The 57,671-nt window shown below is 49.9% G+C and carries 43 protein-coding genes, 14 tRNA genes and 10 rRNA genes (1 of these 67 running past the window's edge); 1 reads left to right on the top strand and 66 read right to left on the bottom strand.

Annotation, left to right across the window (positions count from 1 at the left end):
* The 55 genes from L985_RS00555 to metG form a co-directional block, all read right to left on the bottom strand.
* A 23S ribosomal RNA gene (locus L985_RS00555) occupies window positions 1-92 on the bottom strand (it extends 2,822 nt beyond the left edge of the window).
* Window positions 93-259: 167 nt separating this feature from the next.
* Window positions 260-1,821 (bottom strand): 16S ribosomal RNA (locus tag L985_RS00550).
* A gap of 125 nt (window positions 1,822-1,946) precedes the next feature.
* A tRNA-Ala gene (locus L985_RS00545) sits at window positions 1,947-2,022 on the bottom strand.
* A gap of 22 nt (window positions 2,023-2,044) precedes the next feature.
* Window positions 2,045-2,121, bottom strand: a tRNA-Pro gene (locus tag L985_RS00540).
* 4 nt (window positions 2,122-2,125) lie between these two features.
* Window positions 2,126-2,199: transfer RNA gene (locus L985_RS00535), tRNA-Arg, on the bottom strand.
* Between the two features lie 38 nt (window positions 2,200-2,237).
* Window positions 2,238-2,324 (bottom strand) — tRNA-Leu (locus L985_RS00530).
* Window positions 2,325-2,386: 62 nt separating this feature from the next.
* Window positions 2,387-2,462, bottom strand: a tRNA-Thr gene (locus L985_RS00525).
* 15 nt (window positions 2,463-2,477) lie between these two features.
* A tRNA-Val gene (locus tag L985_RS00520) sits at window positions 2,478-2,553 on the bottom strand.
* A gap of 9 nt (window positions 2,554-2,562) precedes the next feature.
* A 5S ribosomal RNA gene (rrf, locus tag L985_RS00515) occupies window positions 2,563-2,678 on the bottom strand.
* Between the two features lie 102 nt (window positions 2,679-2,780).
* Window positions 2,781-5,694 (bottom strand): 23S ribosomal RNA (locus tag L985_RS00510).
* 167 nt (window positions 5,695-5,861) lie between these two features.
* Window positions 5,862-7,423: ribosomal RNA gene (locus L985_RS00505) — 16S ribosomal RNA — on the bottom strand.
* Window positions 7,424-7,548: 125 nt separating this feature from the next.
* Window positions 7,549-7,624: transfer RNA gene (locus tag L985_RS00500), tRNA-Ala, on the bottom strand.
* Between the two features lie 22 nt (window positions 7,625-7,646).
* A tRNA-Pro gene (locus tag L985_RS00495) sits at window positions 7,647-7,723 on the bottom strand.
* 4 nt (window positions 7,724-7,727) lie between these two features.
* A tRNA-Arg gene (locus L985_RS00490) sits at window positions 7,728-7,801 on the bottom strand.
* Between the two features lie 38 nt (window positions 7,802-7,839).
* Window positions 7,840-7,926 (bottom strand) — tRNA-Leu (locus L985_RS00485).
* Between the two features lie 62 nt (window positions 7,927-7,988).
* Window positions 7,989-8,064: transfer RNA gene (locus tag L985_RS00480), tRNA-Thr, on the bottom strand.
* A 15-nt stretch (window positions 8,065-8,079) separates the two neighbouring features.
* Window positions 8,080-8,155 (bottom strand) — tRNA-Val (locus tag L985_RS00475).
* A gap of 9 nt (window positions 8,156-8,164) precedes the next feature.
* Window positions 8,165-8,280 (bottom strand): 5S ribosomal RNA (gene rrf / locus L985_RS00470).
* Window positions 8,281-8,382: 102 nt separating this feature from the next.
* Window positions 8,383-11,296, bottom strand: a 23S ribosomal RNA gene (locus tag L985_RS00465).
* A gap of 167 nt (window positions 11,297-11,463) precedes the next feature.
* Window positions 11,464-13,025, bottom strand: a 16S ribosomal RNA gene (locus L985_RS00460).
* The 16S, 23S and 5S rRNA genes sit together here with 12 tRNA genes alongside, the layout of an rRNA operon.
* A 381-nt stretch (window positions 13,026-13,406) precedes the next feature.
* A complete protein-coding gene (lysS, locus tag L985_RS00455; RefSeq protein ID WP_148661999.1) occupies window positions 13,407-14,888 on the bottom strand; it encodes a lysine--tRNA ligase in 1,482 nt (493 codons plus the stop codon).
* Between the two features lie 161 nt (window positions 14,889-15,049).
* Window positions 15,050-16,042: a tRNA dihydrouridine synthase DusB gene (gene dusB / locus L985_RS00450; RefSeq protein ID WP_029343070.1), complete on the bottom strand. Its 993-nt coding sequence runs from the start codon at window positions 16,040-16,042 to the stop codon at window positions 15,050-15,052.
* Window positions 16,042-16,557, bottom strand: a complete 516-nt coding sequence (gene folK / locus L985_RS00445; protein ID WP_047392671.1) for a 2-amino-4-hydroxy-6-hydroxymethyldihydropteridine diphosphokinase — start codon at window positions 16,555-16,557, stop codon at window positions 16,042-16,044. Before folK ends, dusB begins: the two co-directional genes overlap by 1 nt.
* A complete protein-coding gene (folB, locus tag L985_RS00440) occupies window positions 16,554-16,925 on the bottom strand; it encodes a dihydroneopterin aldolase (RefSeq protein ID WP_029343068.1) in 372 nt (123 codons plus the stop codon). The genes folK and folB overlap by 4 nt, the downstream gene beginning before the upstream one ends.
* Window positions 16,926-16,927: 2 nt before the next feature.
* The gene (gene folP, locus L985_RS00435; RefSeq protein WP_029343067.1) at window positions 16,928-17,713 is read right to left on the bottom strand and encodes a dihydropteroate synthase; all 786 of its coding nucleotides are present in this window, start codon (window positions 17,711-17,713) and stop codon (window positions 16,928-16,930) included.
* Window positions 17,710-18,549 carry an aminotransferase class IV gene (locus L985_RS00430; protein ID WP_047392673.1) on the bottom strand — a complete coding sequence of 280 codons (840 nt, stop codon included), beginning with the start codon at window positions 18,547-18,549 and terminating at the stop codon, window positions 17,710-17,712. Before L985_RS00430 ends, folP begins: the two co-directional genes overlap by 4 nt.
* The gene (locus tag L985_RS00425; protein WP_029343065.1) at window positions 18,533-19,114 is read right to left on the bottom strand and encodes an anthranilate synthase component II; all 582 of its coding nucleotides are present in this window, start codon (window positions 19,112-19,114) and stop codon (window positions 18,533-18,535) included. The genes L985_RS00430 and L985_RS00425 overlap by 17 nt, the downstream gene beginning before the upstream one ends.
* Window positions 19,111-20,496 (bottom strand): anthranilate synthase component I family protein, encoded by a 1,386-nt coding sequence (locus tag L985_RS00420; protein WP_029343064.1) that lies wholly within the window; start codon window positions 20,494-20,496, stop codon window positions 19,111-19,113. The genes L985_RS00425 and L985_RS00420 overlap by 4 nt, the downstream gene beginning before the upstream one ends.
* 87 nt (window positions 20,497-20,583) lie before the next feature.
* Window positions 20,584-21,528, bottom strand: a complete 945-nt coding sequence (gene cysK, locus L985_RS00415; protein WP_029343063.1) for a cysteine synthase A — start codon at window positions 21,526-21,528, stop codon at window positions 20,584-20,586.
* Window positions 21,529-21,608: 80 nt separating this feature from the next.
* Complete coding sequence (locus L985_RS00410) at window positions 21,609-21,920, bottom strand: SurA N-terminal domain-containing protein (protein ID WP_023466564.1); 312 nt, start codon at window positions 21,918-21,920, stop codon at window positions 21,609-21,611.
* A gap of 12 nt (window positions 21,921-21,932) precedes the next feature.
* The gene (hslO, locus tag L985_RS00405; protein WP_029343062.1) at window positions 21,933-22,856 is read right to left on the bottom strand and encodes an Hsp33 family molecular chaperone HslO; all 924 of its coding nucleotides are present in this window, start codon (window positions 22,854-22,856) and stop codon (window positions 21,933-21,935) included.
* Between the two features lie 10 nt (window positions 22,857-22,866).
* A complete protein-coding gene (locus L985_RS00400; RefSeq protein WP_029343061.1) occupies window positions 22,867-23,628 on the bottom strand; it encodes a type III pantothenate kinase in 762 nt (253 codons plus the stop codon).
* A gap of 180 nt (window positions 23,629-23,808) precedes the next feature.
* The gene (gene ftsH / locus L985_RS00395; protein WP_047392677.1) at window positions 23,809-25,812 is read right to left on the bottom strand and encodes an ATP-dependent zinc metalloprotease FtsH; all 2,004 of its coding nucleotides are present in this window, start codon (window positions 25,810-25,812) and stop codon (window positions 23,809-23,811) included.
* A gap of 120 nt (window positions 25,813-25,932) precedes the next feature.
* A complete protein-coding gene (gene hpt, locus L985_RS00390) occupies window positions 25,933-26,478 on the bottom strand; it encodes a hypoxanthine phosphoribosyltransferase (protein WP_023466560.1) in 546 nt (181 codons plus the stop codon).
* A 33-nt stretch (window positions 26,479-26,511) separates the two neighbouring features.
* Window positions 26,512-27,744 carry a tRNA lysidine(34) synthetase TilS gene (gene tilS, locus L985_RS00385; protein ID WP_047392680.1) on the bottom strand — a complete coding sequence of 411 codons (1,233 nt, stop codon included), beginning with the start codon at window positions 27,742-27,744 and terminating at the stop codon, window positions 26,512-26,514.
* 70 nt (window positions 27,745-27,814) lie between these two features.
* Window positions 27,815-27,886, bottom strand: a tRNA-Glu gene (locus tag L985_RS00380).
* Between the two features lie 9 nt (window positions 27,887-27,895).
* Window positions 27,896-27,972 (bottom strand) — tRNA-Met (locus L985_RS00375).
* 153 nt (window positions 27,973-28,125) lie between these two features.
* Window positions 28,126-28,641, bottom strand: coding sequence for a S1 domain-containing RNA-binding protein (locus L985_RS00370; RefSeq protein WP_023466558.1), 516 nt, complete (start codon window positions 28,639-28,641; stop codon window positions 28,126-28,128).
* A gap of 83 nt (window positions 28,642-28,724) precedes the next feature.
* Entirely contained in the window at window positions 28,725-29,102 is a 378-nt protein-coding gene (locus L985_RS00365; RefSeq protein WP_023466557.1) for an FtsB family cell division protein, read from the bottom strand.
* A 66-nt stretch (window positions 29,103-29,168) separates the two neighbouring features.
* Window positions 29,169-29,441: an RNA-binding S4 domain-containing protein gene (locus L985_RS00360; RefSeq protein WP_023466556.1), complete on the bottom strand. Its 273-nt coding sequence runs from the start codon at window positions 29,439-29,441 to the stop codon at window positions 29,169-29,171.
* Window positions 29,438-30,868, bottom strand: a complete 1,431-nt coding sequence (gene mazG, locus L985_RS00355; RefSeq protein WP_047392683.1) for a bifunctional methyltransferase/pyrophosphohydrolase YabN — start codon at window positions 30,866-30,868, stop codon at window positions 29,438-29,440. The genes L985_RS00360 and mazG overlap by 4 nt, the downstream gene beginning before the upstream one ends.
* Window positions 30,865-32,412, bottom strand: coding sequence for a putative polysaccharide biosynthesis protein (locus L985_RS00350; RefSeq protein WP_047392684.1), 1,548 nt, complete (start codon window positions 32,410-32,412; stop codon window positions 30,865-30,867). The genes mazG and L985_RS00350 overlap by 4 nt, the downstream gene beginning before the upstream one ends.
* Window positions 32,409-35,924, bottom strand: a complete 3,516-nt coding sequence (mfd, locus tag L985_RS00345) for a transcription-repair coupling factor (protein ID WP_047392685.1) — start codon at window positions 35,922-35,924, stop codon at window positions 32,409-32,411. The genes L985_RS00350 and mfd overlap by 4 nt, the downstream gene beginning before the upstream one ends.
* 56 nt (window positions 35,925-35,980) lie before the next feature.
* Window positions 35,981-36,538 (bottom strand): aminoacyl-tRNA hydrolase, encoded by a 558-nt coding sequence (pth, locus tag L985_RS00340; protein ID WP_029343055.1) that lies wholly within the window; start codon window positions 36,536-36,538, stop codon window positions 35,981-35,983.
* Between the two features lie 88 nt (window positions 36,539-36,626).
* Complete coding sequence (locus L985_RS00335) at window positions 36,627-37,583, bottom strand: ribose-phosphate diphosphokinase (RefSeq protein ID WP_012368955.1); 957 nt, start codon at window positions 37,581-37,583, stop codon at window positions 36,627-36,629.
* 55 nt (window positions 37,584-37,638) lie between these two features.
* On the bottom strand, window positions 37,639-38,988 hold the full coding sequence (gene glmU, locus L985_RS00330; RefSeq protein WP_047392689.1) for a bifunctional UDP-N-acetylglucosamine diphosphorylase/glucosamine-1-phosphate N-acetyltransferase GlmU: 1,350 nt from the start codon (window positions 38,986-38,988) through the stop codon (window positions 37,639-37,641).
* Window positions 38,989-39,155: 167 nt separating this feature from the next.
* Entirely contained in the window at window positions 39,156-39,467 is a 312-nt protein-coding gene (gene spoVG / locus L985_RS00325) for a septation regulator SpoVG (protein ID WP_029343053.1), read from the bottom strand.
* Between the two features lie 158 nt (window positions 39,468-39,625).
* The gene (purR, locus tag L985_RS00320) at window positions 39,626-40,465 is read right to left on the bottom strand and encodes a pur operon repressor (RefSeq protein ID WP_023466544.1); all 840 of its coding nucleotides are present in this window, start codon (window positions 40,463-40,465) and stop codon (window positions 39,626-39,628) included.
* Window positions 40,466-40,534: 69 nt separating this feature from the next.
* The gene (ispE, locus tag L985_RS00315) at window positions 40,535-41,395 is read right to left on the bottom strand and encodes a 4-(cytidine 5'-diphospho)-2-C-methyl-D-erythritol kinase (RefSeq protein WP_047392707.1); all 861 of its coding nucleotides are present in this window, start codon (window positions 41,393-41,395) and stop codon (window positions 40,535-40,537) included.
* 95 nt (window positions 41,396-41,490) lie between these two features.
* The gene (locus tag L985_RS00310; RefSeq protein ID WP_012368950.1) at window positions 41,491-41,730 is read right to left on the bottom strand and encodes a Veg family protein; all 240 of its coding nucleotides are present in this window, start codon (window positions 41,728-41,730) and stop codon (window positions 41,491-41,493) included.
* 84 nt (window positions 41,731-41,814) lie between these two features.
* A complete protein-coding gene (gene rsmA, locus L985_RS00305) occupies window positions 41,815-42,693 on the bottom strand; it encodes a 16S rRNA (adenine(1518)-N(6)/adenine(1519)-N(6))-dimethyltransferase RsmA (RefSeq protein WP_023466540.1) in 879 nt (292 codons plus the stop codon).
* Entirely contained in the window at window positions 42,690-43,247 is a 558-nt protein-coding gene (gene rnmV / locus L985_RS00300) for a ribonuclease M5 (RefSeq protein ID WP_023466539.1), read from the bottom strand. The genes rsmA and rnmV overlap by 4 nt, the downstream gene beginning before the upstream one ends.
* A 66-nt stretch (window positions 43,248-43,313) precedes the next feature.
* Entirely contained in the window at window positions 43,314-44,585 is a 1,272-nt protein-coding gene (locus L985_RS17220; protein ID WP_047392709.1) for a 3D domain-containing protein, read from the bottom strand.
* Window positions 44,582-45,349, bottom strand: coding sequence for a TatD family hydrolase (locus L985_RS00290; RefSeq protein ID WP_023466535.1), 768 nt, complete (start codon window positions 45,347-45,349; stop codon window positions 44,582-44,584). Before L985_RS00290 ends, L985_RS17220 begins: the two co-directional genes overlap by 4 nt.
* 59 nt (window positions 45,350-45,408) lie before the next feature.
* On the bottom strand, window positions 45,409-47,388 hold the full coding sequence (gene metG / locus L985_RS00285) for a methionine--tRNA ligase (RefSeq protein WP_256375370.1): 1,980 nt from the start codon (window positions 47,386-47,388) through the stop codon (window positions 45,409-45,411).
* A gap of 324 nt (window positions 47,389-47,712) precedes the next feature.
* Here metG and L985_RS00280 point away from each other — a divergent pair, with 324 nt between their 5' ends.
* The gene (locus tag L985_RS00280) at window positions 47,713-48,009 is read left to right on the top strand and encodes a transition state genes transcriptional regulator AbrB (protein WP_023466531.1); all 297 of its coding nucleotides are present in this window, start codon (window positions 47,713-47,715) and stop codon (window positions 48,007-48,009) included.
* 34 nt (window positions 48,010-48,043) lie between these two features.
* Here L985_RS00280 and rsmI read toward each other — a convergent pair whose 3' ends face one another.
* The 11 genes from rsmI to L985_RS00225 form a co-directional block, all read right to left on the bottom strand.
* Window positions 48,044-48,901 carry a 16S rRNA (cytidine(1402)-2'-O)-methyltransferase gene (gene rsmI / locus L985_RS00275; protein ID WP_047392712.1) on the bottom strand — a complete coding sequence of 286 codons (858 nt, stop codon included), beginning with the start codon at window positions 48,899-48,901 and terminating at the stop codon, window positions 48,044-48,046.
* A complete protein-coding gene (locus L985_RS00270) occupies window positions 48,898-49,152 on the bottom strand; it encodes a GIY-YIG nuclease family protein (RefSeq protein WP_029343047.1) in 255 nt (84 codons plus the stop codon). Before L985_RS00270 ends, rsmI begins: the two co-directional genes overlap by 4 nt.
* The gene (locus L985_RS00265; protein WP_029343046.1) at window positions 49,145-49,882 is read right to left on the bottom strand and encodes a tRNA1(Val) (adenine(37)-N6)-methyltransferase; all 738 of its coding nucleotides are present in this window, start codon (window positions 49,880-49,882) and stop codon (window positions 49,145-49,147) included. The genes L985_RS00270 and L985_RS00265 overlap by 8 nt, the downstream gene beginning before the upstream one ends.
* Window positions 49,883-49,933: 51 nt before the next feature.
* Window positions 49,934-50,284: a DNA replication initiation control protein YabA gene (gene yabA, locus L985_RS00260; RefSeq protein WP_119182633.1), complete on the bottom strand. Its 351-nt coding sequence runs from the start codon at window positions 50,282-50,284 to the stop codon at window positions 49,934-49,936.
* Window positions 50,285-50,292: 8 nt separating this feature from the next.
* Entirely contained in the window at window positions 50,293-51,123 is an 831-nt protein-coding gene (locus tag L985_RS00255; protein WP_029343044.1) for a PSP1 domain-containing protein, read from the bottom strand.
* Between the two features lie 6 nt (window positions 51,124-51,129).
* Complete coding sequence (locus tag L985_RS00250) at window positions 51,130-52,122, bottom strand: DNA polymerase (protein WP_029343043.1); 993 nt, start codon at window positions 52,120-52,122, stop codon at window positions 51,130-51,132.
* Entirely contained in the window at window positions 52,122-52,451 is a 330-nt protein-coding gene (locus tag L985_RS00245; RefSeq protein WP_023466519.1) for a cyclic-di-AMP receptor, read from the bottom strand. Before L985_RS00245 ends, L985_RS00250 begins: the two co-directional genes overlap by 1 nt.
* Window positions 52,448-53,086 (bottom strand): dTMP kinase, encoded by a 639-nt coding sequence (tmk, locus tag L985_RS00240; protein WP_029343042.1) that lies wholly within the window; start codon window positions 53,084-53,086, stop codon window positions 52,448-52,450. Before tmk ends, L985_RS00245 begins: the two co-directional genes overlap by 4 nt.
* The gene (locus tag L985_RS00235; protein ID WP_029343041.1) at window positions 53,083-54,501 is read right to left on the bottom strand and encodes an aminotransferase class I/II-fold pyridoxal phosphate-dependent enzyme; all 1,419 of its coding nucleotides are present in this window, start codon (window positions 54,499-54,501) and stop codon (window positions 53,083-53,085) included. Before L985_RS00235 ends, tmk begins: the two co-directional genes overlap by 4 nt.
* A gap of 69 nt (window positions 54,502-54,570) precedes the next feature.
* A 5S ribosomal RNA gene (gene rrf, locus L985_RS00230) occupies window positions 54,571-54,686 on the bottom strand.
* 46 nt (window positions 54,687-54,732) lie between these two features.
* Window positions 54,733-57,646, bottom strand: a 23S ribosomal RNA gene (locus L985_RS00225).
* Window positions 57,647-57,671 lie beyond the last annotated feature (25 nt).

Below are 57,671 nucleotides of genomic sequence, written 5' to 3'. Positions count from 1 at the left end.
CTTACTGCTCCCCGAAGCATATCGCTGTTCGTCGCGTCCTTCATCGGCTCCTAGTGCCAAGGCATCCACCGTACGCCCTTCATACCTTGATCTAGCGTTGGTATTCTAAGAACACACGTCTTAAATGACATGGTTAATTAAAAGTTTGATGTCTTGTTGATGTCTTCAGTTTTCAAGGTGCGAGTGTCTCTATCGAGACTGAGAGACGAGCTCTCAAAACTGAACGATGGGCATGTCCCGTAAGGGACGTTTTCCTTAGAAAGGAGGTGATCCAGCCGCACCTTCCGATACGGCTACCTTGTTACGACTTCACCCCAATCATCTACCCCACCTTCGACGGCTGGCTCCTTGCGGTTACCTCACCGGCTTCGGGTGTTGCAAACTCTCGTGGTGTGACGGGCGGTGTGTACAAGACCCGGGAACGTATTCACCGCAGTATGCTGACCTGCGATTACTAGCGATTCCGACTTCATGCAGGCGAGTTGCAGCCTGCAATCCGAACTGGGAACGGCTTTATGGGATTGGCTCCACCTCGCGGTCTCGCTGCCCTTTGTACCGTCCATTGTAGCACGTGTGTAGCCCAACTCATAAGGGGCATGATGATTTGACGTCATCCCCACCTTCCTCCGGTTTGTCACCGGCAGTCTCCCTAGAGTGCCCAACTAAATGCTGGCAACTAAGGATAGGGGTTGCGCTCGTTGCGGGACTTAACCCAACATCTCACGACACGAGCTGACGACAACCATGCACCACCTGTCACCATTGTCCCCGAAGGGAAAACTTGATCTCTCAAGCGGTCAATGGGATGTCAAGAGTTGGTAAGGTTCTTCGCGTTGCTTCGAATTAAACCACATGCTCCACCGCTTGTGCGGGTCCCCGTCAATTCCTTTGAGTTTCAGCCTTGCGGCCGTACTCCCCAGGCGGAGTGCTTAATGCGTTAGCTTCAGCACTGAGGGGCGGAAACCCCCCAACACCTAGCACTCATCGTTTACGGCGTGGACTACCAGGGTATCTAATCCTGTTTGCTCCCCACGCTTTCGCGCCTCAGCGTCAGTTACAGACCAAAGAGTCGCCTTCGCCACTGGTGTTCCTCCACATCTCTACGCATTTCACCGCTACACGTGGAATTCCACTCTTCTCTTCTGTACTCAAGCCTTCCAGTTTCCAATGGCCCTCCCCGGTTGAGCCGGGGGCTTTCACATCAGACTTAAAAGGCCGCCTGCGCGCGCTTTACGCCCAATAATTCCGGACAACGCTTGCCACCTACGTATTACCGCGGCTGCTGGCACGTAGTTAGCCGTGGCTTTCTCGTAAGGTACCGTCAAGGTACGAGCATTACCTCTCGTACGTGTTCTTCCCTTACAACAGAGTTTTACGATCCGAAAACCTTCATCACTCACGCGGCGTTGCTCCATCAGACTTTCGTCCATTGTGGAAGATTCCCTACTGCTGCCTCCCGTAGGAGTCTGGGCCGTGTCTCAGTCCCAGTGTGGCCGATCACCCTCTCAGGTCGGCTATGCATCGTCGCCTTGGTGGGCCGTTACCCCACCAACTAGCTAATGCACCGCAAGGCCATCTCAAGGTGACGCCGAAGCGCCTTTCATCAGCGGACCATGCGGTCCGTTGAACTATCCGGTATTAGCTCCGATTTCTCGGAGTTATCCCAATCCTTGAGGCAGGTTCCTTACGTGTTACTCACCCGTCCGCCGCTCATTCCACTGCCTTCCCTCCGAAGAGTTCCGTCAGTTTCCTGCGCTCGACTTGCATGTATTAGGCACGCCGCCAGCGTTCGTCCTGAGCCAGGATCAAACTCTCCATAAAGTGTTTGACTTGCTCGTTTTTGTGACCGAAGTCACGATTGACGAAGCTTGCGCTTCATTCATGTTTGTATTCCGTAGAATACGATTTTTGCCTCATCGTTCAGTTTTCAAAGTTCGTCATAAAAATGGTGGAGCCTAGCGGGATCGAACCGCTGACCTCCTGCGTGCAAGGCAGGCGCTCTCCCAGCTGAGCTAAGGCCCCATTAAAGGGATGAAATTGAAGATGGTCGGGAAGACAGGATTCGAACCTGCGACCCCTTGGTCCCAAACCAAGTGCTCTACCAAGCTGAGCTACTTCCCGAAAATGCACCCTGAGAGATTCGAACTCCCGACCCCTTGATTCGTAGTCAAGTACTCTATCCAGCTGAGCTAAGGGTGCGGAATATAAGGATCAAACAGCAAACATCAAAATGAAAATGGTACCGAGGGCCGGAATCGAACCGGCACGGGGAAACCCCCGCAGGATTTTAAGTCCTGTGCGTCTACCAGTTCCGCCACCCCGGCAGGGATATAAAAGGTAGAACCTTCATTCATAATTGAATTCTGGTGATCATTGAAGATAAAGATGGTGCCGGCAACAGGAGTCGAACCCGCGACCTACTGATTACAAGTCAGTTGCTCTACCAGCTGAGCTACACCGGCAAGTGTAATAAAAAATGGTGGAGGATGACGGGATCGAACCGCCGACCCCCTGCTTGTAAGGCAGGTGCTCTCCCAGCTGAGCTAATCCTCCATATGTATCGCCTGGCAGCGTCCTATCCTCACAGGGGGAAGCCCCCAACTACTTTCGGCGTTCAAGTGCTTAACTTCCGTGTTCGGCATGGGAACGGGTGTGACCACTTGGCTATCGCCACCAGACATTTATTATCTTAACATTATGTTCACATAACGTCAAGACTTTTTTTCGTTTTTTTGAAAGGCTCGCGCCCTCAAAACTGAAGTCATCAACAATGCATCTGCTAGAACAAGGCCTCGACCGATTAGTATCACTCAGCTCCACATGTCGCCATGCTTCCACCCGTGACCTATCTACCTCATCGTCTCTGAGGGGTCTTTCTTGATTACTCAAAGGGAAATCTCATCTTGGAGGGGGCTTCATGCTTAGATGCTTTCAGCATTTATCCCGTCCGCACGTAGCTACCCAGCGATGCTCCTGGCGGAACAACTGGTACACCAGCGGTGCGTCCATCCCGGTCCTCTCGTACTAAGGACAGCTCTCCTCAAATTTCCTGCGCCCACGACGGATAGGGACCGAACTGTCTCACGACGTTCTGAACCCAGCTCGCGTACCGCTTTAATGGGCGAACAGCCCAACCCTTGGGACCTACTCCAGCCCCAGGATGCGATGAGCCGACATCGAGGTGCCAAACCTCCCCGTCGATGTGGACTCTTGGGGGAGATCAGCCTGTTATCCCCAGGGTAGCTTTTATCCGTTGAGCGATGGCCCTTCCATGCGGAACCACCGGATCACTAAGCCCGACTTTCGTCCCTGCTCGACTTGTAGGTCTCGCAGTCAAGCTCCCTTCTGCCTTTGCGCTCTACGAATGATTTCCAACCATTCTGAGGGAACCTTTGGGCGCCTCCGTTACTGTTTAGGAGGCGACCGCCCCAGTCAAACTACCCGCCTGACACGGTCCTCCAGCCGGATCACGGCTGCGAGTTAGAGACTCTATGCATGAAGGGCGGTATCCCAAGGGTGACTCCTCCGAAGCTGGCGCTCCGGGCTCGACGTCTCCCGCCTATCCTGTACATCATGCACAAAGCCTCAATATCAGGCTGTAGTAAAGCTCCATGGGGTCTTTCCGTCCTGTCGCGGGTAACCTGCATCTTCACAGGTACTATGATTTCACCGGGTCTCTCGTTGAGACAGTGCCCAAATCGTTACGCCTTTCGTGCGGGTCGGAACTTACCCGACAAGGAATTTCGCTACCTTAGGACCGTTATAGTTACGGCCGCCGTTTACTGGGGCTTCGGTTCAAAGCTTCGCTTGCGCTAACCCATCCCCTTAACCTTCCAGCACCGGGCAGGCGTCAGCCCCTATACGTCATCTTGCGATTTAGCAGAGACCTGTGTTTTTGCTAAACAGTCGTTTGGGCCTATTCACTGCGGCTCTACTCATGTAGAGCGTCCCTTCTCCCGAAGTTACGGGACCATTTTGCCGAGTTCCTTAACGAGAGTTATCCCGCGCGTCTTAGAATTCTCATCTCGCCTACCTGTGTCGGTTTACGGTACTGGCGCCTTCCCCCTCACTAGAGGCTTTTCTTGGCAGTGTGAAATCGTGACCTACGTCCCTACGGGACTCCGCATCGTTCCTTGACTTTGGTGCCTGACGGATTTGCCAATCAGACGGTCTTGAAACTTGCACATGCACTTCCATCCGCATGCGTCACTATCCTCCTGCGTCCCCCCATTGTTCAAACGGTGGATCGGCGGTACAGGAATATCAACCTGTTATCCATCGCCTACGCCTTTCGGCCTCGGCTTAGGTCCAGACTAACCCTGAGCGGACGAGCCTTCCTCAGGAAACCTTGGGCTTTCGACGGAGGGGATTCTCACCCCTCTTTTCGCTACTCACACCGGCATTCTCACTTCCAAACGCTCCACTGCTCCTTCCGGTACAGCTTCACAGCGGTTTGGAACGCTCCCCTACCATTCCTTACGGAATCCGCAGCTTCGGTGGTATGTTTAGCCCCGTTACATTTTCGGCGCGGCGCCACTCGACTAGTGAGCTATTACGCACTCTTTGAATGGTGGCTGCTTCTAAGCCAACATCCTAGCTGTCTAGGCAGCGCCACATCCTTTTCCACTTAACATACACTTTGGGACCTTAGCTGGCGGTCTGGGCTGTTTCCCTCTTGACTACGGATCTTATCACTCGCAGTCTGACTCCCGAGTATAAGTTGCTGGCATTCGGAGTTTAACTGAATTCGGTAACCCTGTGGGGGCCCCTAGTCCAATCAGTGCTCTACCTCCAGAACTCTCAACCTCGAGGCTAGCCCTAAAGCTATTTCGGGGAGAACCAGCTATCTCCAGGTTCGATTGGCATTTCACCGCTACCCACACCTCATCCCCGCACTTTTCAACGTGCGTGGGTTCGGACCTCCAGTCAGTGTTACCTGACCTTCATCCTGGACATGGGTAGATCACCTGGTTTCGGGTCTACGACAACGCACTGAACGCCCTGTTCAGACTCGCTTTCGCTACGGCTCCGCCTCATCGGCTTAACCTCGCGCGTTATCGTAACTCGCCGGTTCATTCTACAAAAGGCACGCCATCACCCGTTAACGGGCTCTGACTACTTGTAGGCATACGGTTTCAGGATCTATTTCACTCCCCTTCCGGGGTGCTTTTCACCTTTCCCTCACGGTACTGGTTCACTATCGGTCACTAGGGAGTATTTAGCCTTGGGAGATGGTCCTCCCGGATTCCGACGGGGTTTCACGTGTCCCGCCGTACTCAGGATCCACTCTGGAGGGAAAACAGTTTCAGCTACAGGGCTGTCACCTTCTTCGGCCGACCTTTCCAGGTCCTTCACCTACTGTCTTCCTTTTTGACTCCGTATAGAGTGTCCTACAACCCCGAAGAGCATGCTCTTCGGTTTGGGCTGTTCCCGTTTCGCTCGCCGCTACTCAGGGAATCGCATTTGCTTTCTCTTCCTCCGGGTACTTAGATGTTTCAGTTCCCCGGGTCTGCCTCACGCTACACTATGTATTCATGTAACATGTCCCATCCCATTACAGATGGTGGGTTCCCCCATTCGGAAATCTTCGGATCAAAGCATACTTACTGCTCCCCGAAGCATATCGCTGTTCGTCGCGTCCTTCATCGGCTCCTAGTGCCAAGGCATCCACCGTACGCCCTTCATACCTTGATCTAGCGTTGGTATTCTAAGAACACACGTCTTAAATGACATGGTTAATTAAAAGTTTGATGTCTTGTTGATGTCTTCAGTTTTCAAGGTGCGAGTGTCTCTATCGAGACTGAGAGACGAGCTCTCAAAACTGAACGATGGGCATGTCCCGTAAGGGACGTTTTCCTTAGAAAGGAGGTGATCCAGCCGCACCTTCCGATACGGCTACCTTGTTACGACTTCACCCCAATCATCTACCCCACCTTCGACGGCTGGCTCCTTGCGGTTACCTCACCGGCTTCGGGTGTTGCAAACTCTCGTGGTGTGACGGGCGGTGTGTACAAGACCCGGGAACGTATTCACCGCAGTATGCTGACCTGCGATTACTAGCGATTCCGACTTCATGCAGGCGAGTTGCAGCCTGCAATCCGAACTGGGAACGGCTTTATGGGATTGGCTCCACCTCGCGGTCTCGCTGCCCTTTGTACCGTCCATTGTAGCACGTGTGTAGCCCAACTCATAAGGGGCATGATGATTTGACGTCATCCCCACCTTCCTCCGGTTTGTCACCGGCAGTCTCCCTAGAGTGCCCAACTAAATGCTGGCAACTAAGGATAGGGGTTGCGCTCGTTGCGGGACTTAACCCAACATCTCACGACACGAGCTGACGACAACCATGCACCACCTGTCACCATTGTCCCCGAAGGGAAAACTTGATCTCTCAAGCGGTCAATGGGATGTCAAGAGTTGGTAAGGTTCTTCGCGTTGCTTCGAATTAAACCACATGCTCCACCGCTTGTGCGGGTCCCCGTCAATTCCTTTGAGTTTCAGCCTTGCGGCCGTACTCCCCAGGCGGAGTGCTTAATGCGTTAGCTTCAGCACTGAGGGGCGGAAACCCCCCAACACCTAGCACTCATCGTTTACGGCGTGGACTACCAGGGTATCTAATCCTGTTTGCTCCCCACGCTTTCGCGCCTCAGCGTCAGTTACAGACCAAAGAGTCGCCTTCGCCACTGGTGTTCCTCCACATCTCTACGCATTTCACCGCTACACGTGGAATTCCACTCTTCTCTTCTGTACTCAAGCCTTCCAGTTTCCAATGGCCCTCCCCGGTTGAGCCGGGGGCTTTCACATCAGACTTAAAAGGCCGCCTGCGCGCGCTTTACGCCCAATAATTCCGGACAACGCTTGCCACCTACGTATTACCGCGGCTGCTGGCACGTAGTTAGCCGTGGCTTTCTCGTAAGGTACCGTCAAGGTACGAGCATTACCTCTCGTACGTGTTCTTCCCTTACAACAGAGTTTTACGATCCGAAAACCTTCATCACTCACGCGGCGTTGCTCCATCAGACTTTCGTCCATTGTGGAAGATTCCCTACTGCTGCCTCCCGTAGGAGTCTGGGCCGTGTCTCAGTCCCAGTGTGGCCGATCACCCTCTCAGGTCGGCTATGCATCGTCGCCTTGGTGGGCCGTTACCCCACCAACTAGCTAATGCACCGCAAGGCCATCTCAAGGTGACGCCGAAGCGCCTTTCATCAGCGGACCATGCGGTCCGTTGAACTATCCGGTATTAGCTCCGATTTCTCGGAGTTATCCCAATCCTTGAGGCAGGTTCCTTACGTGTTACTCACCCGTCCGCCGCTCATTCCACTGCCTTCCCTCCGAAGAGTTCCGTCAGTTTCCTGCGCTCGACTTGCATGTATTAGGCACGCCGCCAGCGTTCGTCCTGAGCCAGGATCAAACTCTCCATAAAGTGTTTGACTTGCTCGTTTTTGTGACCGAAGTCACGATTGACGAAGCTTGCGCTTCATTCATGTTTGTATTCCGTAGAATACGATTTTTGCCTCATCGTTCAGTTTTCAAAGTTCGTCATAAAAATGGTGGAGCCTAGCGGGATCGAACCGCTGACCTCCTGCGTGCAAGGCAGGCGCTCTCCCAGCTGAGCTAAGGCCCCATTAAAGGGATGAAATTGAAGATGGTCGGGAAGACAGGATTCGAACCTGCGACCCCTTGGTCCCAAACCAAGTGCTCTACCAAGCTGAGCTACTTCCCGAAAATGCACCCTGAGAGATTCGAACTCCCGACCCCTTGATTCGTAGTCAAGTACTCTATCCAGCTGAGCTAAGGGTGCGGAATATAAGGATCAAACAGCAAACATCAAAATGAAAATGGTACCGAGGGCCGGAATCGAACCGGCACGGGGAAACCCCCGCAGGATTTTAAGTCCTGTGCGTCTACCAGTTCCGCCACCCCGGCAGGGATATAAAAGGTAGAACCTTCATTCATAATTGAATTCTGGTGATCATTGAAGATAAAGATGGTGCCGGCAACAGGAGTCGAACCCGCGACCTACTGATTACAAGTCAGTTGCTCTACCAGCTGAGCTACACCGGCAAGTGTAATAAAAAATGGTGGAGGATGACGGGATCGAACCGCCGACCCCCTGCTTGTAAGGCAGGTGCTCTCCCAGCTGAGCTAATCCTCCATATGTATCGCCTGGCAGCGTCCTATCCTCACAGGGGGAAGCCCCCAACTACTTTCGGCGTTCAAGTGCTTAACTTCCGTGTTCGGCATGGGAACGGGTGTGACCACTTGGCTATCGCCACCAGACATTTATTATCTTAACATTATGTTCACATAACGTCAAGACTTTTTTTCGTTTTTTTGAAAGGCTCGCGCCCTCAAAACTGAAGTCATCAACAATGCATCTGCTAGAACAAGGCCTCGACCGATTAGTATCACTCAGCTCCACATGTCGCCATGCTTCCACCCGTGACCTATCTACCTCATCGTCTCTGAGGGGTCTTTCTTGATTACTCAAAGGGAAATCTCATCTTGGAGGGGGCTTCATGCTTAGATGCTTTCAGCATTTATCCCGTCCGCACGTAGCTACCCAGCGATGCTCCTGGCGGAACAACTGGTACACCAGCGGTGCGTCCATCCCGGTCCTCTCGTACTAAGGACAGCTCTCCTCAAATTTCCTGCGCCCACGACGGATAGGGACCGAACTGTCTCACGACGTTCTGAACCCAGCTCGCGTACCGCTTTAATGGGCGAACAGCCCAACCCTTGGGACCTACTCCAGCCCCAGGATGCGATGAGCCGACATCGAGGTGCCAAACCTCCCCGTCGATGTGGACTCTTGGGGGAGATCAGCCTGTTATCCCCAGGGTAGCTTTTATCCGTTGAGCGATGGCCCTTCCATGCGGAACCACCGGATCACTAAGCCCGACTTTCGTCCCTGCTCGACTTGTAGGTCTCGCAGTCAAGCTCCCTTCTGCCTTTGCGCTCTACGAATGATTTCCAACCATTCTGAGGGAACCTTTGGGCGCCTCCGTTACTGTTTAGGAGGCGACCGCCCCAGTCAAACTACCCGCCTGACACGGTCCTCCAGCCGGATCACGGCTGCGAGTTAGAGACTCTATGCATGAAGGGCGGTATCCCAAGGGTGACTCCTCCGAAGCTGGCGCTCCGGGCTCGACGTCTCCCGCCTATCCTGTACATCATGCACAAAGCCTCAATATCAGGCTGTAGTAAAGCTCCATGGGGTCTTTCCGTCCTGTCGCGGGTAACCTGCATCTTCACAGGTACTATGATTTCACCGGGTCTCTCGTTGAGACAGTGCCCAAATCGTTACGCCTTTCGTGCGGGTCGGAACTTACCCGACAAGGAATTTCGCTACCTTAGGACCGTTATAGTTACGGCCGCCGTTTACTGGGGCTTCGGTTCAAAGCTTCGCTTGCGCTAACCCATCCCCTTAACCTTCCAGCACCGGGCAGGCGTCAGCCCCTATACGTCATCTTGCGATTTAGCAGAGACCTGTGTTTTTGCTAAACAGTCGTTTGGGCCTATTCACTGCGGCTCTACTCATGTAGAGCGTCCCTTCTCCCGAAGTTACGGGACCATTTTGCCGAGTTCCTTAACGAGAGTTATCCCGCGCGTCTTAGAATTCTCATCTCGCCTACCTGTGTCGGTTTACGGTACTGGCGCCTTCCCCCTCACTAGAGGCTTTTCTTGGCAGTGTGAAATCGTGACCTACGTCCCTACGGGACTCCGCATCGTTCCTTGACTTTGGTGCCTGACGGATTTGCCAATCAGACGGTCTTGAAACTTGCACATGCACTTCCATCCGCATGCGTCACTATCCTCCTGCGTCCCCCCATTGTTCAAACGGTGGATCGGCGGTACAGGAATATCAACCTGTTATCCATCGCCTACGCCTTTCGGCCTCGGCTTAGGTCCAGACTAACCCTGAGCGGACGAGCCTTCCTCAGGAAACCTTGGGCTTTCGACGGAGGGGATTCTCACCCCTCTTTTCGCTACTCACACCGGCATTCTCACTTCCAAACGCTCCACTGCTCCTTCCGGTACAGCTTCACAGCGGTTTGGAACGCTCCCCTACCATTCCTTACGGAATCCGCAGCTTCGGTGGTATGTTTAGCCCCGTTACATTTTCGGCGCGGCGCCACTCGACTAGTGAGCTATTACGCACTCTTTGAATGGTGGCTGCTTCTAAGCCAACATCCTAGCTGTCTAGGCAGCGCCACATCCTTTTCCACTTAACATACACTTTGGGACCTTAGCTGGCGGTCTGGGCTGTTTCCCTCTTGACTACGGATCTTATCACTCGCAGTCTGACTCCCGAGTATAAGTTGCTGGCATTCGGAGTTTAACTGAATTCGGTAACCCTGTGGGGGCCCCTAGTCCAATCAGTGCTCTACCTCCAGAACTCTCAACCTCGAGGCTAGCCCTAAAGCTATTTCGGGGAGAACCAGCTATCTCCAGGTTCGATTGGCATTTCACCGCTACCCACACCTCATCCCCGCACTTTTCAACGTGCGTGGGTTCGGACCTCCAGTCAGTGTTACCTGACCTTCATCCTGGACATGGGTAGATCACCTGGTTTCGGGTCTACGACAACGCACTGAACGCCCTGTTCAGACTCGCTTTCGCTACGGCTCCGCCTCATCGGCTTAACCTCGCGCGTTATCGTAACTCGCCGGTTCATTCTACAAAAGGCACGCCATCACCCGTTAACGGGCTCTGACTACTTGTAGGCATACGGTTTCAGGATCTATTTCACTCCCCTTCCGGGGTGCTTTTCACCTTTCCCTCACGGTACTGGTTCACTATCGGTCACTAGGGAGTATTTAGCCTTGGGAGATGGTCCTCCCGGATTCCGACGGGGTTTCACGTGTCCCGCCGTACTCAGGATCCACTCTGGAGGGAAAACAGTTTCAGCTACAGGGCTGTCACCTTCTTCGGCCGACCTTTCCAGGTCCTTCACCTACTGTCTTCCTTTTTGACTCCGTATAGAGTGTCCTACAACCCCGAAGAGCATGCTCTTCGGTTTGGGCTGTTCCCGTTTCGCTCGCCGCTACTCAGGGAATCGCATTTGCTTTCTCTTCCTCCGGGTACTTAGATGTTTCAGTTCCCCGGGTCTGCCTCACGCTACACTATGTATTCATGTAACATGTCCCATCCCATTACAGATGGTGGGTTCCCCCATTCGGAAATCTTCGGATCAAAGCATACTTACTGCTCCCCGAAGCATATCGCTGTTCGTCGCGTCCTTCATCGGCTCCTAGTGCCAAGGCATCCACCGTACGCCCTTCATACCTTGATCTAGCGTTGGTATTCTAAGAACACACGTCTTAAATGACATGGTTAATTAAAAGTTTGATGTCTTGTTGATGTCTTCAGTTTTCAAGGTGCGAGTGTCTCTATCGAGACTGAGAGACGAGCTCTCAAAACTGAACGATGGGCATGTCCCGTAAGGGACGTTTTCCTTAGAAAGGAGGTGATCCAGCCGCACCTTCCGATACGGCTACCTTGTTACGACTTCACCCCAATCATCTACCCCACCTTCGACGGCTGGCTCCTTGCGGTTACCTCACCGGCTTCGGGTGTTGCAAACTCTCGTGGTGTGACGGGCGGTGTGTACAAGACCCGGGAACGTATTCACCGCAGTATGCTGACCTGCGATTACTAGCGATTCCGACTTCATGCAGGCGAGTTGCAGCCTGCAATCCGAACTGGGAACGGCTTTATGGGATTGGCTCCACCTCGCGGTCTCGCTGCCCTTTGTACCGTCCATTGTAGCACGTGTGTAGCCCAACTCATAAGGGGCATGATGATTTGACGTCATCCCCACCTTCCTCCGGTTTGTCACCGGCAGTCTCCCTAGAGTGCCCAACTAAATGCTGGCAACTAAGGATAGGGGTTGCGCTCGTTGCGGGACTTAACCCAACATCTCACGACACGAGCTGACGACAACCATGCACCACCTGTCACCATTGTCCCCGAAGGGAAAACTTGATCTCTCAAGCGGTCAATGGGATGTCAAGAGTTGGTAAGGTTCTTCGCGTTGCTTCGAATTAAACCACATGCTCCACCGCTTGTGCGGGTCCCCGTCAATTCCTTTGAGTTTCAGCCTTGCGGCCGTACTCCCCAGGCGGAGTGCTTAATGCGTTAGCTTCAGCACTGAGGGGCGGAAACCCCCCAACACCTAGCACTCATCGTTTACGGCGTGGACTACCAGGGTATCTAATCCTGTTTGCTCCCCACGCTTTCGCGCCTCAGCGTCAGTTACAGACCAAAGAGTCGCCTTCGCCACTGGTGTTCCTCCACATCTCTACGCATTTCACCGCTACACGTGGAATTCCACTCTTCTCTTCTGTACTCAAGCCTTCCAGTTTCCAATGGCCCTCCCCGGTTGAGCCGGGGGCTTTCACATCAGACTTAAAAGGCCGCCTGCGCGCGCTTTACGCCCAATAATTCCGGACAACGCTTGCCACCTACGTATTACCGCGGCTGCTGGCACGTAGTTAGCCGTGGCTTTCTCGTAAGGTACCGTCAAGGTACGAGCATTACCTCTCGTACGTGTTCTTCCCTTACAACAGAGTTTTACGATCCGAAAACCTTCATCACTCACGCGGCGTTGCTCCATCAGACTTTCGTCCATTGTGGAAGATTCCCTACTGCTGCCTCCCGTAGGAGTCTGGGCCGTGTCTCAGTCCCAGTGTGGCCGATCACCCTCTCAGGTCGGCTATGCATCGTCGCCTTGGTGGGCCGTTACCCCACCAACTAGCTAATGCACCGCAAGGCCATCTCAAGGTGACGCCGGAGCGCCTTTCATCAGCGGACCATGCGGTCCGTTGAACTATCCGGTATTAGCTCCGATTTCTCGGAGTTATCCCAATCCTTGAGGCAGGTTCCTTACGTGTTACTCACCCGTCCGCCGCTCATTCCGCTGCCTTCCCTCCGAAGAGTTCCGTCAGTTTCCTGCGCTCGACTTGCATGTATTAGGCACGCCGCCAGCGTTCGTCCTGAGCCAGGATCAAACTCTCCATGAAGTGTTTGACTTGCTCGTTTTTGTGACCGAAGTCACGATTGACGAAGCTTGCGCTTCATTCATGTTTGTATTCCGTAGAATACGATTTTTGCCTCATCGTTCAGTTTTCAAAGTTCGTCGTGTCGTTTTCAGCAACTTTAATATCTTAACAAGTTATCAACTCGATTGTCAACAACTTTTTTGATATTTATTTTTGTGTGTCACGACCATTCGCGGCACAAGAAGTAATATACCATGGCTTTTTGAATCGTACAAGCATTTTATTAGAAAAACATTTAAAAACTTTCATTTACCCGTTTTTTGACTCGTTTATCCCTACATTGACTTCAAAAAGAACGCTCCGTTCCTTCTATAAGGTATAGAAGGAACGGAGCTCTACTCATTAATTTTGTTGATGACGCATCGTCGGGAAGAGTAACACATCACGAATCGATGGCGCATTCGTCAACAGCATGACGAGACGATCGATCCCGATTCCAAGACCACCCGTTGGCGGCATACCGTACTCGAGTGCTTCAATGAAGTCTGTATCCATTTCATGTGCTTCGTCGTTTCCTGCTTCTTTTTCGACGAGTTGTGCTTCGAAACGTTCACGTTGATCGATTGGATCGTTCAATTCCGTGAAGGCATTCGCATGCTCACGACGGACGATGAACAATTCAAAGCGATCCGTAAAACGTGGATCCTCTGGATTTTTCTTCGCCAGCGGTGATACTTCAACAGGGTGACCATAGACGAATGTTGGTTGGACTAGTGTTTCTTCTACTTTTTGTTCGAAGAACTCATTCAAGATATGTCCCGTCGTCATGTGCGACTGGACTTCAACACCGTGTTCATGTGCCAGTTCAAGAGCACGTTCGTTTGAAATCTGTTCGAAGAAGTCGACACCTGTCGCTTCTTTAACGAGATCTACCATGTGTGCTCGTTTCCAACCGACAGATAGATCGATGACGTCTTCTCCGTAAGTGACTTGTGTCGTACCGAGTACTTCTTGTGCGACGTGAGCGATCAGATTCTCTGTTAAGTTCATGATGTCTTTATAATCCGCATACGCTTCATAGAGTTCGATCATCGTGAATTCTGGGTTATGGCGTGTTGAGATTCCTTCATTACGGAACACACGACCGATTTCGTAGACTTTCTCAAGTCCACCGACGATCAAACGTTTCAAATGGAGCTCGATCGCAATCCGCATGTAAAGCGTCATGTCGAGTGCATTATGATGCGTGATGAACGGACGAGCCGATGCTCCACCCGCAATCGTGTGCAACATTGGTGTTTCGACTTCCAAGTATCCGAGGTTATCGAGATATTGACGGATTCCACGAATGACTTTACTCCGTGCGATGAATGTCTCACGTGATTCTTGGTTCGTAATAAGGTCGAGGTAACGCTGACGGTAACGTTGTTCGATATCTTTTAATCCGTGATATTTATCCGGAAGTGGACGTAACGCTTTCGTTAATAACGTAAATGCTGTGACGTGAACAGAGAGTTCACCAACATTCGTCTTGAACACGTAACCTTGGATCCCGACGATGTCACCTAAGTCACATGTCTTATAGATCTCATAGGCATCTTCACCGACATCATCTTTACGGACATACAACTGAATTTGACCTTGTACATCCTGGACGTTCGTAAAGCCAACCTTTCCTTTACGACGTGTCGTCATGACACGACCCGCGATGGCAACTTCCGGTTTCAGTTCAGCCAACTCTTCTTTTGTATGTTCACCAAATGATGCACGAATGCTCGCAGTATCCGTCGAACGTTCAAAACGTGCGCCGAATGGATCGAGACCTTGTTCACGCATGGCGTTCATCTTACCGAGACGCACCTGCATTTGATCGTTCATTTCCATATCCTGACTCACTGTCTTCACTCCTTTTAATAATGGTTCACGACGATTCTCTCGAATAAAAAGCTGCCGGAATGACCGACAGCCCTTTAGAAAACCGATACGCTCATCTTCAATGCAACTAGCGTACCACAAAACGACTCTGTCCGACCATACTTTACCTGTTAGGCATATGCTACGTCTTCTTCGAGTGTCCGCAAGTACTGCTGTAAGAGTTCAACGAGTCCCGCGTGCGTATCGATATTAAACAACGCATTGCGAACGCGACCGTTCCCCTTCATTCCTTTCAAGTACCAAGCGACGTGTGTCCGCATTTCGCGTACGGCGAGTTCTTCTCCCTTTAGCGCGACCAGTCGCGTTGCGTGCAAAAGACAAATATCAATCTTCTCGCGCGCTGTCGGTTCTGCCGGAAGCGTTCCTGATTCGAGATACTGGATCGTCTGATACAACATCCATGGGTTCCCGAGAGCTGCCCGTCCGATCATGACACCGTCGACGCCGATCTCGTCAATCATCCGTTTTGCATCTTGCGGAGTCTGAACATCTCCATTTCCGATGATTGGAATGTTGACCGCTTTTTTGGCTTCCCCAATGATGTTCCAGTCTGCGACACCTTCGTACTTTTGAGAACGTGTTCGCCCGTGGACGGCAACGGCTTTCGCACCACCCGCTTCTGCCGCTTTGACATTATCGACACAATAGATGTGATGACTGTCCCAGCCGGTCCGCATCTTGACCGTCACCGGTTTATCGATCGCTTGCGTTACCGCATGGACCATCTCATACACCTTATCGGGATCAAGCAACCATTTCGCTCCAGCATCACTTTTCGTGACTTTCGGAACCGGACAGCCCATATTGATATCAATGATGTCGGCATTCGTGTTCGCTTCGACATATCGTGCTGCTTGAACGAGCGTCTCTTTTGAACCACCATAGATTTGAAGACTCAGCGGTTTTTCCCGCTCATCCACATAGAGCATCTGTAGCGTCCGTTCGTTCTCATACAAGATGCCTTTATCGCTGACCATCTCCGCACAGACGAGTCCTGCACCGAATTCTTTTGCGATTAATCGAAACGCCGGATTACAGACGCCTGCCATCGGCGCCAAGATGACTTGATTCTTCAGTTTGACATCGCCAATGTTAAATTCCATTATTGTTCCTCCGCTTCTAAAAGACCACCTAAGCGTCGCACACCGTTTCGTTCTGTCTCCGGTAACTGCTGATACAACCGCTCGACACTTTGCCCAAGACCAGGTACGACGAATGTTGCTGCGAGCTCACGTAATGGTGCGAGAACGAATGCCCGCTCTTGCATCCGCGGATGCGGAACGGTTAATCCTTCGAGGTCAATGCGTTCTTCCTCATACAGCAAAATATCTAAGTCAAGCGTCCGTGGTCCATTTTTGAACAGACGCTCGCGTCCTTCTAGCTGTTCAATTTCCTGCAGTCGTCCAAGTAAGACATCTGCCTCATCCGTCGTTCGAACTGCGACGACCATATTATAGAATAAATCCTGATCTAGATACCCGACAGGTACAGTCTCATAAATGGAAGAGGTCTTTACGTCATGAACGGACGGTAACGCTCTTAGGCGAGCAATCGCTGCTCTTAAGTGAGCCGCTTTATCACCGATGTTCGAACCGAGTGCAATATAAGCTTCCTTCATGCATAGTCCTCCCGAAGGCGATTGATCTCGACCGCCACATGTTCATAATGACCGGCAATCGGCGGATCCGGTTTGATGACCTTGATCGACGCTTCTTGAATTCGCTCATCTAACGCAAAGACTTCTTTTGCGATACGATCCGCCAAGGCTTCGACGAGTTGGAGCGGTTCTCCTTCGACGACACGTTTCGTCGCTTCATACAATTCGGCGTAATTGACACTTTTCGTCAAATCATCCGTCCGACCGGCTTCTGCCAATGCAAGTCCGATCGATAAGTCGACATTAAAGCGTTGACCGAGTTTCGTCTCTTCTGCGAATACACCGTGATACCCATAAAAACGCATTCCTGTTACGTGAATTCGATCCACCGTTATTCCCCCTTCGTCGCAGCCAACATGATGTCCATCATCCGCGCTGCCCGTTTGACTTCTTTGACATCATGCACACGCATCCAGTCGCATCCTTGTTGAATCCCGTAGCAAACCGTCGCAATCGTTCCTTCGATTCGTTCTTCCGTCGGTAATCCAAGCGCGAGACCGATCATCGATTTACGAGACGTTCCGAGTAAAACTGGATATCCGAAGTCCGTTACGATCGATAGATGACGCATTAGGTACAAGTTCTCTTCATGCGTCTTCATGAACCCAATCCCCGGGTCGAGCCAAATGTGCTCTTCCGCTACACCTGCCTGTTTCGCTAATCGGATTGATTCCTCAAGGTCAGCCCGAACTTCTGCAAGCATATCTTCCCCATGCGCCGTCTCCCGGTTATGCATCAAAATGATGGGGACACTGTATCGTGCTGCGACGTTGACCATCGAACGATCGCCCCACTTCGAGCCCCAAACATCGTTGATGATGTCCGCTCCTGCTTGAATAGCAGCTTCTGCGACGACCGGTTTGTACGTATCGATCGACACGAGGACGTTCAGTTCTCGTTTGATGCGCTTGATGATCGGTAAAACACGAGCGAGTTCTTCTTCGACTGATACGAACGCTGCACCCGGTCGTGTCGACTCTCCACCGACATCGATCGCATCCGCTCCGTCCGCGATGAGCTGACGCGCTTGCCGCATCGCTTGTTCGACATCGACATATTGTCCACCGTCCGAAAAGGAGTCCGGTGTCACATTCAAGATACCCATGATGTAGGTCATCGTTGTTCCCTCCTTGTCGTCACATGTTCGACGGATTGATCGAACAGCGTCATGATTTGTGCATATCCTGATCCGTTGATTCCGGGGAAAGGACGTCCGTCAAGTGACGAAATCGCGACCGCTTCCTGAACGGAATTCGTATAGATGATCTCGTCTGCTTCTTCGAGCTGTGGTAAATACGCCAGGCGTTCTTCGACCGGTACATGTTGCATGAGGAACTGACGAGTAATTCCGTTCAGTGCACCGGTCTCAAGCGGTGACGTATACCATGTACTTCCGTAACGCCAAAAAATATTTGACGTAATCCCTTCACAGACATGACCTTCCTTCGTCAAAAACAGCCCTTCTGCTTCCGGATTGAACAATTGGCGTTTCGCCACTAGATTGTTTATGTAATGATGCGACTTCAAGCGGTATGTCGTCTCCGGTGTACTACGCGGTAAACGAATCGTCTCGAGTGCCCGTTCCGCTCGTTTTCGCGGAGCGATCGGTTTCGCATAGATCAACACGGTCGGCGTATCGTAAGGATCGATCGATAACCCGATCTCGCGTGGACCGGCCGAGACATTCAACCGAATGTATAAATCGTTCGCCTCATATGCGTCATATAAATCTTGGATCGCTTGCCGTAAGGCTTCCCGGTCATATCCTAGCTGGATCCCGAGTGCGACACAACTCATCCGCAAGCGTTCGATATGATCATCGAACAAAAACGGATGTCCGTTATAGGTCCGAAACGTCTCGAATACTCCCATCCCGTAGACGAATCCGTGATCGAGTGGGGAAATTCTTATCTCTTCTTCTCGTTTAATGGTTCCGTCATGCCAGAGATACATAATGCGTCAACTCCAAGAAATTTTTTAACATCTGTTTCCCGTCTCGTGTCAAAATCGCTTCCGGATGGAACTGGACACCGAGAATCGGCAACGTCCGGTGACGGAGTGCCATGATTTCTCCGCCAGCTTCCGCTGTTACTTCAAGTACTTCCGGGAATGTCTCGCGTTCAACGACGAGCGAGTGGTAACGTGTCACCGGCGTCGCTTGTGGGATCCGTTCAAAGATGCCTTGTCCGTCATGCGTCAGTGGCGAGACTTTTCCGTGCATCAATTCCTTCGCGCGGACGACTTTACCCCCGAATACTTGACCGATCGCTTGATGACCCAAACAGACACCTAAAATCGGTACCTTTCCAGCAAAATAAGCAATCGCTTCTAGACTGATTCCCGCTTCATTCGGCGTACAGGGACCCGGTGAGATGACAAGATGATCCGGTTGCAACGCTTCGATTTCCGCAAGCGTGATCGCGTCGTTGCGAAATACCCGGATGTCTTGCCCAAGTTCGCCGAAATACTGGACTAAGTTGTACGTAAAGGAATCATAGTTATCAATCAATACAATCATTGCGTTCCCTCCGCTGTTTCTTTTGTCACCCATAACGCTTTGGCTTTACTAAGTGACTCTTCGTATTCACGTGCTGCGTCCGAATCTGTGACGACTCCAGCACCTGCTTGAACATATGCCATCCCGTCTTTTGCGACGAGTGTCCGGATCAAGATATTGAAAATGACATCATCCGCCCAACTGATGAAGCCAAGTGATCCGGTATAGATACCACGCCGGACCGGTTCCAGTTCTTCAATGATTTCCATCGTCCGAATTTTTGGTGCGCCAGTGATCGTACCACCTGGGAACATCGCAGCAAGCACCTGACTCCCCGAGTGTTCCGGAGCTACTTCCCCTCTGACGTTTGAGACGATGTGCTGCACGTGCGAGTATTTCTCAATCACCATCAACTCATCGACATGAACCGTACCATAACGACTGACGCGTCCTAAATCATTCCGCTCTAAATCAACAAGCATCACATGTTCTGCCCGTTCTTTTTCGTTATCGAGTAAGGTTTTCGCAAGTCGTAAATCCTCTGCTTCATCCTTCCCGCGTGGCCGTGTTCCCGCAATCGGGCGTGTCGCTAACGCATCACCGATTTTTTCAACGAGCAACTCGGGTGAGGCGGACACGAGTGTTAAATCTTCATCCGCAAAGTAGCCCATGTACGGAGAAGGATTGACTTGTCGTAATACATCATACAAATGTTCCGCTGTCGTCCCAAGCGGTTCTTGTTGGCGGACGGACAAATTGACTTGAAAGACGTCACCGTCCCCAATATACGATTTAATCCGGTGCGCCGCTGTCATGAAGGCTTCCTGCCCAAAAGCCCGTTCCCGCTCACCGGACGAACCGGTCGCTGAAAATTGAGGTGCTTCCGTCTCGATACACCAACGCGCGACTTCTGTTTCAAGAACTCGCTCTGCTTCTTCTACTGTGTCTCGCGTTACGGCAATGAACAATTGCTTCGTTTCCTCATCAAACACGGCGACTTCATCGTACCAGTAAAATGACAGATCGGGTGTTTGCAAATCATCCATCGCTCGCTCCGGTAGCTTTTCTAAATAACGGACGGCATCATAACTGACGTAACCGGCAAATCCACCAAAGAAAGGTGGCATTCCATCCGGTCGGATCGATTCACGTTCGACGCGGAGCTGTTCGAGTACATCAAACGGATTCGCCGTCGACGTCTCGACTTTTCCATCTGTCTCAATCGTCGTCATCCCGTCCTTCGTTCGGACGTATCCGACAGGACGAGTCGCCGCCATCGTATACCGTCCGATTCGGCCGCTTTCGAGCCAGACGTGTCCCGCTGTTCCATTCGTCTGTTCAACATATCGATTGTAGAATTGTTCTTTCGTCCATGGTACTGCTTTGTATTTCGTCTGTCGCATACGCGTCCCCCACTTCACACTATTCTGCTCTCATTATACGCAAAAAAGTACACGGAAGCCGAATGACTTCCGTGTACGTCCAGTTGATTACTTCGATTGGTCTGCTTCTTCCTCGATTTGATACAGCGGTGTACTTAAGTACCGCTCCCCATTCGAAGGAATGATCGCGAGAACGTTTTTCCCTTTCCCGAGACGTTTCGCCGTCTTGAGCGCTGCTGCAATCGCAGCACCTGACGAGATACCGCCTAAGACACCGTTCGTCTTCGCTGCTCGCCGTGCGTGATCAAATGCTTCTTCCGTCGTGATCTGCTCAACACCATCATAAATCTCAGTATCAAGAATCGACGGCACGAATCCAGCACCGATTCCTTGCAGTTTGTGCGGTCCCGGTTTACCACCCGATAAGACAGGTGAATCCGTTGGTTCAACAGCAATGATTTCAATCCCTTGGAAGGCATCGCGTAACACTTTACCAGCACCGGTGATCGTTCCACCCGTTCCAATTCCCGCGATGAATGCATCGAGTTGCATGCCTTCGAACGCTTCGACGATTTCAGGACCTGTCGTTTTTTCATGGACGACTGGATTGGCGCCGTTATTGAATTGTTGTGGCATGAAGTAACCATGTTCTTCTGCTTCCGCTGTCGCGCGAGCGATCGCACCCTTCATTCCTTCAGGACCCGGTGTCAAAATCAATTCCGCACCATAGGCGCGAAGCAACGTCCGGCGCTCCATGCTCATCGTTTCCGGCATGACGAGAATGGCGCGGTATCCTTTCGCCGAAGCGACCATCGCTAGTCCGATTCCTGTGTTCCCACTCGTCGGCTCGATGATCGTGTCTCCTTCTTTGAGTTGACCCGCTTCTTCTGCCGCCTCGATCATCGCCAACGCAATCCGGTCTTTTACGCTTGATCCAGGGTTCATGTACTCCAATTTCAGATACACATCTGCATCCTCAGGACCCGTTAGATGATGTAACTTGACGATCGGGGTCCGACCGACTAAATCTAATACTGAATTCGCAATACGCATGACCATTCCTCCTCATTAGTGAACCGCTTGAATTCCAAGTAATCCGATAGACTAATTATCAGCGGACTGGATGAAATCTGTCAATCAAAGCGTTTGACTTCCGGCTTTTTTCCATCCTTCGTCTGGCGTTCGACCGCTTCTTGAATCAAACGATCAATCGTCTGTTTTTCCTGTTCCGTTCGCATCGTCTGATAGACCATCGCGCGCGTGATTTTCTCATCACCGACTTCGGCGACGACATCCTCGAGCGGACCACCGATGCTGTCTTGAACGATTTTAGGAGAATCGACCTTTGGGAGCTCACCCATGAAGGCGTAAGCACCGGTCATGAAATTCGTCAACATTAAGATGAAGATCAACATCCACAAGTACTTAGGTTGTACATTCCCCATATTAGATCCCTCTTATGCTCTTTCGAGTGATTTTTCACGAAGTTCCTCTAACTCTGGAACATCATAGTGATAATGCTCTGAACAGAAGTGACAAACCGCTTCCGCACCACCATCTTCATCAATCATCGCTTGGATCTCATCTGGTCCAAGAGCGATGATCGCTGTCGCTAATTTTTCACGGTCACACGTACATTCGAATGATACCGGGATCGTGTCGAGATGCTCATAGTCACCGAGAACGAGTTCTAACATTTCTTCTGGTGTTTTTTCCTCACCGACAAGAATCGAGATCGGTTTAAGGGCTCCAACACGTTTTTCAAGTGCTGAGATCGTCTCTTCCGACGCACCTGGCATCAATTGAACGATCAAACCACCTGCTGCAATGACTGATTCGTCTTCCGGATAGACGAGAACGCCAGCTCCAACGACCGATGGGCTTTGTTCCGATACAGCGAAGTAATACGTGAAGTCTTCGCTAATCTCACCTGTTTGAATCGGCGATTGACCACCGACGAAGTCACGCAACCCGAGGTCTTTGATGACAGAGATGTTTCCGCGACCGACTGCTTCACCCACTTTTAGTTTCGTCAGACCGTCTGCATTGACGTACGTATCCATTTCGACGCGGGGACGACTGACATATCCACGAACGACACCTTTTGCGTCGGCATCGACGATGATTTTCCCAATCGGTCCATCGCCTTCGACTTTTAATGTGACACGTGTATCGCCTTTTTGCATCGTACCCATCATTGCGCCGATCGTCAGTGTCCGACCGAGTGCTGCTGTAACGACCGGTGTTGTCTGATGGCGCAGTTGTGCTTCATAGACCGTTTTCGTCGAACGGATCGCAAACGCACGGACTTCTCCATTGAAGCCTAACGCCCGTACTAAATAGTCATCTTTTAATTGTGCTAATAATTCTTCACGTTTCATCTTGATTCCCTCACTTATTTCGTTCGTAGATAATCCGTAATCCATCTAACGTCAAGAATGGATCGACGACCTCAATCATCGTGGATTCCTCGCTGATTAATCGGGCTAAGCCACCGGTCGCAATGACCTTCGCTTCTCCCATTTCCTCTTTCATCCGGTGAACGAGTCCGTCCACCTGTGCCACATATCCGAAATAGGTCCCCGACTGCATCGCATGGATCGTATTTCGTCCAATCGCTGACTGCGGTTTCGCGATTTCGATTCGTGGCAATTTTGCTGCCTTATTATAGAGTGCCTCGGTTGCAACCATCACACCGGGTGAGATGATGCCACCGTAATACCGTTTTTGTGCATCGATGTAACAATACGTCGTCGCTGTTCCGAAATCGACGATGATCATCGGCCCCTCGTATTTCGCCGTCGCCGCTACTGCATTGACGATTCGATCGGCTCCCACTTCCCGTGGATTATCGACTTTTAAATCGAGTCCTGTCTTGATTCCTGGTCCAATCAAGAACGGACGACGTTTAAAGTAACGCACACACATATTTTCTAGTGGAAACACGACGGGGGGTACGACAGATGATAACACGATTCCCTCGATTTCTTCCACGTTTAGCTCTGCGTCACGGAACAACGCTTTGACGAGCATACCGTATTCGTCCGTCGTCCGTGTCCGGTCTGTCGCAATCCGCCAATGCTCAATCAACTCTTGTCCTTGATAGACACCTAAGACGATATTCGTATTTCCGACATCGATGACTAAAATCATTTGCTTATTTCCCCGCTTCTTCTCAATTTTCATGCTTCTATTGTATTCCGTTGTTTCACGATCGGAACTATATATGTTGTGATTATACCATGCTCGTATGGTCACACCTACCGATGTGTATTCGCTCGGTCTGCCACAAAAAAGAACGGATTCGATATCAATCGAATCCGTTCCATCCGTTTACACTTGATCGTCGCGACGCGGCGTATCTGGTGTATCCATATCTACATTTTTCCCTTCGTCAACGACTGAACCCATTTGCGTTGGAGACTCTGTCGGTTGATCAACAGTTGCATCTGTCGATTCCGGTGCTTTCTCTTCTGCTTTTGGAGTCGTTGCTTCTGGTTCATGTTTTTTGTATTCGCCCGTCTCTAGGAGATGGTGAATTTGTTTTTGATCGAGTGTTTCAACTTCAAGCAACGTTGTTGCAATCAAGTCGAGCTGATCGCGTTTCTCAGTCAGGATATCTTTCGCTTTTTGGTAACAGCGGTTGATGATCGCTTGGATTTCCGTATCGATCTCGTGTGCAATTGCATCCGAGTAATTCTGTTCGTTTTGGAAATCACGACCGAGGAAGACGTTACCGCTTTGACCTGATCCGAATTGAAGCGGTCCGAGTTTTTCACTCATCCCGAACTCCATGACCATTTTCCGTGCAAGACCTGTCGCACGTTGGAAGTCATTGCTTGCTCCAGTCGAGACTTCTCCGAAGACGATGTCCTCTGCGACGCGACCACCGAGCAATCCAGTAATCTTATCTTCGAGTTCCGGCTTCGTCATGAAGTAACGATCTTCTTTTGGCAACATGACGACATATCCGCCCGCGTTTCCGCGAGGAACGATCGTTACCTTGTGTACTTCATCCGCATCGTCGAGCGTGACACCAATGATCGTATGTCCTGCTTCGTGCCATGCGACAATCTTTTTCTCTTTCGGCGAGATGATCCGGCTCTTCTTCGCTGGTCCCGCGATGACACGGTCAATCGCTTCTTCGAGATCAACGATCGACACTTTATCACGGTCTGAACGTGCTGCAACAAGTGCTGCTTCATTCAGAAGGTTCTCAAGATCCGCACCTGAGAATCCAGGTGTCCGCTGTGCGATAGCTTTCAAATCAACCGTTGAATCGAGCGGTTTATTCCGTGCGTGAACTTTCAAGACTGCTTCACGACCGACGACATCTGGACGGTCAACCGTGATTTGACGGTCAAAACGACCTGGACGGAGTAATGCTGGGTCAAGAATATCAGCACGGTTCGTTGCTGCGATCATGATGATGCCTTCGTTTTCACTGAATCCATCCATCTCAACGAGAAGTTGGTTCAATGTCTGCTCACGCTCATCGTGTCCACCACCGAGACCTGCGCCCCGTTGACGACCGACAGCATCGATTTCATCGATGAAGATGATACATGGTGCATTTTTCTTCGCGTTTTCGAACAAGTCACGGACACGTGATGCCCCGACACCAACGAACATCTCAACGAAGTCAGAACCTGAAATCGAGAAGAATGGTACGCCGGCTTCACCAGCTGCGGCACGCGCAAGCAACGTCTTACCTGTACCTGGAGGACCTACGAGTAGGACCCCTTTCGGAATACGGGCACCGAGTTTCGCAAATTTACGCGGATCTTTCAAGAATTCGACGACTTCGACAAGTTCTTGTTTCTCTTCGTCTGCGCCGGCTACATCATCAAACGTGATCTTTTTCTTCTCTGTATCATAGAGGCGTGCCTTCGATTTCCCGAAGTTCATGACGCGACCGCCACCACCGCCACCTTGCGCTTGATTAATCAAGAAGAAGAAGAGGATGAAGATGATGATGAATGGAACAATTGTCGTTAGTAACGCGATCCAACCACCATTCGTTTCTGCTGCCTTGAAGTCCAATTTGACTCCTTGGCTTCTGAGTTGCGTGTAGAGATCCGTTAGTTCCGTATCCACAGCCGGTACGACCGTTTCATACGTTGAATCTTTTTCACGCAAATCTCCTGTCACATTATACGTCTGCCCTTCATATTGGAAGGTAGCCGTCTTGATTTCACCTTTTTCAACAGACTCGACAAACTGTGTGTAATTGATTTCTTTGCTTTTGTTCACTGGACTCTGCAAGTATTGCAGAAACAAGATCAAAGCTAGAAAAATGACCCCAAACACGAGGGTATTCTTCACTGCTCGGTTCATCTTATGCCTCCTCTCCGCATCCATCTCGTTTTTCTAGTGGATGAATACGAATCCTGGCGCGACAGGGCGCGCTTTGTAATTGGTTTCATCTTATCATGGGACAGACGAGATTAAAAATAATTAGCCGCCGTAGACTGCAGGTTTCAAGACACCTACATACGGAAGGTTACGGTATTTCTCTTCGTAATCCAGACCATAACCGACGACGAATTCGTGTGGAATGACGAAGCCGCTGTAATCTGCGTGCAAGTCATTCTTCCGTCCTGTTGGTTTGTCGAGCAACGTCACGATTTTAACGGACTTCGCTTTCCGGTACTTGAAGAGGTCAACGAGGTAACCAAGCGTCAATCCGCTGTCGATGATATCTTCGACAATCAAGATGTCGCGTCCTTCTACCGATGTGTTCAAATCTTTTTCAATCTTGACTTCACCTGTTGATGTTGTCCCACCGTGATATGTTGAAACGTCCATGAAGTCCATTTCAAGGTGCATATCCATCTTTTTGACAAGATCAGACATGAACGGCATTGCGCCTTTTAAGACACACACAAGCAACGGAAAACGATCGTGATAATCCGCTGTCAATTCGCCGGCGAGTTCGCCCACTTTATTTTGGATCTCTTCTTCTGAAATCAGTACTTTTTCCATATCGTTCATCAAGGTCATGCTAGGTATTCCTCCTCCATAATAAACACTACATTACCATTCTATCATTAAATAAGATTTTGCGAGGAGTTCAAATGACCCGAATATTGCAATTCGATGTCCAATGACGGCTAAAATCACTCCATTTGCATCGACGACGACCGGAACCTGTTCCCGGAGATAACGCGGAACCTTAGCATCAATCAGAATTCGACTGACTTTTTTCGAACCCACAGCAAGCTGGATTCGATCTCCCGGACATGGCGGGCGCACCGTCAACGGGAACGCAATCGCGTCCAGCGGGATACCTTGGTTTCCGATTGAGAAGCGAACCATTTGTTCACCATAATGATACGTTCCCAAATTCTCCCCTACTTGAAACGGTAAATCGTCATTCATTGACCGTATCACACGATCCTGCATCAAAAAGCCATATGCACGTCGCATCCTCCAGTTTCCATAATACACTTCGTCCGAGCCCTTATCCACCCGAAGCCACGTGATGAAGTGACGAATCGTTTCTGAAGAAAACGTTTCTCCCGTTAGCGTCGGCAAGACAAGCCGCTGTAAATCCGTCGGTAATTCTAAAATACGTGCTACCGGAATTCCATTCGCTTCCTTACATCGGTCGAGATACGTCGCGACGAATGTCACCTGCTCACGCATGATTTGCTGTCGCGCATGTGCTGCAGCTGCTGTTGCTTGTTCAAACTCCGGACGAATTTCTCGGAGTGGCGGAACAATCATATGTCGGATTTGATTGCGCAAATAAGTAGTTTCTGCATTTGACGCATCTTCTCGCCACGGAACTTCATGTTGCAACGCATACTCGAGCAAAGCCTGCTTCGATTCATGTAGTAACGGGCGATGCAGCCAACCGTTACCAAACGGACGAACGACGGGAATACCATCAACTTGCGCTTCCCCACGAATGAGCTGAATGAGTAGCGTCTCGATTTGATCGTCTTGATGATGAGCGAGAATCAGACGTGAGCGTCCGGTCTCTTCCATGATTCGTTCAAAAAACGCATATCTCTCTTCACGACAAGCTGCTTGAGAGCTCGTACGTCGTGTCCATTCTAAACGCGTCATGAAAAAGGTTATCTTTCGGGACGTTGCCCATTCCTTAATAAAGCGCGCTTCTTCGTCGGATGCCTCTCGTAATCCATGATGCACATGTGCAATTGCAATGTCATAACCTTCTCGATACAACCGATCGACGAGTACCATCGAGTCACACCCTCCCGACACTCCGACTAGGAGCGGTTCGAACGGCACACCTTCCATGACGACTTCACCCCTTTCCGTTAAAACCTAAAAAAAGCTATCTCTATATAATAGAGATAGCTTTTGAGAATGACCCGTACGGGATTCGAACCCGTGTTACCGCCGTGAAAGGGCGGTGTCTTAACCGCTTGACCAACGGGCCAAAAAAATATGGTAGCGGCGGAGGGAGTCGAACCCACGACCTCACGGGTATGAACCGTACGCTCTAGCCAGCTGAGCTACACCGCCATATTTTTAACTCGTGCGTCTTAAGCACATTTTCTATAATACGGGCAGGTCAAATGAAAGTCAACGCTTTTTCTAAAAATAATTTCAAAAAAATAAAAGATGGAATGAACGGCGTCATTCCATCTCTATTCTTATAAAGAACAGGTCAGCAAGTTATTGACGTTTTGCGCCGCGTCCGCCACGTTTTGAATCCGTTTGACGTTTCAATGTAGCAAGACGATCTTCACTATCTTTCAGGAAACTAGACATCAGCGTATCGAACGATTGTTCTTTGCGCGGTGGTGGTGTACCACGGCCGCCTTTGTTGAAGCCTCCACGGTTACCGCCTCCACGTGGTCCTTTGTTATCGAACGAACGTGGTCCACGATCTTGTCCTGCTGGACGTGGTCCACGGTCGAACTGACGTGCAGGACGAGGACGTTCGCCTTCTGGACGATCGACGGCTTTTTTGATGGAAAGACCGATCTTACCATCGTTTTCAACACTTAAGACTTTGACGGTGATTTCTTGACCAACCGTCAACACATCATTGATGTCTTTAACGTAAGAATCTGCCACTTCACTGATGTGAACAAGACCAGTTTTCCCTGTTGGTAACTCAACGAACGCTCCGAAATTCGTGATGCCTGTTACTTTCCCTTGCACTTTGCTGCCTACTTCAATCGACATAAATTGTATTGCTCCTTTTTAGTTGATTCGTTTCTTATTATACGAGTGATTCATTCTTTTTTCAATCAATCGGCAACCTTCAATTAGTCTTCAGGTGAAAAGTAGAAGATCGTTTCCCCTTTTTTCGAATAGAGCAACTCGCTCCGAGCTAAGTTCGCTACATACTCTTTATCATTGAGGCGATTGATTTCTTCCTTCAGACGGGCGGTCTCTTTTTTCGCTTTCGTCTGCTCTTGTTCAGCCACTTGAAACGACTGCTTTTGTTCAGCGATCAATTGCCGTTTTTCCATGTATGACCACCCCATGAGGGAAAAGATGAGCAAAAAGACGGTCAGACACAAGAAAAAGCGATTTTTGAGGCGTCTACGGTTTTCGATGGCATTCTGACTCAATTGCTTCTTACGGTCATTGAGCGGCTTGATCTTTGGCGCTGGACGCCCTGATTCGAGCGGTGTTGGCATATCATCCCTCCTCTTTCTGAGTGGTCATCCCTGACACTCTTTAGTATACTTCCTTTTTCCGGTAAATTACATCGATTCTTCGGAATTCACCTTTTCTTCACGGATGATCTCATACATATCAGATGCTTCTTCTTTTTTCGCATGTTCTTTAATGCTCGAAATCGCAACCGTGACAATCTTGTTTCCGAACCGGATCGTCATCTCATCACCTGCTGCTACCGTGCTACTTGCTTTCGCCACATTACCATTAATCGTGATCCGACCTTGATCGGCGACTTCTTTGGCAAGCGTCCGTCGTTTGATCAGACGCGATACTTTTAAAAATTTATCAAGTCTCATGACTGTTCCTCCTGCTTCGCTTGATGCCAGAGTGAATCTTGCTCTTCAAGCGTCATCTCAACGAGCGGTCGGTCCGCTAGTTGTTCCATTCGCGTAAAGCGACGGATGAATTTATCATTCGTCTGTTGTAGCCCCTCTTCTGCCGAGAGACCGAGGTATTTCCCGACGAGTGTTATCGAAAACAGAACATCTCCGAATTCACCTAATCGTTCTTCTGGTGCGGCTTCCTTCAATTCACGTAACTCTTCGATTACTTTTTCAAGTGCACCCTCGACGTTACTCCATTCAAAACCGACTTTCGCCACTTTCTTTTGAATGTCTTCTGCGCGCATCAAAGCAGGTGCTCCTTTTGTCACACCATCGAGCAAGGAAGTCCGCTCCGGCTTTTCTTGTACTTTGATGTCTTGCCAGTTCGAAACGACGTCTGCTGAAGAATCGACTGTTGTTTCCCCAAAGACATGCGGATGGCGACGAATCATCTTATCACTGACGCTTCCGATGACGTCTCGAATATCAAAATACCCTTCATCTAGACCAATTTGTGCGTGGAGCATGACCTGTAAAAGGACGTCTCCTAGCTCTTCTATCATTAAGTTATCGTCTTGAAGGTCGATTGCTTCCAGTAATTCGTAAGATTCTTCGATTAAATGACGTTTTAAGGACTCATGCGTCTGCTCTTGATCCCATGGACAACCGCCTTCACCGCGTAATCGCGCGATGATCTCTTTTAGTGTCGCGAAGTCACGGTTCAACGTCTGCTCATCCGTGACAGGTGGCACGTAGACTGTCGTCAAGTTACTGAGCGTCGTCACATGATCGAGTTCATATAACGGTACGCTTTGGACGGACTGTTTGCTTGTACCCGCTGCCGTGACCAAAGTGACTAGATGTTCGTCCGGATAACGTTCCATCAACTGGACCTTTAAGTCGCCCGCGACGAGCGCATCATAAACTTGTCCAATCAGTAGATGCTGACGGATCTGTGCTTCATCGACGGCAAACGCTGTTGCATCAAGCAACTGGAATCCTTCAATTGGATCCACACCAAGCGCTGCGAACATCGGATCAAGAAAACTTTGTCCGCCTATGACGTCGACCGCGTCCGTCCGCTCTAATAACTGCTGGACGGTACTCTCAGCGACCAGTGGATGACCTGGGACGGCATAAATGATGTCCGTCGTCTTTGAGAGACGAAGCAATTCCTCAACGATTTCTGTGTATACGTCTTCAAACCGACTATGTCGTTCATAAACCGAGTCAAATGATGTAAAGTTCATTCCCTCTGCTGCGAGTTCTGAAACGACTGGATGATCCATTGTCCGTAAATAGACAGGCTGTGTCGTGTTTTTTAATAATCGATAGATGCCAAACGGCAATTGTTCGAGTTCGCCGACGCCAAGGCCGACGATCGTAATTCGGTGTGTCATATACTCCTCCTACGTTGGTACATCTGATATAACTTATCTCCTAAAGGCAATAGTGCCCACTCTTGTTCTGTTAATGCACGGACGCGTAATGCCATACTGCCATAAATGATGGCACCACCGACGACAAGGACACCGACTTCGAGTGCCGCACCGATTCGTGTCTCAAGCTCAAACAGCTGGAAGAACGTTTCGATCAGATACAGAAACACACCCATGGCGAGCACAGGTAAGACCAGTCGTCGGTAGAACGTGTTTCCTGCCGATACGCGACCGAACTTCCGGTTCAATAAAATCCATTGTGCTGCTGCCATGACGGCAAAACCGCCAAATGTCGCCATACCCGCCCCGATCATACCATATCGGGGAATGAAATAGAGATTCAGAGCGAGCTTCGCCCCTAATCCGACAAGAACACCAACGAGCGCATACTTTTCAGCATCGACCGACTGGAGACAAGAGACGATCATCATCGCAATCGAAGCAGCAAATGCCGTCGCCGCGAGCCAAATCAGTCCTGCTGTTCCTTGGTCATCTTGATATAACGCAATATTGAGCGGACGCATCACACCCATTAGTCCGATCGTCGCTGCAGCGGCAATCAATAGACCGGAACGAAGTAATGTCTCCAGTTGTTGACGCATCATCTGCGGATCATGCTTTCGATATGCGGTTGATAGTGACGGAACACTCGCAAGACTCATCGATGTTGCAAAGAGAATCGCAAATTGGAGTAACGGATACCCACGGTCGAGCACCCCTTTTTCAATTTTCGTCTCCGTCGTATTGCCAAGTAGATTGACGAACGTCAATCCATCGATCAATTGCATCAGCAATAAAGCAAGTGAGGCGATACTGACCGCCACCCCGCTTGTCACGAGCACCTTTCCGACCCGCCGTACGTGAATACTTGAAAATACAGGGCGACCGATTTTTCCTTTCGCAAAACGTAACAGGACGAATAACGAAACGATGCTACCGCCGATCGCTGTCAGATGGGCACTGGCACCAATCCAGTAAGGGTCCGCCTGCATCGAGACACCGATATAGGTCACGAGCAACAATAGTCCGACGCGGACGGCATTTTCAGAGACTTGGGATACAGCCGTCGGTCGCATCTCGAGATCTGCTTGAAACATACCTCTAAGAACGGCAATCACGGGTAGTAAATAAAACGTACATGTCACCGCACGCAAGGGAACGATCAGTTTCTCATCCCCGAACCACCCTGCGAGCGTTGGGGCGATCCACCAACCAAGTAATCCGAAGAAGACTGTCATCGCAAGCAAGACATAGAAAATCGACCACAAGACTTCTCGTTTCTCGTCTGGATGATGGAGCGTCAACTTCGCCACGATGACGGGCAGCGCATAAATGCCAAGCGCTGCCGCTATCGCGAATAAGGGATAGACCGTCTGATAGACGTACAATCCGAAATCGCCGGCGAGATTCTGATATGGAATCCGGTAAAAGAAGCTGAGCAATTTCGAGATATAGCTAGAGATCGCAAGTAGTGCTGCGCCTTGCGCAATCGTTCGTCTATTCATCGCGCGACGAGCCGACGATCAAGCTCTGCTAGCAACTGTTCTGCCTGCATCGTCATCTGTTGCGTCGACTGTTTATTCCGGTTCAGGGTCAAGACGAGTTTCTGTTCTTGTTGTCCCATGCCTAGACCACGTCCTAGCGGAACAGTCCATTTAACGAAGTCCGCCACGTCAAGCTGCTGTGTGGATTCGAGCGACAAAACGATTTCGATTTTCGGATCGGTTTGTTTGACACGCTCGACACGCGCCCGTTCGGCAAAAATCCTCATCCGTGTCAATTGGATTAAACGAGCAACCTCATCTGGGAACTCACCGAATCGTTCGAGTATCTCTGTTTCGAGCTGTTCGAGACTATCGACGGTATCGACATATTTCAAGCGTTTGTAAAACTCGATTTTCAGCTCGGAGTCCGTCATGTAGTGTGATGGAATATACGCATCAAGACTGAACGTGAACTCCGGCACGAATTTCTGGACGCGTTTTTTACCTTTCATTCGTTCTTTGCGTTCTTCAACTGCTTCTGCCAGCATCTGCGAATAAAGATCGAAACCGACCGAATCAATGAAGCCCGATTGTTGGGAACCAAGTAAGTTCCCGGCACCGCGAATCGATAAGTCGCGCATCGCGATCTTAAAGCCGCTACCGAGCTCTGTGAATTCCTTGATCGCCTGTAGACGACTTTCCGCGACTTCCGTCAATCGTTTTTGCGGACGGTACGTAAAGTACGAATAGGCGACGCGGCTTGACCGACCGACACGACCGCGTAATTGATACAGTTGGGATAGTCCCATTTGATCCGCGTCATGAACAATCAACGTATTGACGTTCGGAATGTCGATTCCTGTCTCGATGATCGTCGTACTGACAAGAACATCCGCGTCTCCTTCGAAGAACGCGATCAACTGACTCTCGAGTTCGGTTTCCGTCATCCGACCGTGCGCCGTGACAATCCGCGCTTCTGGTACGAGCGCGCGAATCTCTTCTGCCTTTCGCTCGATGCCTTCGACCCGGTTATAGAGGAAGAACGCTTGTCCCCCCCGACCGAGTTCCCGCTCGAGTGCTTCCCGCATGACGATTCCGTCGTATTCCATGACATACGTCTGGACCGGGTAACGGTTTTCCGGCGGTGTCTCAAGGACCGAGAGATCACGGATTCCGATCATCGACATGTGAAGCGTTCGCGGAATCGGTGTCGCCGTCAACGTCAAGACGTCGACGTTCGTCTTCAACTGTTTCAGACGTTCTTTATGTTTAACGCCGAAACGTTGCTCTTCATCAATGATCAACAATCCGATATCAGCGAACTGGACGTCTTTCGACAGCACACGGTGTGTTCCGACAACGACATCGATCGTCCCCTCTTTTAATCCTTGTTTCGTCGCCTTTAATTCTGCTGGCGAACGGAACCGGCTCATGACCGACACACGAATCGGCCATTCACTGAATCGCTCAAGCATCGTTTCGTAGTGTTGTTGTGCAAGGACGGTCGTCGGTACGAGCAACGCAACTTGTTTTCCAGACATGACCGCTTTGAACGCTGCCCGAATCGCCACTTCTGTTTTTCCGTATCCAACGTCGCCACATAATAGACGATCCATCGGACGCGGACGTTCCATATCTTTCTTGATCTCGGCAATCGATCGCAATTGATCGACCGTTTCCTCATACGGGAAGGAAGCCTCGAATGCTTGCATGTTATCGTCGTCCTCCGGGAACGCAAAACCGACCGCAGCTTCACGAGCCGCATAGAGCTTGATCAACTCATCAGCGATATCCTCGACCGATTTCTGGACCTTCGCTTTAACCTTTTTCCATTCCGTTCCACCGAGTTTATAGATCTTCGGCTCTTTTCCTTCAGCCCCGACATACTTTTGAATCAAGTCAATCTGATCGACAGGAACATACAACGAGTCCTCTCCCGCGTAAACGAGATGGAGATAGTCCTGATGGTTACCGGCTACATCAATCGTCTTGATGCCATGATACCGCCCAATCCCGTGATGAATATGGACGACGTAATCACCTGTCTTCAATTCTTGATAACTCTTGATTCGTTCAGCGTTCGTCAGCTTCGTCGTCTGCTTCCGGCGACGCGCCGGTTGCTTAAAGACTTCTTCTTCTGTGATGACGACGAGGCGCGCATTCGTCATCTCGAATCCACCATGAATTCCACCGATCAGAATCGCTGGTTGACCCCGAGTGATGCCTTCTTTTGTGACGATCGACGCTTCCACCCCATAATCGGATAACGTCTGACGCATTCGCTCGGCACGTTCTCGGTTACTCGCTAAGAAGACCATCCACATGTCAGCACGACGATATCGCTCGACTTCTTGCTTCAAGCGTTCCATCTGACCATGGAACGGCGCAATCGGTTTGATGCTGAAATGGATGGCCGCACTTTCCGGTACACCACTCCGACGTGTCGGAAGGAGCGAGAGGTACAACAAGGGTTGTCCTTCAAAGACATGTGCCATCGGAACAGATAGGACGTAATCACTGACGCTTTGTCCGCGTTCAATGAGCGACGCCATCCATTCTGCTTCCTCTGCATCCTGAACTTCTGCCGCTTCTTCAACCCGTGCGACTTCATCAACGATCAAGACACTTCCCGTCACGTCTTGACGTAGCGTCGACGTGTAGAGAATCGGTGCATACTTCGCGAACTGTTTCGGTTGATCGCCGTTTTCTAGCAACTCGACGTCATAAGCAATTCCCTCTTCAAGTGCCGCGAGGACTTCCGTACTTTGGACGCGCTCTTTCGTCGCCTCATAAAGACGACGGACTTTTTCACCCGCGTCCTTTAACTGATCCTTCGTCGCGAAGTGTTCCGCTGCTGGCATCAAACATGCTTCTGCGACGACACCGAGCGAACGTTGGGTCTCCGCATCAAATGTATAGATCGAGTCGACTTCCTCGTCGAATAGATCGAGCCGGTACGGGCGTTCGACCGTGAGTGGATAAATATCGATAATACTTCCGCGAACAGCAAACTCACCAGGCGTCGTCACGGTCGCTGTCCGTTCGTACCCCGCATCGACTAAATCCTGGACGAAGTCCGGAATCGATAAGATGTCGCCCGGTTTGACTTGTTTGACATGCGACAAAAACGTCTGTGCATCCGGAACATATCGACGTAAACCGACGAGCGGAATGATTAGGATTCCGTCGTCCGTCGTCAGTAAACGATGACGGGTCTCGATCCGTGTTGCCCGCAATTCCGGACTTGCCCCGTAGGAGAGTTCCGCGGCTAACGTCTCATCGACCGGATAGAGCATGACGTCTTCTTCCGGTACGAGTTCAATCAAATCATCATATAGTTTTTGCGCTTGGAACATATTATGCGTCACAAGCACGAATCGACGTTTCGTCTCCTGATAAATCCCGGCGACGAACAGTGCCTTTCCGCTATTCATCAGACCGGTGATCAACTGCGCGTTGACACCATCCCGGAAGCGTTCCCGAACCGTCTTGATTTCAGGAATCGCTAGTAACAGTTCTTGTAATTGTTTCATCTTCTTCCTCCTAAAACACGACAGCAAAAACGCTTTGGAACCCCAAAGCGTTGCGTTCAGTTATACCGATTCATCAAAGCGAGAAACGGTGTGTCTATGAAGTCCGTCGCTACATCGACAGACGCATTGAGTACGTGTTGCAGACTTCCTTGTTCCGCCTTCGAAAAATTCATTAACACCCAGTCGATGACTTGGATGGGTGCCGGTGGTCGACCGACGCCGAGCTTAAGGCGCTTGATCTCCTGCGTCCCGAGGTGCTGGATCAACGACTTGACGCCATTATGACCGCCTGCACTTCCTTTTGAACGCAAGCGTAATTTCTCAAGCGGTAAATCCAGATCATCATAGATGACGAGCACATCCTCGACTGCGATCTTGTAGAAATCAAGCAATGGTCGTACTGCTTCGCCTGATAAGTTCATATACGTCAATGGCTTAACGAGCACAACACGCTCTCCGTTTATCATTCCCGTTCCGAAGAGGGCTTTAAACTTCGATTCTGAAAGCGCGATTCCGTGTTTCTCCGCTAAGGCATCAATCGCAAGAAAACCGATGTTATGGCGTGTATTGGCATACTTCGCTCCGGGATTCCCTAATCCGACGATACATTTCATATCGATTCCTCATTTCTGTTTAAAAAAGTAAACGAACAAGGGTCCGATTTCAATAAACCGGACCACGTCGTTCGTATGCATCAAGCAATCAGCTGAAGAGCGGGCTGATTGATTTCTGTTCGTGTACACGGATGATTGCTTCTGCAAGCAAGCGTGCCACAGAGATTTGTTTGATTTTGCTTGCACATTCGCGTTGCGTTAAGTCGATTGTGTTCAAGACGACGAGTTCTTCGATCGCTGAGTTCTCGATCCGTTCCATTGCTGGACCTGAAAGAACAGGGTGTGTACAACATGCATAGACTTGTTTCGCTCCGTTTTCGATCAAAGCGTTCGCTGCAAGTGTGATCGTACCCGCTGTATCGATGATATCATCGATGATGATGGCAATCTTGCCATCGACTTGACCAACGATGTTCATGACTTCTGCGACGTTCGGTTTCGGACGGCGTTTGTCGATGATCGCGATTGGTGCTTTTAATTGTTCTGCTAATTTACGTGCCCGTGTGACACCGCCATGGTCTGGAGAAACGATGACGAGTTCGTTTGGATCGATGTTCTTTTTCTCGAAGTATGAGGCGAGAAGCGGTACACCCATCAACTGATCTACTGGAATATCGAAGAACCCTTGGATTTGTGCTGCATGGAGATCCATCGTCACGACGCGTGTCGCCCCTGCTACTTCAAGCAAGTTTGCAACGAGCTTCGCCGTGATTGGCTCACGTGAACGTGCTTTGCGGTCTTGACGCGCATAACCGTAATACGGAATGACGACGTTGATTGTCCGTGCAGACGCCCGTTTCAGTGCATCGATCATGATGAGAAGTTCCATCAGGTTTTCGTTGACTGGTTGGCTTGTCGATTGAATGATGTAAATATCATCTCCTCGGACACTTTCTTCGATGTTCATCGAAATTTCGCCATCACTGAAGTGCTTGACTGAACTTTCGCTCACCGGGATTCCGATGACTTTAGCGATTTCCTCTGCCAGTGGTTTGTTCGAGTTGAGTGCGAAAATACGAATTTCATGTTCTAAGACAGTAGACATGTGTAGGTGGCCTCCATTTGTTTGGGTTTAGACGAGTAGAGCGACAAGTAATGAATTAACGATAATCAGGTTTCGTCGTTTGACGTTCCCGTGCGATCGCGAGACCGTTTTCCGGCACATCATCCGTGACGGTTGATCCGGCAGCAACAAGGGCGTTCTTGCCGACCGTGACCGGTGCAATCAAGTTGACGTTACAGCCGATAAAGGCATCGTCCTCAATGATCGTCTGGAATTTATTTTTTCCATCGTAGTTGACCGTGATTGATCCACAACCGAGATTGACGTTCTCTCCGATCGTCGCATCTCCGACATAGCTCAGGTGCGCTGATTTGCTACCTTCACCAAATGTTGATTTCTTGATCTCAACAAAGTTTCCAACGCGTGTATTCGCACCGAGAACCGCTTGCTGACGTAAATGCGCGAATGGACCGACTTGTGCCGCTGGACCAATCTTGCTATCCGTGACGACGGATTGACGAACAATGGCACCATCTGCCACTTCACTATTGCGAATATCCGAGTTCGGACCAATCGTACATTCTGAACCAATGACCGTGCGACCGAGTAATTGCGTTCCCGGATAAAGAACAGTATCTGAACCAATCGTGACGTCCGGTCCGATATACGTCGAAGACGGGTCAACGAATGTGACACCCTGACGCATCCAGTACTCGTTCGTCCGCTTACGCATCGATGTTTCCGCTTGCGCAAGTGCGACGCGATCGTTGACACCGATTGTCTCTTCGAACGTAGGTGCCGCATACGCTGCGATCGTTTCGCCTGCTGCTTTAGCAATCTCAATCACGTCTGGTAAGTAATACTCACCTTGCGCGTTATCGTTCTTGACCTGCTTCAGCGTTGCGAACAACATCTCGTTATCAAATACATACGTACCTGTATTGATTTCCCGAAGTGCAAGTTCTTCTGCATTCGCATCCTTGTGCTCGACGATTTTCGAGACGTTTCCATCTTCGCCACGCACGATTCGTCCGTAACCTGTCGGATCGTCAGCGAGTGCCGTCAAGACAGTCACTTTTGCGTTCGTATCCGTATGATGTTGTAACAATGAAGACAGTGTCTCGCTCGTCAAGAGTGGTGTATCGCCACAGACGACGAGTGTTGCTCCCTGTTCGTTCCCGAGTACGGGTTCTGCCATTTGAACAGCATGACCTGTGCCAAGCTGCTCACTTTGAAGTGCGTATTCCACCGATGTGCCAAGCACTTCTTTGACGGATTCCGCACCGTGACCGACGATGACGACCTGTCGCTTGACGCCGAGCGTCGCTAATTGATCGACGACGTGCTGTACCATAGGTTTCCCAGCGACTGGGTGAAGTACTTTGTAAAGCTTCGATTTCATCCGAGTTCCTTTACCCGCTGCTAGAATTACCGCGAAATGATTCATCCTTGTCGCTCCTCCACGTAAATTAGTGTTGATTTCGTTCTGAAATAGTACACTCGTTCCAACTATAACGAAAATGGCATCGTTATTCAATGATGGGACGAAGCGGAATCGAGGAAAAAGCGAGAAAAAAGACAGGTTTTCCCAAGAAGAGAAAACCTGTCTTTTTCTTATGCTTGATCTGTCGTTTGGGCAGAAGAGACTTCGTAACCGACGCCATCTTCTTGATCCTCACGTGCCGCATAGGCTTCGAGTACTGAATCTTCGACCTTTTTTCGCATTAATGCATTGATTGGATGAGCGACATCCCGGAAGATACCTTCTTGCGTTCGTTTGCTTGGCATGGCGACGAAGAGACCACTGTTCCCTTCGATCACACGCAAATCATGTACCACGAATTCGTGGTCGAGCGTAATAGAGGCAAGTGCTTTCATTCGACCCTCTGCCACGACGCGACGAATTTTAACGTCCGTAACGTTCATTTTGTCCGCACCCCTTTAACCGTTGTCACAACTCTTCGTTGTCTACTTCTACTTACGGCTTAAAACAAACAAAGGTTTAGTCTTTCCCAATCTTTTTACGCATAATTTCCAAAAGTTTGATAATTACAGTATAGTTACAATCCATGCGGCTGTCAATTTCAGGTAGTCTCAGCTTCTGAGAAATAGTGGTCGACGTTTCCACGCTTGACTTGGATTTGACCAAGATCGACGTCGACGTCCGCTAATTTCATTAAGCTGACGTATTCATTGACCATCTTCTTCTCGGCACCCTCTGCCTCAATCAAGACACCAACGCCTGCGACCTTGGCTTCGAACTCGCTCAAGAGACTCATCATTCCGCGAATCGTTCCGCCGGCTTTCATGAAGTCATCAATCAATAAGACGTTCGCCCCACGTGGTAAGCTCCGACGCGCGAGTGCCATCGTCCGAATCGCTTTTGAAGAACCTGAGACATAATTGATACTGACCGTTGAACCTTCTGTCACGCGACTATCCGAACGCACGATGACGAACGGCACACCAAGTTGCTCAGCGACCGCATAAGCAAGTGGAATCCCTTTCGTCGCGATTGTCATGACGACATCGACTTTCTTTTGGCTAAAGACAGATGCAAACACTTGCCCCATTTGTTTGACCATCTTCGGATCCCCGAGTAAGTCCGTCAAATAGAGATATCCCCCAGGTAACAGTCGATCTGGACGTGCGACACGTTCACATAGATCGTCGATGAACGGTAACGCCTTCTTACTGCTCCACGTTGGGATGAACATGACGCCACCCGCAGCACCTGGTACCGTGACGAGACGACCTGTTCCCTCATGTTCTAACATCTCGCTGACGATATCTAAATCTTCACTGATCGACGATTTCGCCGATTTATAGCGTTCTGCAAAAATCGTCAATGAGACGAGATGATGGGGATGGTCAAGCAAGTATCGCGTCATGTCGACCAAGCGACCACTTCTCCGAATTTTCATTTGTTTTGTTCCACCTCTCCGTAATTCCGAATATTCAATAGTGAATATATCATTTTCATACGGATATTATCAATGGTTTTCGCCTAAAAGACGAACGACGTAGACTTCATTACAAAAGCCGCGTAATCCATTATAGAGACGTTGTGCCCGATTCTCGTGCTCCGTCAAAGCAAAGACGGTCGGACCACTTCCGCTCATTAAGACACCTTCTGCGCCACAACTCGCCATGAATTCCTTGATTTGCTCGACTTCTGGGTACATCGGCAACGTGACCGATTCGAGAACATTTCCGAGTGATTGGCAGATCGCTTGGAAATCTTGGTCTTTCACCGCATCGATCATCGCTTCGACGTTCGGACGTTTTGCCGTGTTCAAGTCGAGGGCACCATAGACGTCAGCCGTCGAGACACCGATCGTCGGTTTAGCAAGAACGACCCAGCAGGGGGGTGGTGAGACAAGTTTTTCTAGCTTCTCTCCGCGACCCGTTGCAATCGCCGTTCCTCCCATGACACAAAATGGGACGTCAGAGCCAACCGCTGCCCCGACTTCCGCCAACTCTTCCAGCGTCAAGCCAAGTTGCCATAACTCGTTCAAACCACGTAATGTCGCTGCTGCATCACTAGAACCACCTGCAAGTCCCGCTGCGACCGGGATGTGTTTTTCTAAGAAGATTTCGACCCCTGTCTTGACGTCGTATTTTTCTTTTAAGATCGCTGCTGCTTTATACGCAAGATTACGTTCGTCGTTCGGAACGTAAGCATGCTGGGCATTCATTCGAATTTCTCCTGACGGCAGCTCCGTCAATTCTAGACGGTCTGCCAAATCGACTGTCGTCATCACCATATGTACATCGTGATAGCCGTCCGGGCGCTTTGCCGTCGCATCCAGGACTAGGTTGATCTTGGCCGGAGCCTTTACAATAATCGTCATCGTGCCGTTCCTCCTCTAGTTCGTTTCCTGTAGGAATTGTATCAACCTTTCCACAAAAAAAGAAGCGAACATTTTGTCCGCTTCGGAAGGTAAGTTTACGAATTCGCAAATTCGATTTGTACGGAGTCTGTTAGCACGTCGGCGTAGCTATAAGAAACTCGCTCGACATTGTGGCGCTCTGCGTCTAGCTTGACTACAAACACCGAAGGATACGTCTCAACGAGCGTTCCGATTCGGGTTACGACCTTTTTACGACCGCCGCTTGCTTTTAGCGTCAGTCTTTCACCAACATGTGTTTCGAAAACATGTCTGATTTCGTTCAACGTCTTTGGCATACGCTTCACCTCACTAATATTTATTATAGCATATTAAATAAATATTAGAAAGGGGAAATATTATATCTGTTCTAATCGTATCCGTCAACGTTTTTTAATTGGCAAAAGTGCATCCGCTAACTGTGCGAATTCCTGCAGGCTGAGCGTTTCTCCGCGACGACGTGGTTCGATTCCAGCTTCCAACAATGCCGCTTCGACCGCCGCCTTTTCCGTCTTCCCGAAGTGTGTCGTCAAGTTGTTCAAAATCGTTTTCCGGCGTTGTGCAAAACTTGCTCGGACGATTTCGAAGAAGAGTGCCTCATCCTGTGTCTGTACCGCCGGCTCTTTTCGAATGTTCAAACGGATGACTGCTGAATCGACATTTGGTGCCGGAATGAAGACTTGCTTTGGAACCGTGAAGCAGACTTCAGCTTCCGCATAATACTGAATCGCGATCGATAGAGAACCGTATGCTTTCGTGCCCGGTTTTGCACCAATTCGTTCAGCGACTTCCTTTTGAATCATCATGACGAGCGTCCGAAACGGTGCTTTCGCTTCGAGAATCCGCATGATGATCGGTGTCGTGACGTAATACGGGAGGTTCGCGACGACGGCAATGTCAGTGATGCCTTCTTGCGTGAACTCTTCTGCGACGATCGTCGAAAGATCAAGTTCAAGAGCATCGCCGTGAATGACCTTCGTATGAGGATACGGTGAAAGTGTATCGTCAAGAATCGGTAGCAACCGCTGATCGATTTCAAGAGCGACGACTTTTTTCGCCTGTTTCGCCGATTGTTCCGTCAATGAGCCGATTCCTGGTCCGATCTCGAGTACTCCGCTTTCAGGCGTTAATCCAGCTGCCCCGACGATGTTTCCTAATACGTTTAAATCGATTAAAAAGTTTTGTCCCAACGATTTTTTAAACGAAAAGCCATGTTTCGCTAAAATTTCTTTCGTCCGGTGCAATGTAGCAATGTCTTTCAAACTTCTTCCTCCTCTAATTGTTTCAATGCCGCTTCCCATTCCGCCCGCGTGATTCGGATCGATGCGACGCGTTTGACGAGTTGTTTTGCATTCGGTTCACCAATCGCAAGAATCTGACCGAGACGACGACGACGGATCGAGGCTGCTGGTCCACCAATCAAATCGGCTGCTAGAATCATCTCACGTGTCACTTCGGCAACCGGTGCTTCTTCCGTCTCATAGACAGCAGCGAGCGCCTCTTCGATTGCGGCAGGTGAGGCATGCTCCACACCAATTTTCCCTCGCTTATCTTTTGCTTGGGCACGAGGAAGATAGGCGTGTTTACAGCCTGGTACGCGTTCATTGATTCGGGCACGGATACGATCTCCTGGAAAATCAGGGTCCGTGAAGATGATGACACCGCGTCGTTCCAGTGCCTTCTCGATGCGTTGCATCGTTTGTTCATTAACGGCTGAACCGTTCGTTTCAATTGTATCGACATCAAAGACTTCTTGTAATCGTGTCGTATCATCCCGTCCTTCGACGACTATGACTTCTTTTAAGCGTTTCCGCATGATCTCTCCACCTTCTTCAAACACTCTCGTAATTGTACCTGTTTCCACGAAAAAAACAAGGAAGCGTCACGTGTCCGCTTCCGTTGCACTAGGAATGACCCAGACTTGCAGTTGTTTTCGACCGAACGTCTTCGCTTTTTGTTCTCCGTCGACCAAGACATCGATCTTATTTCCTTTGATGGCTCCACCGGTATCGAGGGCGATCGCAAGACCCACTCCTTCGACGTAGACCTTCGTTCCAAGCGGAATGACTTTCGGATCAACCGCGATGATCGGCATCCCTTGATAAGTAATCGTATCCGTCACGTCATACCCGGTCGCTGTCAAGGCACGTCCGTTGTACAAACGACTGCCGTTCGAAGCTGGATCGTTCGTATACGCCGTCGCTTCGACCATCAAACTCTTCGCACTCGAAAAATCAAGGTCCGCATCGGCTTTCGGTGTTTCAGTTAGTGGATTCGTCGCCTGCTCTTCGTTAAAGACGGGTGCTTCAGTAGGCGTCTCGATTGGTTTTGTTCCGACCTTGACGACTTGTTTGATAGGTGTCCGTGTCACTTGGTCATCAATCAGTTTCTTCTCTTTGCTAAGACCGTCAGCTAATGTCAATTGATACTTTTTCGTTCGGACACCTGGACGACCAGATGCCGTCACGAGTTGCTCGCCTTCCGGTAAGGTCGGATCCTCGACTTCTTCAATTTCAAACGGAACGAGCTGTTCTTGCGTCAACGTCGCACGACGTGTCGTGTTGACGGTAATCAACGTACCTTCCGTCACGCGGGTGTCGGGATCCGGAGCGACCCGGTCTTCTTTTTGCAAGCGGATTCCTTCTCGCGCTAACAATTCGCGGACGGACGTCTCATACGTGTAGATTTGTCGGGCTTTTCCACCGACGACGAGATCAACGGGAAAAGCTTCCCGGTACCGCACCGTCATGCCGTTCGTCAATACAGCATCAGAGGACGGATAGATATCATCGGTGTCTGCTTTCTTGATGCCGCGTTCTGCAAGCAAATCCTTCACTTGCCGTGCCTGCGTCCGAACCCGACGTGATTCACCATATCCCATGATCAGCGTGATTTCTTTTGCCCGCTGAATGACGATCAATCGTTTTTCCGGCAAGTCGGCACTAAGAGCCGGTTCAATCACATCATTGTCACGCGTCGTAATACCAGCTTCTTCGAGTGCTCCATAGACAGAGTCAGCTGTCGTTTCAATTTGCTGTTCTTGACCATCAATCAAGACAGTCACAGTCTGTGGATGATCCATCATCCCATAGACGAGTGCAGCCGCAAGTAGCAGGCTGCACCCGATCGTAACGAATGTCAACGAACGCATCATGGCAGACGGAAGACCCGTTTTGCATTTTCTGTCGTCGCCGCTTCCACATCGGCATACATCATGCCACGGAGCTGCGCAATCTCTTCAGCGACGAACCGGACGTAAGCTGGTTCGTTGCGTTTTCCGCGGTGCGGTGTCGGTGTCAGATACGGACAATCCGTCTCAACGAGTAAACGATCGAGCGGTACTTCCTGTGCGACACGCTTCGGCATCTTCGCATTCTTAAACGTCACGGGACCACCGAGTGAAATGTAGAAGTTCATCGCCAGGCATCGTGGTAGCAATTCAGCACTCATGCTGTAACTGTGCAGAATCCCCCCGACTTCTTTTGCATCCTCTTCTTCAAGAATTCGTAACGTATCTTCTGTCGCTTCCCGGTTATGGATGACGATTGGCTTCTTCTTCTGCTTCGCGAGACGGATCTGTTTACGGAAAGCTTCCTGCTGCACGTCCTTCGGTGACGTGTCCCAGTGATAGTCGAGCCCGATTTCTCCAAGCGCGACGACTTTTTCATGGTCCATCAACCGTTCGACCTTTTGATAAGCTTCCTCATCAAAATCAATCGAGTCGACAGGATGCCAGCCGATGACCGCATAGAGATCGTCATACGCTTCGACGAGCTCCATCGCGCGATCAATCGTCTTATGATCAAATCCTACGACGATCATCGGTGAGACGCCGTTCGCGCGTGCCCGCTCGATCGTCTCGTGGACGTCATCCGCAAATTGGTCTGCATTCAAGTGAGTATGTGTATCGATTAACATAGCTATTCGACTCCTTCTTTAAAAAAATGCCTGTGACATGAAGTCCACAGGCATCGGTTTTATTTTACGCTTGCGCCGTTCGCCATCGTTGACGGGACCGTCGCCAGTTCAAGTTTTCCTGCTTTTTCAGCAGCAAGGACCATTCCTTGTGAGAGTTCGCCACGTAACGTGACCGGTTTCAAGTTCGCCACGACGATGACTTTTCGTCCGACTAAATCTTCCGGCTCATACCACTGAGCGATACCGGAGACGATTTGGCGTGTTTCATTCCCCATATCGACTTGTAGCTTCAATAGTTTTTTCGCCTTTTTGATTTTCTCAGCCGTCACGACTTCACCAACACGTAATTCGATTTGGTCAAAGACATCGATCGTCGTTTCCGGACGGACATCTTCATCCGCCTCTTCGACTTCCTCTTCCTCAACACGTGCTGCAGAAGCTTGACGCATCATGTCGACGATTGCTTCGACTTCTTCTTTGACGTCGAGACGTGGGAAAATCGGTGTCGCTGTTCCAACTTTTGTTCCTGGTGTGATGTCTGCGAACTTCTCGAGCGCCGCCCAGTCCATCGCTTGTCCAGAGAGACCAAGTTGCGCGAAGATCTCTTTTGGTGAACGCGTCATGAACGGTTGCAACATGATCGCCACGTGACGTAAGACGCCGACGAGATGCACCATGACTGAACCGAGTTCCGCCGTTTTGGATTCGTCTTTTGCAAGCACCCACGGTTGTGTCTCATCAATGTATTTATTGGCACGGCTGATCAATTGCCAAATGTTCGATAGCACGACAGAGAATTCCATGTGTTCCATCGATGCTTCGACTTTCGTGACCGTTTCTTTTGCAAGATCCGACAGTGTCGCATCAAACGGTGTCACATTACCTGTATAGGCTGGGATCTCACCGTCAAAGTATTTCGTGACCATCGCGATCGTCCGGTTGAGTAAGTTCCCGAGGTCGTTCGCTAAATCGTAGTTCATCCGCTCAACGAATGCTTCAGGTGTGAACATACCGTCCGAACCGAATGGCACTTCCCGTAAGAGGTAGTAACGAAGGGCATCGAGACCGTAACGATCCGTCAACGGAATCGGATCGACGACGTTTCCTTTTGATTTCGACATTTTTCCGTCTTTCATCAATAACCAACCATGTGCGAAGACTTTCTTCGGTAATGGGAGGTCAAGCGCCATCAAGAGTGCCGGCCAGATAATCGTGTGGAAACGAACGATTTCTTTTCCGACGAGATGAACATCTGCTGGCCAGTACTTATCGAAGTTACCATGATCATCCGTACCATAACCGAGTGACGAGATATAGTTCGTCAACGCATCGATCCAGACGTAGACGACGTGCTTCGGATTCGACGGGACTTGTACACCCCAGTTGAATGTCGTCCGTGAGACCGCTAAGTCTTGAAGACCTGGTTTAATGAAGTTATTGATCATTTCGTGTTTACGTGATTCTGGCAAGATGAATGACGGATTCGCTTCAAAGTACTCAAGTAGACGGTCCGCGTACTTGCTGATCCGGAAGAAGTAACATTCTTCGCGAACGAGTTCGACCGGGTGTCCACTGTCAGGGCTCTTCCCGTCGACGAGTTGTGATTCGGTATAGTACGTCTCATCCGGAATCGAATACCAACCTTCGTATTCACCTAAATAGATATCGCCTGATTCAAGAAGTGTTTCGAACACTTTTTCGACGACTTTCTTGTGACGTGGTTCTGTCGTCCGGATATAATCATCGTACGAGATGTCGAGACGATCCCATAAGACTTTAATCTGCTCGACGACACCGTCGACGAATGCCTGTTCCGAGATCCCTGCTTCTGCTGCTTTTTCCTGGATCTTTTGACCGTGCTCATCGCTACCTGTCAAATACCGGACGTCGAATCCTTGAAGTCGTTTGTACCGTGCCATCGCATCTCCAGCCACCGTCGTGTACGCGTGACCGATATGTAGTTTTGCACTTGGATAATAAATCGGGGTCGTGATATAAAATGTCTTTGCCATGTTATTCCTCCGTTCTCTGATTTCCATCTTCATTATAGGCTATTATACGCTGTTACGGGACTGATGTCGAAACTCACTTTTTGTCGAATCGAAACATTTTTTGACATCAGACATCAAATTACAAAAAAACACACTCTATAGTTTCATTTCCTTTAAAAAGGGAAAATGCATTAATAAATCGTTTCAAATATGGTGTTTTTGAGAAATAAATGACATTTTGATTTCAAACTATTCAGATTGGTTGACTACTTTTGGAAAGTCTAGTATTCTACATTCTATAGAAACGATGTCGAATTTTGACGATTTTTCAAAAGAAAAAGAGATCCATGACATCAAAGGAGGAACAACAAAATGAAATCAACAGGTATTGTACGTAAAGTAGACGAGCTCGGTCGTGTCGTAATTCCAATCGAATTACGCCGTACACTTCAAATCGCAGAAAAGGATGCCCTCGAGATCTATGTCGATAACGAACAGATCATCCTTAAAAAATATAAACCAAACATGACTTGCCAAGTCACAGGAGAAGTTTCAGAAGATAACTTCAAATTGGCTGATGGTAAATTGATTCTTTCACCAGATGGCGCACAACGCGTTCTCGTTGAATTAAAAGATTTCCTCGATCGTCACTACGCAAGCAACGAATAAACACAAAAGGAAGCTCCTGACGGGGCTTCCTTTTTTAATCTGCTTCGTGAAACGCGAGGTACAGTTCCTGACGGTCCAGTCCCCGTTCCTTTGCGACACGCTTCAACGCCGCATTCGGCTTTTCGCCTTCTTCGATGTACCGGCGGATTTGCTCGAGCGGATCACTGTCTTGGATGACAGCATCCGGTCGTTCTTCGTTTGATCCTTCGACAAGAACGACGAACTCGCCCCGAACGTCTTCTGCTGCCCAAGCGCGTAATTCACTCACGCTCCCCCGAATGTATTCTTCATACCGTTTCGTTAGTTCCCGAGCTAACGTCACGTGACGATCACCAAGTACTTCCTCGACCCCTTGTAACATCTCTTTCAAACGATGCGGTGCTTCATAAAAGACGAGCGTTCCTGTTTCGTATTTCAATTGCTCTAACGCTTCGCGACGCTCTTTTTTCTTCCGTGGCAAAAAGCCGTAATACAAAAAGCGTTCTGTCGAAAGACCAGACGCGACAAGAGCTGTTAACGCAGCGTTTGCACCCGGAAGAACGATGACAGGAATGTCTGCTGCAATCGCTTGACGAATCAAATCACTTCCCGGGTCCGAGATACCTGGCATGCCGGCATCGGAGACGAGAGCGATTTGTTTTCCTGCCTCTAAATCAGCGAGGAGTCGTTCTCCGCTCGTTTGTTTATTGTGTTCGTGGTAACTGACAAGCTTCGTCTCAATCGAAAAGTGCCGAAACAGTTTCATCGTCTGCCGGGTATCTTCTGCTGCGACGATATCGGATTCCTGTAAGATCCGGACGGCCCGATACGTCATGTCTTCTAAATTGCCGATTGGTGTCGGGACGATATAGAGACCGGCTCCTTGCTGTTGATAGCTACTCGTCGCTTTCATGAGGTTCCTCCTTGAATCAAACGTTCTTTTTGTGAACGTGTTAATTGTTTAATCGCATATTCCCGCTTCATTGCCTCTGACTTCGTTGCGAATATCTCCTGATGAACGAGGACGACCGGTAGACGGGCACGTGTATACTTCGCACCCTTACCTGCGTTATGTGTCGCGATGCGTTGCGTGACGTCTACCGCGTAACCCGTATAATACGTATCATCTTGGCAACGAACGATATAGACTGCATGCTCAGACATCGAACAGCTCCTTCATCTGAGCCGCATACGAGTTGTCCGCTTCATAGACGATGAATGGGGGAAGGACCTTTAGTCCAGGTTTTGCATCCTTGATCCCCTCGATCAAGAGCATGTTCGCTTCCTTCCCTGCTTTCGGATAAATCAGCTGCATCCGTTTCGGTTCCAAGCGATACGCCCGCATCAAGGTAACGATATCAAGCAGTCGTTCCGGTCGATGGACGAACGCTGCTTTCCCGCCTTGTTTCAACAAATCAGATGCACCTCGAATACAGTCTTCGAGTGTACAGAGGACTTCATGTCTTGCAATCGTATAATGTTCACTTTGGTTTTGGTTCGATGTCTCGTTTGCTAAAAAATAAGGAGGATTACAGGTGACAGCATCATAGATGCCGTATCCAAGACGCGTACCCGCCTCTTTGACGTCCCCTTCAATCATCTCAATCCGATTGTTCAGTTCATTCAAGTTGACGCTACGTCGTGCCATCTCCGCTAGTCGCGGTTGAATTTCAAGACCCGTGATCTGCCCTTTCGTCCGGTAGGATAAAAAGAGTGGAATCGCACCGTTTCCCGAACAGAGATCGGCAATCCGTCCCTGTTGAATCGGGACCCACGCAAATCGTGCGAGCAGTGCCGCGTCGAGTGAATACGAGAAGACGGATGGACTTTGAATGATTTTCCCTTCTTGTCCTAAGAGATAATCAAGTCGTTCGTCTGGTAATAGTTCAAACATGTCGTGCCTTCCTTTCCGAAAAAAAGACTGACTCATGTAGAAGTCAGCCTCTCAATGTTTCGTTAACATGGATAAGCAAAAGAGGCAATCGCCGTCTTTTCGTACTTGTCCATAATGCAAGTTACAGATGTGGAACCCTTCCTGGTACAATCGTCCGAGATTATCGTAGCCCGCACCGACGCCCGCTTCCGCTTCTTCCGCTTCCGTGACCGGCTGTTGTTCATCGCGTTCGACTTTTTCCCGAAGATGATGATTCTCCAGATACAGATGTTGGTTCTCTTCCATCATGTAAGCCAGCTGATCCTTTAACACGCTCAGATGCTCAGTCAGCAAATGAATCTGTTGCTCAATCGCATCGACACGCGTAATGATTTCTTTTTTATCGACTCTCTCCACGCGTATGCACCCCGTTATTCTTTTGGTCGTTTTGGTTTTACGGCACCAACGGATAATAGTTCTTCCATCGAATACGTCAAGACGCGGGAACGATCCTTCAGTTCGATTTGAACGACTTGATCGAGGATGTTCAAGCCAACGACGCGTCCTTCGCCTTCAGGTACCGTCAAACGTTTTCCGTAGTCCGGCAAATCACGGCGCATCTCTTCATACGTATCGTTCTCATATTTCAAGCAGCACATCAAACGACCACATACTCCTGAAATCTTCGTCGGATTCAACGACAGGTTTTGATCTTTTGCCATCTTGATCGAGACCGGTTCGAACTCACCAAGGAAAGATGAACAACATAAGACACGACCACACGGACCGATGCCTCCAAGTAACTTCGCTTCATCCCGAACACCGATTTGACGGAGTTCGATGCGTGTCCGGAAGACAGCCGCTAAATCTTTGACGAGCTCACGGAAATCGACACGTCCTTCTGCCGTGAAGTAGAAGATGACCTTATTGCGGTCAAACGTGTACTCGACATCGACCAATTTCATATCGAGTTTATGTTCACGGATTTTTTCGACACATACCGCATGCGCATCAAGCGCTGCGACTTTATTTTCGCGGACGATCATTGCATCCTTATCGTCAGCAATTCGAAGAATGGATTTCAGTGGCAACACCACATCTTCTTCGTCCATTTGTTTATCGGCGATGACCACTTCGCCATATTCAATGCCCCGTACCGTCTCAACGATGACTGCTTGTCCTCGTGATAATGACTCTTGTCCAGGTGCAAAATAATAAATTTTGCCCGCTTCTTTAAAGCGAACGCCTACTACTTCTAGCATGTCGCTCTACCCTTTCTGTAAGTCAAACATGAGACGCTCAACTGTTAATTGGGGATTAACATTCGCTTCGACCCGTCGGACTGCAGCAAGCACAGCTTGCAACCAGCGGGTGATCGTCGTCTGGCTCTTAGACCCCATCTGTTCAAGGTGGGGTTTACTATTCGTATAGGTCATACCTTCCCACGCCGGATTCAGTTTCAGACGTAAGACATCCTCGAAGAAACAGGTGACGAGTTCAAGACCGATTCGGACATCCTGACGGTTCTTGAATTGTCCCATCCATTTCTCTTGTACGAACAGCGGTAAATCAGCCGGACGATTCGCTAATTCCTCCATCAATTGTAACACTGACGCTCGCGCATTTACAAACCAGTCTTCGAGTAATGCTTCTTCCGCATCCTCGACTTTTGGATAGACACGCGCTGCCAGTTGCGTCAACTCGTGGTCCCGTCCCGTTTTTTCAGATAAAACCTCGCCAATCATTTGACGATCCGCTGGGCGAAAACTTAATAACTGTCCCCGCGATCGAATCGTCGGTAAAAGGAGTTGAGGTTGATTCGTCAACAATAAGGCTACTTTTCCTTCTCCTGGTTCCTCAAAGAACTTCAGCAAACTGTTCGCTGCCTGCGGAGTCATCTTATGGGACTGGGTAATGACATAAATCTGACGATCGCCTTCGAGTCCTCGGAGTGAGAGATCATGCATCAATTGTTGAATCTGTTCTTTTTTGATGGTCGCGCCATCTGGTTCGATTTCATAATAATCGACCAAGTTGCCACTTTCCATCCGCCGACAGCTACGACAGACACCACACGGTTCTACATCGACCGGTGCCTCACAAAAAAGGCTTTTCGCGAACAAGTGAGCCGCTTCAAGTAGAAGCGGCTCATAGTCTCCGGTGAAGATATAAGCGTGATTGATTCGATCGTTCCGTAACGAATTTTGAAGAATCGTCGAAATGACCGATTGTGTCTGTTCCAGTTCATGAAACGTCTGCATCAGAATTGATGAAACCCTTCGATTGGCAAGACGAAGACCGTTGCCCCGCCTACCTGGACTTCAACGGGATACGGGATATAAGAATCGGCATGACCACCCATTGGTGAGATTGGAGAGACCATCTGTTCGCGGCTCGAACAGTTCTTTTTGATCAATCGTAACAAATCATCGAGACGCTCACTCTGTACACCAATCATGAACGTCGTGTTCCCTTCTTTAAGAAAACCACCTGTCGTTGCCAGTTTCGTTGCTCGGAAATCATGCTCGACAAGTGCTTCCGCCAAACGTAAGCTATCTTTATCTTGAACGATCGTAATGACCATTTTCATGAGAATCTCTCCTTTTCTTCTAAATACGTAATGACATCTTCCACTAAGTCCTGATGAATCGCTTCAATCGACCGATTGGCTTGTACGATCTGTACCCGTTCTGGATCCGACGCCGCAATCTGCTGAAAACCATCATAGACGCGGGCACGAAACGCATCATCTCGTTGCTCGATTCGATCAAGTGCTCCCCGATCCATCATTCGTTTTTTAGAATCTTTTACCGTTAAATCAAACAAATACGTCCGGTCTGGCGCCAACCCGCCTGTTGCAGAATCATTGATTTGACGCACGAGATCAATCGGATGTCCAAGACCATATCCTTGATACGCAAGTGACGCATCGACGAATCGGTCACATAAGACGATTGTGCCTGCCTCTAACGCCGGTCGAATCAATTCCTCGACATGCTGGGCACGAGACGCTGCATACAGCAGAATTTCCGTCATCTCTTTCATCTCTTCAAAATCAGGATTCAAAATCAACGAACGAATTTCGTTTCCAACGCGTGTGCCACCTGGCTCGCGGGTCGTCATGACGTTATAGCCCTTTTCTTTTAACACATCGCCAAGCAATTGTAGTTGTGTCGTTTTACCGGCACCATCCGGTCCTTCGACAGTAATGAACGTACCTTTCATTCTTCAAACCCTTCCTCTATGACGCGTAACGCTCCTCGTTGCAATTGTTCGCCTCCTTGCAAATGAACGGCTACGGTTTGATAATGTCGTAAACGTAATACCTGTTCCGCCGTAATACGTTCTCCTCTGACGATCAACGGAATGCCTGGCGGGTACGGAATAATCGTTTCGAGTGAAACATGACCGATACACTCATCCAGCTGACGGAACGTACCTGTTGCTTGTTCTAACTGTTCATAAGAACAAGATAAAGCAGATACCTGTATTTTACCCATAATTGGTTGCTCGATATACCTTTTCAAAGGAATTCCTTCTGATTTCATCATTTGAATGGCTCGTTCGACACGATGGACCCAGTCATTCTGCTCAGACTTTGCTAGCGGACGAAGTGGCAAAATACAGACGACGTGATCTCCTAGAGCAAATTCCGCATCGAGTTGAACAGCTCGTAACGCGTGCAGCAACGCATCTCCTGAATATCCCTCATACGTTAATGTCATCCGTGACCAATCATCGAAGCGAAGGACCGTCATATGATCGAACCGTTGAAGTGCTTCGATGAATGCATCATGACTAGCCTGAATATCTGACATACCTTTAACTGTCCATTGTTCACGATAGGAACGCGCATAGTCTAATGAAGCCAGAAGTAAATATGAAGGACTTGAGGTCTGAAACGCTTGAAGCGCTCGCTGTAACTTCCTTCTCGTCTTTTCTGAAAATCGCTCGTGCATCCATGCTCCCATCGTTAGTGCGGGAAGCGTTTTATGGGCAGATTGAACGACCGCGGTTGCTCCTAATTCAAATGCTGAGCGCACACCAAATGCTTCACCGAAGTGTGCACCGTGTGCTTCATCCACTAATAAAGGGAGTTCATGCGACGCTGTGAGCTGAACGAGTGACATGATATCAGCTGCTTCCCCGTAATAGGTCGGTGAAGTGATAAACACGCCAACTCCTCCTGGATATTTCGTAAACGCTTCCTTTAATGTTTCACGTGAAACATGGCCACTAATTCCCGTTTCCTCATGAATATCTGGTTCAAGAAAGATCGGTTCGATGCCTAGCCATTCTAACGCATTGAACACGGATTTATGCGAGTTACGCTGTACATAAACACGCTCTCCTCTTGTTGCTATAGCGGCAAGCATCGCCCAATTCCCAACAGTCGAACCATTCACAAGGAAATGACTCGCTTTTGCATCATAGACTTTTCGCAACAAAGCTATCGCGTCTGCAATGACCTCTTCCGGATGATGAAAATCATCTAGACCAGGTAATTCTGTGACGTCCCATTTAAAAAAGTCAGGAAGCGGTGTTAATGTCCCATTCTTATGTCCAGGAACATGCCATGAGATGGGCGTTCGATCTAAGTGACGTTGAAGTGCATGTACAATAGGAAGTTCGTGTTTCATGAAAAAACTCCTTTTCCTCTAAAATGATTACACAAAAAGACCGACCTGCAATCTGCAGATCGGTCAAGTGCCTGGCAACGTCCTATCCTCACAGGGGGAAGCCCCCAACTACTTTCGGCGTTCAAGTGCTTAACTTCCGTGTTCGGCATGGGAACGGGTGTGACCACTTGGCTATCGTCACCAGACGACGGGCTCGCGCCCTCAAAACTGAAGTCATCAACAAGCATCTGCTAGAACAAGGCCTCGACCGATTAGTATCACTCAGCTCCACATGTCGCCATGCTTCCACCCGTGACCTATCTACCTCATCGTCTCTGAGGGGTCTTTCTTGATTACTCAAAGGGAAATCTCATCTTGGAGGGGGCTTCATGCTTAGATGCTTTCAGCATTTATCCCGTCCGCACGTAGCTACCCAGCGATGCTCCTGGCGGAACAACTGGTACACCAGCGGTGCGTCCATCCCGGTCCTCTCGTACTAAGGACAGCTCTCCTCAAATTTCCTGCGCCCACGACGGATAGGGACCGAACTGTCTCACGACGTTCTGAACCCAGCTCGCGTACCGCTTTAATGGGCGAACAGCCCAACCCTTGGGACCTACTCCAGCCCCAGGATGCGATGAGCCGACATCGAGGTGCCAAACCTCCCCGTCGATGTGGACTCTTGGGGGAGATCAGCCTGTTATCCCCAGGGTAGCTTTTATCCGTTGAGCGATGGCCCTTCCATGCGGAACCACCGGATCACTAAGCCCGACTTTCGTCCCTGCTCGACTTGTAGGTCTCGCAGTCAAGCTCCCTTCTGCCTTTGCGCTCTACGAATGATTTCCAACCATTCTGAGGGAACCTTTGGGCGCCTCCGTTACTGTTTAGGAGGCGACCGCCCCAGTCAAACTACCCGCCTGACACGGTCCTCCAGCCGGATCACGGCTGCGAGTTAGAGACTCTATGCATGAAGGGCGGTATCCCAAGGGTGACTCCTCCGAAGCTGGCGCTCCGGGCTCGACGTCTCCCGCCTATCCTGTACATCATGCACAAAGCCTCAATATCAGGCTGTAGTAAAGCTCCATGGGGTCTTTCCGTCCTGTCGCGGGTAACCTGCATCTTCACAGGTACTATGATTTCACCGGGTCTCTCGTTGAGACAGTGCCCAAATCGTTACGCCTTTCGTGCGGGTCGGAACTTACCCGACAAGGAATTTCGCTACCTTAGGACCGTTATAGTTACGGCCGCCGTTTACTGGGGCTTCGGTTCAAAGCTTCGCTTGCGCTAACCCATCCCCTTAACCTTCCAGCACCGGGCAGGCGTCAGCCCCTATACGTCATCTTGCGATTTAGCAGAGACCTGTGTTTTTGCTAAACAGTCGTTTGGGCCTATTCACTGCGGCTCTACTCATGTAGAGCGTCCCTTCTCCCGAAGTTACGGGACCATTTTGCCGAGTTCCTTAACGAGAGTTATCCCGCGCGTCTTAGAATTCTCATCTCGCCTACCTGTGTCGGTTTACGGTACTGGCGCCTTCCCCCTCACTAGAGGCTTTTCTTGGCAGTGTGAAATCGTGACCTACGTCCCTACGGGACTCCGCATCGTTCCTTGACTTTGGTGCCTGACGGATTTGCCAATCAGACGGTCTTGAAACTTGCACATGCACTTCCATCCGCATGCGTCACTATCCTCCTGCGTCCCCCCATTGTTCAAACGGTGGATCGGCGGTACAGGAATATCAACCTGTTATCCATCGCCTACGCCTTTCGGCCTCGGCTTAGGTCCAGACTAACCCTGAGCGGACGAGCCTTCCTCAGGAAACCTTGGGCTTTCGACGGAGGGGATTCTCACCCCTCTTTTCGCTACTCACACCGGCATTCTCACTTCCAAACGCTCCACTGCTCCTTCCGGTACAGCTTCACAGCGGTTTGGAACGCTCCCCTACCATTCCTTACGGAATCCGCAGCTTCGGTGGTATGTTTAGCCCCGTTACATTTTCGGCGCGGCGCCACTCGACTAGTGAGCTATTACGCACTCTTTGAATGGTGGCTGCTTCTAAGCCAACATCCTAGCTGTCTAGGCAGCGCCACATCCTTTTCCACTTAACATACACTTTGGGACCTTAGCTGGCGGTCTGGGCTGTTTCCCTCTTGACTACGGATCTTATCACTCGCAGTCTGACTCCCGAGTATAAGTTGCTGGCATTCGGAGTTTAACTGAATTCGGTAACCCTGTGGGGGCCCCTAGTCCAATCAGTGCTCTACCTCCAGAACTCTCAACCTCGAGGCTAGCCCTAAAGCTATTTCGGGGAGAACCAGCTATCTCCAGGTTCGATTGGCATTTCACCGCTACCCACACCTCATCCCCGCACTTTTCAACGTGCGTGGGTTCGGACCTCCAGTCAGTGTTACCTGACCTTCATCCTGGACATGGGTAGATCACCTGGTTTCGGGTCTACGACAACGCACTGAACGCCCTGTTCAGACTCGCTTTCGCTACGGCTCCGCCTCATCGGCTTAACCTCGCGCGTTATCGTAACTCGCCGGTTCATTCTACAAAAGGCACGCCATCACCCGTTAACGGGCTCTGACTACTTGTAGGCATACGGTTTCAGGATCTATTTCACTCCCCTTCCGGGGTGCTTTTCACCTTTCCCTCACGGTACTGGTTCACTATCGGTCACTAGGGAGTATTTAGCCTTGGGAGATGGTCCTCCCGGATTCCGACGGGGTTTCACGTGTCCCGCCGTACTCAGGATCCACTCTGGAGGGAAAACAGTTTCAGCTACAGGGCTGTCACCTTCTTCGGCCGACCTTTCCAGGTCCTTCACCTACTGTCTTCCTTTTTGACTCCGTATAGAGTGTCCTACAACCCCGAAGAGCATGCTCTTCGGTTTGGGCTGTTCCCGTTTCGCTCGCCGCTACTCAGGGAATCGCATTTGCTTTCTCTTCCTCCGGGTACTTAGATGTTTCAGTTCCCCGGGTCTGCCTCACGCTACGCTATGTATTCACGTAACATGTCCCATCCCATTACGGATGGTGGGTTCCCCCATTCGGAAATCTTCGGATCAAAGCATACTTACTGCTCCCCGAAGCATATCGCTGTTCGTCGCGTCCTTCATCGGCTCCTAGTGCCAAGGCATCCACCGTACGCCCTTCATACCTTGATCTAGCGTTGGTATTCTAAGAACACAC

It is taken from the genome of Exiguobacterium sp. ZWU0009 (assembly GCF_000798935.2).
Taxonomy (GTDB): Bacteria; Bacillota; Bacilli; order Exiguobacteriales; family Exiguobacteriaceae; genus Exiguobacterium_A; species Exiguobacterium_A acetylicum.
Note: the sequence above shows the minus strand (reverse complement) of the source record. Positions and strands in the feature narration are given on the sequence as shown.

What these genes read in the sequence shown, in the direction of transcription:
- L985_RS00235 (WP_029343041.1), bottom strand. Translation starts at nt 54,501, where the DNA reads ATGAAACACGAACTTCCTATTGTACATGCACTTCAACGTCACTTAGAT.
- L985_RS00400 (WP_029343061.1), bottom strand. Translation starts at nt 23,628, where the DNA reads ATGATTTTAGTCATCGATGTCGGAAATACGAATATCGTCTTAGGTGTC.
- L985_RS00365 (WP_023466557.1), bottom strand. Translation starts at nt 29,102, where the DNA reads ATGCCAACACCGCTCGAATCAGGGCGTCCAGCGCCAAAGATCAAGCCG.
- L985_RS00410 (WP_023466564.1), bottom strand. Translation starts at nt 21,920, where the DNA reads ATGGGGAATGTACAACCTAAGTACTTGTGGATGTTGATCTTCATCTTA.
- L985_RS00280 (WP_023466531.1), top strand. Translation starts at nt 47,713, where the DNA reads ATGAAATCAACAGGTATTGTACGTAAAGTAGACGAGCTCGGTCGTGTC.
- ispE (WP_047392707.1), bottom strand. Translation starts at nt 41,395, where the DNA reads ATGACGATTATTGTAAAGGCTCCGGCCAAGATCAACCTAGTCCTGGAT.
- L985_RS00430 (WP_047392673.1), bottom strand. Translation starts at nt 18,549, where the DNA reads ATGTATCTCTGGCATGACGGAACCATTAAACGAGAAGAAGAGATAAGA.
- L985_RS00420 (WP_029343064.1), bottom strand. Translation starts at nt 20,496, where the DNA reads ATGCGACAGACGAAATACAAAGCAGTACCATGGACGAAAGAACAATTC.
- folK (WP_047392671.1), bottom strand. Translation starts at nt 16,557, where the DNA reads ATGAAGGAAGCTTATATTGCACTCGGTTCGAACATCGGTGATAAAGCG.
- L985_RS00255 (WP_029343044.1), bottom strand. Translation starts at nt 51,123, where the DNA reads ATGCTAGAAGTAGTAGGCGTTCGCTTTAAAGAAGCGGGCAAAATTTAT.
- L985_RS00370 (WP_023466558.1), bottom strand. Translation starts at nt 28,641, where the DNA reads ATGTCGATTGAAGTAGGCAGCAAAGTGCAAGGGAAAGTAACAGGCATC.
- L985_RS00360 (WP_023466556.1), bottom strand. Translation starts at nt 29,441, where the DNA reads ATGAGACTTGATAAATTTTTAAAAGTATCGCGTCTGATCAAACGACGG.
- L985_RS00425 (WP_029343065.1), bottom strand. Translation starts at nt 19,114, where the DNA reads ATGATTGTATTGATTGATAACTATGATTCCTTTACGTACAACTTAGTC.
- L985_RS00245 (WP_023466519.1), bottom strand. Translation starts at nt 52,451, where the DNA reads ATGAAAATGGTCATTACGATCGTTCAAGATAAAGATAGCTTACGTTTG.
- L985_RS17220 (WP_047392709.1), bottom strand. Translation starts at nt 44,585, where the DNA reads ATGATGCGTTCGTTGACATTCGTTACGATCGGGTGCAGCCTGCTACTT.
- ftsH (WP_047392677.1), bottom strand. Translation starts at nt 25,812, where the DNA reads ATGAACCGAGCAGTGAAGAATACCCTCGTGTTTGGGGTCATTTTTCTA.
- L985_RS00310 (WP_012368950.1), bottom strand. Translation starts at nt 41,730, where the DNA reads ATGCCAAAGACGTTGAACGAAATCAGACATGTTTTCGAAACACATGTT.
- hslO (WP_029343062.1), bottom strand. Translation starts at nt 22,856, where the DNA reads ATGAAACGTGAAGAATTATTAGCACAATTAAAAGATGACTATTTAGTA.
- hpt (WP_023466560.1), bottom strand. Translation starts at nt 26,478, where the DNA reads ATGACCTTGATGAACGATATGGAAAAAGTACTGATTTCAGAAGAAGAG.
- metG (WP_256375370.1), bottom strand. Translation starts at nt 47,388, where the DNA reads ATGGAAATCAGAGAACGGAGGAATAACATGGCAAAGACATTTTATATC.
- rnmV (WP_023466539.1), bottom strand. Translation starts at nt 43,247, where the DNA reads ATGCGGAAACGCTTAAAAGAAGTCATAGTCGTCGAAGGACGGGATGAT.
- glmU (WP_047392689.1), bottom strand. Translation starts at nt 38,988, where the DNA reads ATGAATCATTTCGCGGTAATTCTAGCAGCGGGTAAAGGAACTCGGATG.
- lysS (WP_148661999.1), bottom strand. Translation starts at nt 14,888, where the DNA reads ATGGAAATGAACGATCAAATGCAGGTGCGTCTCGGTAAGATGAACGCC.
- rsmI (WP_047392712.1), bottom strand. Translation starts at nt 48,901, where the DNA reads ATGAAAGCGACGAGTAGCTATCAACAGCAAGGAGCCGGTCTCTATATC.
- dusB (WP_029343070.1), bottom strand. Translation starts at nt 16,042, where the DNA reads ATGGAATTTAACATTGGCGATGTCAAACTGAAGAATCAAGTCATCTTG.
- tmk (WP_029343042.1), bottom strand. Translation starts at nt 53,086, where the DNA reads ATGAAAGGTACGTTCATTACTGTCGAAGGACCGGATGGTGCCGGTAAA.
- purR (WP_023466544.1), bottom strand. Translation starts at nt 40,465, where the DNA reads ATGAAAATTCGGAGAAGTGGTCGCTTGGTCGACATGACGCGATACTTG.
- spoVG (WP_029343053.1), bottom strand. Translation starts at nt 39,467, where the DNA reads ATGAACGTTACGGACGTTAAAATTCGTCGCGTCGTGGCAGAGGGTCGA.
- L985_RS00350 (WP_047392684.1), bottom strand. Translation starts at nt 32,412, where the DNA reads ATGAATAGACGAACGATTGCGCAAGGCGCAGCACTACTTGCGATCTCT.
- tilS (WP_047392680.1), bottom strand. Translation starts at nt 27,744, where the DNA reads ATGGAAGGTGTGCCGTTCGAACCGCTCCTAGTCGGAGTGTCGGGAGGG.
- L985_RS00250 (WP_029343043.1), bottom strand. Translation starts at nt 52,122, where the DNA reads ATGCAGACGTTTCATGAACTGGAACAGACACAATCGGTCATTTCGACG.
- L985_RS00270 (WP_029343047.1), bottom strand. Translation starts at nt 49,152, where the DNA reads ATGTCTGAGCATGCAGTCTATATCGTTCGTTGCCAAGATGATACGTAT.
- L985_RS00290 (WP_023466535.1), bottom strand. Translation starts at nt 45,349, where the DNA reads ATGTTAATCGATACACATACTCACTTGAATGCAGACCAATTTGCGGAT.
- L985_RS00335 (WP_012368955.1), bottom strand. Translation starts at nt 37,583, where the DNA reads ATGTCTACTGTCTTAGAACATGAAATTCGTATTTTCGCACTCAACTCG.
- mazG (WP_047392683.1), bottom strand. Translation starts at nt 30,868, where the DNA reads ATGACACACCGAATTACGATCGTCGGCCTTGGCGTCGGCGAACTCGAA.
- cysK (WP_029343063.1), bottom strand. Translation starts at nt 21,528, where the DNA reads ATGCGTATTGCGAATTCAGTATTAGATTTAGTCGGTCGGACCCCGATC.
- folP (WP_029343067.1), bottom strand. Translation starts at nt 17,713, where the DNA reads ATGACCTACATCATGGGTATCTTGAATGTGACACCGGACTCCTTTTCG.
- pth (WP_029343055.1), bottom strand. Translation starts at nt 36,538, where the DNA reads ATGAAATGTATCGTCGGATTAGGGAATCCCGGAGCGAAGTATGCCAAT.
- mfd (WP_047392685.1), bottom strand. Translation starts at nt 35,924, where the DNA reads ATGAAACAATTACAAGAACTGTTACTAGCGATTCCTGAAATCAAGACG.
- L985_RS00265 (WP_029343046.1), bottom strand. Translation starts at nt 49,882, where the DNA reads ATGTTTGAACTATTACCAGACGAACGACTTGATTATCTCTTAGGACAA.